Source organism: Symploca atlantica LB2515 (assembly GCF_052546295.1).
Genome location: NZ_JBQWMT010000001.1, coordinates 980,416 through 1,038,086, shown reverse-complemented (window position 1 = coordinate 1,038,086; position 57,671 = coordinate 980,416). Strand labels below are relative to the sequence as shown.

The window sequence follows — 57,671 nt, the reverse complement described above, 5'->3', positions numbered from 1 at the left end:
GAACTGCGATCGCTTATTACCTGCTTAAACATGCAGATAAATACAAAGTTCCCTCTTCTCAGCGAGTCAGCGAGATTGAGCTTAAATTGAGGGAAAAACTTAATGCAGGAGAATTTAAAAACAATTGGAAGCAAAAGTTTGCCGATGATGAGCTATTCATGGATAACTTATTTTCTAATTATTCCCTGTACTACCAAGACAAAGAGAGAAAGACGAAATCAATACAAAATACAGATATTTTACGAGCAATTCACGTTTCTGATTCTCAGCCACTACTAAAATATAAACTCACTAATAAAAAAGGAAAGTCACTTTGGTTTAACGTCCCTGTTGTAGCCGAAGTAATTGTCTCTAGTCATTTTCTTCCAGATTGGCAGGCTAAGTACAGAGCGACGATTTATGCTGAGATAGTGTACAACGTCAGGACTGAATTTACCCTTACCCTGGATAAAGAAATGCTCAAATGGTTTCGCCATCGCCAGGGGATGAAGTTACCTTTCCAAAATCTCGACGAACTCCTTAATATTTGCCAAGAATTTGCCCAAGCACAATGGGATAGTGAGGTTAAATACTGGGAAAATATTGGCAATAATCGCCATCAAGGAAAATATCTCAACTTCGATTTAGTTTGGGAAAGGTTTTATTCAAAACCTCAATGTCCCTATAGCTTAAGACTTGGCTGGGGTAGTGGCATGTTGGGAACTACAATTAACTGTCTGTTCCAAGAAGAAACTAAAGCAGAGTTAAGAGATGCTTGCGGAATTGCTGCACCCAATTTTGAAGCACCAAAATCTCGCCGTACTATCGTCAACTCACAAGGAGAAATTAGCTATGTACCAGGATGGGTGAAATTTAAATTACAGAGATAAGTAATCTATGTTTACCTGCGGTTGATAAAATCTAACATATCGTTATACCCATGCTAATTCGTTCCACCTGGACATTAACAACAAATGAAACAGCAGTTTTACCTCGCCCTTATGGTCTAGAACTGGTAAAAGTACTACACGAAAAGCTAGGATTAGTACTAGGTAGCGAGGTAATTCCTTCTGTAACTTTTTCAGGATTAAACGGTTGCTGTTCCCGTTCTGGTGATTTCCTCAGTTTCCATCCAGAGGAGTTTTACCAGTTATCTTTGTCAGGATTAGAGGAAAAAGCGGCAAAAGCGATCGCTTCCCTTGACTTATCGGACAGTCTAGCGTTTTTGGGAGCTAGGTTTAATCTAATTAATCGTGAAGATGAAACTACTAGCTACGAGCAACTCTATACTAAGTTAGTAGCAGAGGAACCTGAACCTGTCAGACAGTTTGCATTGCAGTTTCTCTCCTCTACCTCTTTTTCTCAACAACGAACTCATTTACCTTTACCCGTACCTGCTTTAATGTTTCGTAGCTGGTTGGAAAAGTGGAATAACTTTGCTCCAGTTTATTTGGGTGGGGATGAGTTAGTTAGTTACTTGAGTAGTACCATCAGAGTTAAGCGTCATAGAATTCAAACTCGCACCTTTCAGCTACATCGAGGATACATTACTGGTTTTACTGGAGATGTAAAGCTGCAAGTTTCTTACAAAGTTGAACCTTTATTAGCTAATGTCGCTAATTTGCTGATTAATTATGCTTCCTTTTCTGGAACTGGGGTTAAGACTCGGTTGGGAATGGGGCAAACAGATGTTGATTTAGAAAATTAAAGGATGAAGTATGAAAGCGATTTCTTTTCTTGGATTCACTAAATATCAGGACACTACTTACCTTAACCCAATTAATGGGAAAGGATTCACGACTCCTTTTTTTCAAGAAGCATTAGTGGAGTTTTACCAACCTAAAACTCTCTACGTCTTGCTAACCAAGACAGTAGAAACATGCATTCCTAGAGGAGCAACAGAAACAAATTGGAGTAGTTTACAAAAACTTCTGGCAGACAAAGTAGATTTACAACCTATCTATAATGTACCTCAAGAAAATAGCACAGATGATATTTGGAAGCTCTTTGAAATATTGACTAGCCGCTTACAGCCAAATGATCATGTAGTATTTGACATCACACATGGTTTTCGTTCTTTACCTGTGTTAGCTTTGATCGCCGTCAGTTATCTGCGCGTGGTACGCAATGTAAAAATTGAAGGACTTGTTTATGGTGCATGGGAAGCTAGGAACAAAGAAACCAATGAATCACCTACCTTTGATTTAATGCCAATTGTCAGTTTACTAGAGTGGACAACTGCAACTGACCAATTTATTAAAACAGGTAATGGACAAGCGTTAGCTAGTTTGCTACATAACAGTAATACCAAAACTGAGCATTTAGCAACCAGTATCAATGATATAGCCCAAGGTTTACGACTTTTACGACCAATGGATGTAATGCGAGAAGCTGCTTCGTTACCTAATCATATTGCAGAAGCAACCCCTATTGTTTCCAAATCAATACCACCATTTGCTACTTTGCTGGGGCGTGTAGAAAAAGATTATGGCAACTTCGGTTTGGCAAACCCAGATGAGCACATTCTTACTGCTAAAGCATCTCTGTTGCGACAACTTGAAATGGTTAAATGGTATGCAGAGAAGGGGCAAACTGTTCAAGCTTTATCTATGGCACGAGAGTGGCTACCTTCACTTTTATGTTACCACTTCAGCCTAGATCCACAGGTTGAAAAACCAAATCGAGCTGAGATGGAACTCCTGTTAGCTGGAGGTAAATTAAAAGATCAAGATGGTAATACAATTCAAGAGTCACTCTATTTAGAGCAATGGTCAAATATTCAGAAAAATCGAAGAAAACAATTAAATAATCTTTGGGGAGGTCAGTTTAATTTAGCCAATTTGCGTAATGATGTACTACACTCAGGTTTCCGCAAAAAACCTAAAAGTGCTGAAGATATCGTTCAGCAAACAAAAGAAATCGTAGAAGAACTTCACGCAATAGCATTGGTATGGGGTTTAGTACAAGATGAAAGTTAGTGAACTCTTCTCCTGCACCAATGCGAACTTTCACTCACTATTGAGGTAAAAACCTAATTATATCCTGAATTTTTCCAGAATTAACCCTGTATGTTGACCAAGTATTAAACGCTTAATTGTGATGTCAATGATGACTGTCAGTAGTTACAAGAGTATCGGTGGGGTTGTCAAAGAATTTAAGATTAAATACACCGAAACAGACTTCATCGTCGAAACAGAATTCAACATCCCTGACCATTTCTGAGAAGACCTGCAAATAGTTATGAGAGATGGCATTGTAGATAACTCAAAATTCGCCATCTCGGAAAACCTGATTTATCCAGTACTGAAAGAAGTTTGAAAACACTATCACAGTAAGTTTGTTTTATGGAGTCACCAGCTGCTGCTCTATGATGATAATCTTTCAGTTTTCCCTGAGTATACCTTGGCTAAGCGTTCTTTCTTAGGAAAAGTCGTCTTTGACAAACCTTATTTATTACTAGTAGAGGCTAAGCAAGACAAATCTGATCAAGCTTTGGGAAAATGCTTAGCCGATCTGATAACAGCGCAACGACTGAATGAAGATCCACAAATGACCGTTTTCGGGATTGTTTATAACAGTAATCGCTGGCAATTCGGCAAGCTGTCAGTCAAGAATTATACCCGAAATATTATTCTTTACAGCATTCAGGAGCTAGATAAATTATTTGCTGCTGTTAACTATATTTTCCTCCAGTGTAAATTGCAACTGGAGGAGAAGTTAGCAACATAATTTTTTAAAACAGGAAAGAAAGCCAATTTTATTGTATCTATTTAGAAAAGTCGTTTTTGCAAGCATTTACTCATAAGATTTTAGATTTATTTTTTTTCAAGTAAAGCTGGCTTGTTCACAGATCTGTTAGTAGTCTTGCTTTCCTCAACATAAAAGTTAAAAATGTCTCTTTTTGGGAAATAATATCAGCTCTGCCTGTCATACCGGGTTGAATAACACATTGGCGCTTCCCTTGTTTCAAAGACAAGCTTTCCGGCTCGATAGTTACTTCATAGATGGCTGCACTAGCTACAGACTGATTAGAAGTACCGCTAGATTGAGGAGTAATCGCATCGGCAGAAATTCCTTGGACAGTGCCTTGGAGAGTGCCAAAACTGGGATAAGGACAAGCATCAATCCGGATGTCTACCTCTTGATCTAGGGCAATCTTATCGCGATCTTGGGTCTGCACCAGAGCTTTGATTAACAAAGAAACTTGACTCGGAGCAATTCGGGTAATCGTGTCCGTTTGGCGCACAAATTGACCTGGATTGCGCAGATTTAGTTGGATGATTGTGCCGTCAGTCGGCGCTTCAATGACACTTTGAGCAAGATCATTCTTTGTTTGTTGTAGTTCTTGTCTGTCACGCTCAATCTGGTTCTGGATTTCGATACGCCGTTGGGTTAATGCCTCTCGTTCTCTTCTCAAGGTAGCGGAGGTAGCTTTACCTGTCGCTTGTTCGCGGGCAATTTGTTCTTGAGCTGCCGTTACGGGTGCTACGCTAGGATTAAGCGCTGTTTTGATCCGTCTAAGTCTGGCCGTGGCAGTTTTCAAAGAGGCTTGTCTCTCTTCGATTTGTAGTTGTGCGATCGCGCCCGTGTCTGCTAGTTTTTCATAACGAGCTAGTTCATCTCTGGCTAATTCTAAAGCCGCTTCAGCTTCCTGCACTTCTGCTTGAGTGGTAATTCTCTTATCTTTGTATTCTCGTTGAACTCGCTCTAGTTCTGCTCGAGTAGCCGCTACAGTACGTTGAGCGCGATCGCTCTCGGCGCTAATTTGTTCATTGAGAGCTTTAACCTGAGCACTAATTTGCTCAAGTTGCCTCTGGTTTTGTTGGATATTTGTTTGTAGTTGTTTGCTTTGGGTTTGCAGGCGGGAGTCATCGATATAGGCGATCACTTCTCCTCGTTTGACTGATTGATTTTCCCTTACTTCGATACTTTTAACAATTCCCTCGGTTGCTGCTTGAACAATGCGTAGTTCGCCAACCGGGCGAATCGTAGCAGGGGCTTTGACAGTGATTTTGTATTGAAGGACACTAGCAAGGATGATGGCAGCACCAAAACCGCCCAAAAGAACTAATCCCCCGATAATTGTCCACCAGCCAATAGGGGGAAGAAATTCGTCTGGTTCAACGGGTTGGAGAAATTCTGGATTAGTGTCACTCAAGATAATTTGTTTCCTTGTGCCGCTACCAACTAACTAATCTTCTTCAGTCTACTTATAATAAAGGTTTGAAGAGCCGCAAAGAGGGCAAAGGAAAAAGTTGAGGAGTTTAGTGAGTAACTAAGTAATCAAGAGTGTGCTAGAAGGCAATCTACTTTGCTGGTGTCGTAGGCGATCGCAAAAATTTTTGTTTACTGATTGTTGAGGAACATACCCTTTTTGTCGCAGGGTAATCTGTATCGCCTCCATAATAATAGAGAAAGGGATTTTAGATTCCCCCGAACCCCTCTCGCGCCTGTTTTGTGTCCCAGCTGCTAGACTTTACCCTCTTCCCTCGATGCTATTAAGCAAAAAAGGCTACCCTTTACCCCTCAGTGCTCGTATTGAGCAGTTGCCCCTAATTCTGGCAGGGCCGACCCTGCGGCAGACGAAAAATAACTCTGTTACAGTATGGATTGCTCTGAGAGCCCCTCGTGAAGTTACCCTCAAAGTTTATGCTACTGCGAGTAATGGCACTGTTATCCAGGAACTGTTACTTAAGGGCTCGCATTCGACAGTACCCCTTGGTAAGTATTTACACATTGTTGCCGTTACGGCTGAGTCAATCGATCACTATCAGCTAACTTCAGGACAACTCTATGCCTATGATCTGAGTTTTGGCGACCAAGAAGAGAATCTTGCTCAAGCACTCAACACAGCAAACCCCAACACCCAAAGCCAATACCCCATCACCGTTAGCTATTTTCCGCATCAATTACCCACCTTTGCGATGCCGCCCTCAGACTTAAATGACTTGCGGCTGGCTCACGGTTCTTGTCGGAAGTTACACGGCTGTGGGCAAGATGCGCTACCCCTACTTGATGACTTAATTAAGTATCATGCTGATCAGCCTAATTCTCGATTGCATCAGCTCTTTTTGACGGGTGACCAAATCTATGCGGACGATGTTGCCGAACCCTTACTGTGGCTGGCAACAGAAGCTGGTGATACCCTGCTTGGTTGGGAAGAAAATCTACCTCTTCAGCAAATTTCAGCTACTGGCTATGAGTACAAGAAACCTGGTGAACTCAAGCCTGGACAACGCAGTGATATTGCCCAGCATTATGGCGGATTCACGGCGATGCTGCTGGATAGTCCCGAGGAAGCCAAAAGCCACCTGTTGAGCTTGGGCGAATACTTGTCAGTGTATCTGCTCTGTTGGTCACCAATTTTGTGGCCAGATATTTTTGCTCAAGGAAAGGAAGTTTACCAAGACAGTCAACGGGCTCAGCAGTGGGATAAGCAAGTTTGTCAACTTCAAGACTGCCTTAGTGGATTATGGAAGGTTCGGCGGGCTCTGGCGAATGTGACAACCTACACGGTTTTTGATGACCATGACATCAGCGATGACTGGTACATGAATTGTGCTTGGTGTAATAGTGTGTTGGGTAAACCTTTGGGCAGGCGTGTAGTACAGAATGGTCTCTTAGCTTATGCGGTTTTTCAAGCTTGGGGGAACACGCCGGAGCAATTTCAGCAAGGGCAGCCTGGTGAAAATTTGCTGAAAGCGGCAACAATTTGGTCAAACTCAGGAGGAACAGACCAGTCGGCCTCTGTAGCCATTGCCAAATGCTTAGGGTTGCCTCAGTTTGAACCGGGAACTGGTCTACCTAAGCTGAAATTTGATCAAGGAGTTTTTGTTCTGGATCGAGATTATCCTGACGGGACAGCATATTTAAAGTGGCACTACACTCTCAGAAGCTTAAAGCACGAAGTGGTAGTGCTAGATACTCGCACTTGGCGAGGTTATCCCCAAGGGCAGCAAGGGGAAATCGCACCGCCGATGCTTCTATCTCCCACAGCTTTTGAACAACAAATTAGGGAACCTCTAGAATTAACTGATCAGCTTAAACAAAATGGTGATTCTGCGATTGAAGTAACGTTGGTCGTGGTGCCAACTAATATGGTGAGTCTGCAAATTATTGATTTAGTGCAACAGCAGCAACTGGAAAAAGGCAATGTTTTCGATTCGGATGTAGGTGATGCCTGGAACTTAAATAAGACCGCTTTTTCTCGAATGCTGGCTGAGCTGTTCAAAGGACGGCAGAGGGTAGTGGTACTATCCGGTGATATACATTTCGGCGGTGCCGTTCGCCTGAATTATTGGCATAACCCCCGTTCAGAAAATTCTCAACCGCAATCAGGTGTTCTACCAGTAAGATTTCAAAACTCAGGTACGTTAGCACAACTAACAGCCAGCGCTTTCAAAAATAGCGAGTTTAAAACCCATTTAATCCATACCAAACTAAAATCTTTAGCATTAGAGCCGCCCCAGGACTGGGTAGGATGGAATAAGCCACCGCAACTGGTAGAAATTCAAGTAGTTCAAGGAAGGGTACAAAGCCTTGATTTGGCATTGCCGACTACTGGGCCAGTTGTACGGCAAATACCAAGAAGCCGTGGTAACTTGGACGTTGCTTGGAAAATTTTACCTAAAGATAGCAATTCCTTGCCTGACTGGCAATATCATGTGGAGTGGATTAAACGCCAAAAAGCAGCTTTTGCTCCCTGGAAAGAACAAGAGATCTTATCTACAATACCTCAGCAAAAAAAACCTGTGACTTGGTTAGGGAGGGCAACGAATTTAGTATCAATTCTTTGGCGAAATCCTTGGGTGCAAGAGGGCGAAGAAGTTGTAGGACACAGTAATTTTGGTCTAATTAGCTTTGTGTGGCCCCAAAATAATGAGGCGGCTAAAGCTGTTATACAAGATCTTTATTGGCAGCCACCCTGGCAACCGAATAGTGTTGTTTATAGCCGATATTTTGTGTCACTGAGCCTTGATACTGTGCCGTCATCATTACCTTCAGTTGAGCAATCGGTTTCTGCCACAAATTGCTCAACTTGACGTCAGGAACAGCAGCAGGAAGAAGCCTTAATTGCTCTGAATAGTTTTCAGGCGAAAACTAGCTATTTCTAACCTCACTCTGCTACTAATCTAGTGATTAGAATTATTGGCAAATCTAGTCGTAATTGCTCGTTTACTGACCAAATTCAATTCTCGCCTGCTCAACAATCTCGACTGTTACTAGTTCCAGCTCTGCTTTACGAGTTAGCTGTTCAATCCTTTGCCTAGCGAGGGAGCGAACAAAATAAGGAATATTTTTTAGCTTGGCTTTAGCGTCAGCAGTCCATTCTGGAGTATCTGTCAAATTATAGCTGCTCATAGGTTAGCCCCTCAGTAATTAGTTTTATTAAGTAATTGGCAATACTTTAGAGTTAAATATTTCTTTCCTTATTATATAAGTAGTTTCTTAATTTACCTAATAAAGAACTTGCCTAAGCTATTTTTTATCAATTCCTTAATTATTGCCATTTAACTAAAACTTGATCAAGCTCAGATTAAGTTTTCCTAAACTAGTCTATATTTTGGCAACTAAATAGCAGAATCTTGATATGATACTGAACGCAACTACTTGTGTAAAACTAAATATACAGTTTTAAAACTACACATATCGCTGCAAAACTAAATATATCATGGTTGGTGCTCAGATATCGCTCCAGGAAAAACCCTATTCATCGCTGGCGTTACCGGCAGTGTAGAGAAGTATTTATATTGGGAGAACTGATGGTGAATAGTCAGTACACAATGCTTGAAAATGCGATAAACACTACTACAGTTAATAAGCCTTCAATATTTCCTAAGTCTTTACCTACTACTGGGGTGCCGAAAACCCTGGTAATGACTTATCTCCAGATGATTGATCAGTCTCAATTCCGTCCGGCATATCTCAACTATCTGGATGGAGTTAAGTTAATGTGTTTGTGCAAACCTGATGTGCAATTCTACCGATTTTTGTCTAGTTGCGTAGGCAAACAATGGCAACACGAAAGACTATCCAAATCTGATCTAGAAATTCAGGCACTGTTGGCAGATCCCAAAACTAGTATTCATGTTTTGTATGTAGATGGGGCACCGGTAGGATACATTGAAATGCTCAAACGCAAATACGGTCCATCAACTAATTTCTACTCTATAGAAATTGTCTACTTTGGTCTTAGGCGAGAGTATAGAAGGCGTGGATTGGACAAGCATTTACTTAGTCATGGTATTGCTTACGCTTGGAATAATGGTGCTCAACGCTTGTGGGTACACACGAGTAACTTAGAGACTCCCTATGTGTTGAATAATTACCTCCAGCGAGGTTTTAAAGTTTACAGAATTGAGAAAGAACCTATGCCACCGCACTATCTTTTAGATGCTTAGGATCGTTAAGTATCGCTCGATTAACTATTGAAGATTACCCAATGAGGGTACTGTCAAACCTTAATCAAGCAAGCGAATATGGAGTCATCAGCTAATGAGTCCGTTTGTTTAGGCAGTAGTCCAATCTCCGTTGCGAAATTTCAATAACCATCTGCATAAAAGTCGGACTCGGCACTGATAAGTGAAGCAAGAGACACAAATTTTATTTAACTTAGTATGAATTTGACTCCTGAACTAATCCGAGCTTTTACTCCTTTATTTCTAGGGACGATGGGTACTTTAATTGGTATGACTGCCCTTTTAACAGCGCAGGATCATCAAGACACAAGATTAACTGCGGCTTTGGGATTGGCAGGTACGGCTATTGCTGGGGCTGCGGGACTTGCGCAATCTCACCAGAGTGAAACAGGTGTTTCGATTAGGAAAGATGGGCAAAAATTTAAAATCGATAGTCCGCCTCCCTCTTCTCCCCAGGACACCTCTCAAGAGACATAAAGCTGAGCGTTGGAGGTTAGATAATTTCCTCCCGTCTCAGCTAATCCCATACCAAAGCCAGCCCAAACAATCCTATAGTGGAGTTGCTGGATATCCTTAAAAGATTGTGAAAGCTATTACTCTTCTCGGTTCTACCGGCTCTATAGGTACTCAAACTTTAGATATTGTTAGTCAGCACCCTGACAAATTCAGGCTTGTAGGATTGGCAGCTGGGCGTAATGTGCAAATGTTAGCTGCTCAGATTAAAAAATTTCGACCCGCGATCGCAGCAATTTGTGATCAAGAGAAATTTTCTGAACTTCAAGAAGCTGTTGCAGATTTAGATCCCCAACCAATTCTCTTGGCTGGAGAGTCTGGAGTTGTGGAAGTAGCTCGTTACGGGGATGCCGAAGCAGTAGTCACTGGTATTGTCGGCTGTGCTGGTTTATTACCAACAATAGCAGCTATTGAAGCTGGTAAAGATATTGCTCTGGCGAACAAAGAAACTCTAATTGCTGGTGGTCCAGTGGTGTTGCCATTGGTAGAAAAACACGGCATCAAGTTGCTACCAGCAGACTCAGAACACTCTGCAATTTTCCAATGTCTTCAAGGAGTTCCCCAGGGTGGCTTACGAAGAATTCTGCTAACAGCATCTGGTGGTGCTTTTCGAGATTGGCCGGTAGATAAGTTACCAGAAGTTAAAGTTGCCGACGCTTTAAAACACCCTAACTGGTCAATGGGTCGCAAAATTACTGTAGACTCAGCGACTTTAATGAATAAGGGTCTAGAAGTGATTGAAGCTCACTTTCTCTTTGGCCTGGACTACGACCACATCGACATTGTGATCCATCCCCAGAGTATTATTCATTCTCTCATTGAACTGCAAGATACTTCAGTTTTAGCCCAACTGGGGTGGCCTGATATGCGCTTGCCACTTTTGTATGCTTTGTCTTGGCCGGAGCGTATTTATACAGATTGGAAACAGTTAGATTTAGTGAAAGCGGGGAATTTGACCTTTCGGGAACCGGATCATCAAAAATATCCCTGTATGCAAATAGCCTATGCTGCTGGCCGTGCTGGAGGTTCGATGCCAGCAGTCTTAAATGCCGCTAATGAGCAGGCTGTGGCGCTATTTTTAGAGGAAAGAATTAGCTATTTGGATATTGCTCGTTGTATTGAAGATATCTGCGATCGCCACCAAGCTGATAACTGTCAAAATCCCTCCTTAGATGACATTACTGCTGCGGATGCTTGGGCAAGACAGGAAGTGTTAGCTGCTGTAGAAAGGGGTAAATTAACATCTCAAGGAACAGGCAAATTTCTCTCCCAGGCGGTTCTCTAGGAAGCCAAATGTTTTGAACACTTGAGTTTTTGCTTGGGGGAGTCTGTGTATCTACGCCCTAATCTGGCGATCAGCAACGTAGTGCTTTTACTCCCCCACTCTGCCAGGTTTTGATAGCGAAGTATCTAGAGTATCTAGAAGGCTTAATCCGATTAATGCTAAAAGTCTCAACCGAAGCTATCAACCCCCTGCTTAACTTGGGCATCTGGAGAAGCTTGATCAAGTCTGCTAGAACCCTGGTTTTACCTACAAAGGTTCAGGCTGCTGATTATTCGACAGTATGACCAACGGCTGTGATCATCTGTTTAATAGATTCCTCAGATGCTTCACTCTCAATGCTGACTGTCTTGGCTTCTAGATCGACGTCTACCTTGGCACCCGATTCATGGGTGAGAATTTCCTTGGTAATAGTATCTACACAGCCTTTACAGACAATACTCGGAACTTTTAACTTGATTGCAGTCATAATTAATATCTCATTCTTCTGCTTCTTTTCTACCTTAAGGGTTTTGTCACATAATTTTATCTACCTTAAGGGTTTTATTACAGTGAAAATATTATTCCTGTATTTTTAGTAACTATGTATGTTGTGGCTAGTTAAATCAAGTCCTCCAAAAACTCAAAGGGCCTAGTCGATTTATACTAGACCCCTTCGAGCGCAAAAAATTGAGTTTTCAACGAGTAAACTTTCCGACTACCAGTTTTAGATTACTAAGGTTTACAACTACCGCAGTTCAACCGCTAAATTACCAACATAGTTGCGTCTTTCCAGACCTCAGGTTTGGCTTTCTCCGGTCTACACCGGCTCTTTGCCACTTAATGCTATGCTTGGTTAGTTTTCACCGTGGTCGGGTCACAGACCGGAGGAATCATCATGCCCATGCCCTAAAATTTGTTTTTCTCCGGTTGTTATCCTGGAGGATGAATTCCACTCTTTTAAAGTAACACGGTTAGTATCTATAATTAGTTGTACTTTACTAAAGTTGACAAGCTTTTACAAGCTGTAATTCTCGCTAAAAATTGAGCATCATCTTTAACAACAAATGAGGCTGCTAATCAACTACTAAATTTAGTATCTTCACTTTGAGAAGCTTCATCAACTCCCTAACAGAGTAATGGGTTTAGCCAGTACTAGCTAAACCCATCAAATCGCAAAAGTTGGAGTTTTCAACGAGCAAATTGTCCGAAAGTCGATGGTTAATTACTCAGGTTTACAATTTGTCATAGCTCTATTAATTTTTTCCCCTAAACTATTTCCAAACTTTAGTTTTACCTCCTAACGACCTAACTTAATAACAGCCTATGGCAATCAAACTTAAAGCAGTATTTGCTGGGGGGAGCTATGCTGGGATTACAGAGCGGGGACATCGCACCTGCACCCTTTTCTTAGTTATAGTCCAGTTGTTTATCTGGATGATGTCCACCTTCAAATTAACACAGCAATCACTGACTTAATAAATAGTATTTACCGATGTTGATGAGTCTTTACAAACTGAAATCATTACTTTACTCAGGGCAATTTATTCTCGGTTGCTCTTCTTTTGTTTCCTTGAGTATCCTTGTCTCCTTAAGTCTCTGGTTGTGAGACACTAAAAAATTAAACAATCGGGACAAGACTAGCAGTAACCTGAGCTTTTGTGAGTTCCCATACCAAGCGTTGTCCTTGGTGCTTGTAAAGGGGCGATTGTAGTCTACCGGGCAGGTTGTTCATCAACTCTTTGGCTGCACTTAAGTCACACCCAGAAATCCGAGCAATCATGTTAGCACCTTCAAAAAGAGCCTCTTGGGTTAAAGCTTTCTCCACTTGTACTCGCCAGGTTTTAGGGGCAATACCAAGTTTTCCGAACTCAAGGCGGCGCAGTCCATCAATAGTGCCTAAAACTATTAAACGATCGCCTTTATCTAGACGCAAATCATCCGAGGGCATCAAACAAGGAGAGGCTTGTAGTTTCTGATATAAAACTGGCACCACTCCGTAGCCATAAGCAACTTCCGACAACAGCAATCCAGCGAGAGTAGGATTTGTGTCAACTTGGTATTCCGTCACCAAAATTGTTTGGTTGCCCAAGCGAAATAAACTGATAATATTTTCACCAAATGCTGCTCCAGCAAAAGCTTCTGCTGACAAAGCATAAGCACAAAGTACCGTCGCTTGTGGCAATAAAGAAGCTAAGTTCTCGCTTAATCCTTGCTCAAAGGTACGGATTACTATACGACAGTTGGGATTGGCGACCCGTGCCATTAAACCAATCTCTAAGTTGAGCATCTCATCTTCACTGCCAATAATGACGCTTTTAGCAGCAGCAAGATTAGCTTTAGCCAGGGCTGGTTTTAACCTCCCACTGGCACTCAACAAGGGCATGGCTGGTAAGATTGTTTCGTCAAAATCTGCGTCAAGAGTAATGCCGACAAAGGGTTGCTTTAATTCCAGTAATAGGGAAGCTACCTGTTGACCTACTCGACGCATGCCAATCACGATAATATGATCCCGCTGAGGAATCGGGGGACGCCTCTTGTTAAGCTGAAACTTTTTAGACAGTAACAGTTCAGTCAGTAGAGCATACAACACTCCCACAAAGGCAGTTCCTGCTAAAGTAAGCACCAGACAAAATAACTGCAACCACCAAGGCAATGGTTTATCTACTGGCTTAAAATCACCAAGCAAATCACCATATCCTCCTAAAAGCAGAATCGCTGTAGCGTAAAACGAAGACAGCAGTGTCGTTTTTTCGTCTCTGTAGTATAGATAAATCAACACCGTCCCTATCAGCCATAGAAGCAAAACTATCAGGCCGCAAACAACTGCAACTCGCCGAACCTGTAGCTGAGAATCCGGAGAACTCCAGAACTGACGCAAGCCTTGCAACAATTTCTCAAGGGTTAGGCGATTGAAAATTTTTGACCAAAGGGATTGTCTTTGTTGTCGATAAAAGGGTGTAACTTCTTGAGTCTGGTTTACTAGGGAGTATTCAGCTGTCTCGATATAAACCAGAGTGTCTCCCTCTTTAACTAGGGCATTTGGTTCCCATTGATGAAAGATATCAAAGATGGGGTTTTGATTGAGTTGACCTAGATTGTTACGGTAATTGCTTTTGCACTCAAGAATACGGCGGTGACGACTCTCTAGTTCGTACAATCGCCGCCCCTGACACCAATCATCGCTTGGTGTAATCTTTTGTTCAACTACTCTTAGCCATTGTCGTTCTAAGTAAAAAAAACCTTTGGTTTCAGTTCCTAAAGCTGCTAGGGCAAAGGCAATGGCTGGTTGTTGAATGGGTTCAAGAGCCAGAAAATCTCCTAAATGTTCGGTTAATAATTGATTGAAATTTTCTCTTTCTGAGCGAATTACTATACGCGGCACGGGAGTAAGTTTCCGCACTGCTAGAGCTGTTTGTGCGTTAACTTGTTCATCACTAGTAACAATAATCACCGCCCGACACTGAGCAATTTCAGCTTGGGCGAGGACACTTTTTTGGCGACAGTCACCAATAATTAACTTGTCTAATAAATTTGGTAAATCATTGATTTCCCAGTATTGAGGTTGTACTTTATCAATAGCAGTAACTTTGACCTTAAACTCTTTAAGAGCCGCAACACACTGTTGACCTAAGCCTCCTAGTCCACAGACTAAACACTGATCTATTGTGTCCTGAGGAGCATTGACTAGTGACTGAGGATTATGTGAGTGCATTTTAGCTGTAATTTGTCAATAAGTTTTCACTCGATTATAAATTCAGGATTTAGGGTTTAACTGCTTAGGGACACAGGGAGATCTGCGGTGCAGTGGGCTTTATTGCCTGATCACTGTAAAAATAGATAACAAGTTGACTGATAAGCAAAAACTTCCCAGAAAGCAGAAGCGTTGAGTCAGACTTTTTCCCCGACGCCCCTGCCTGAATTCCTAATGCCTTAGAAATGACCATGCCTGACTCTCCCCAATTCCTTAGTGGTAGCGATATCCGACAAACGTTCCTCGATTTCTACGCCCAAAGGCAACATCAGATGCTGCCTAGTGCTTCTCTAGTGCCGGAAGATCCTACGGTACTGTTGACAATCGCAGGTATGCTTCCCTTCAAACCAATTTTCCTGGGACAACGCCAGCCGGAATTTGACCGCGCCACCACTTCCCAAAAGTGTATCCGCACCAATGATATAGAAAACGTGGGACGCACGGCGCGGCATCATACCTTTTTTGAGATGCTGGGTAATTTTAGCTTTGGGGATTATTTTAAAGAACAAGCGATCGCTTGGGCATGGGAACTTTCTACTAGAGTATTCGGCTTACCTCCAGAACGTCTTGTTCCCAGTGTATTCACAGAAGATGACGAAGCTTTTGCCATCTGGCGGGATAAAATTGGTGTTCCTGCCCATCGTATTCAGCGGATGGGAGAAGAGGACAATTTCTGGACTTCTGGCCCAACTGGCCCGTGTGGCCCTTGTTCAGAAATTTACTATGATTTTCACCCAGAAAAGGGCGACAAAAATATTGATTTAGAAGACGACACCCGGTTTATAGAGTTTTATAACTTGGTGTTCATGCAGTACAACCGGGATGCTGAGGGCAACCTGACACCACTGCAAAAGAAGAACATTGACACCGGGATGGGGCTGGAGAGAATGGCGCAAATTCTCCAGCAGGTGCCAAATAACTACGAAACTGATTTAATTTTCCCCATTATTAAAACCGCAGCCAAGATTGCTGGGGTTGACTATGCCAAGAGTGACGAGAAGACGAAAACTTCTTTTAAAGTAATCGGTGATCATGTAAGAGCAGTTGTACACATGATTGCCGATGGTATCACGGCTTCTAATGTTGGTCGTGGTTATATCCTACGCCGCTTAATTCGTCGCGTTGTGCGTCACGGCAGATTACTAGGTATTGAAGGGGAATTTATCTGCCAAGTTGCAGAAAGTGCGATCGCACTTTCTGAGGTAGCTTATCCTAATGTGCGGCAACGGGAAGGGGTAATTAAAGCAGAATTGCAACGGGAAGAATCGCAATTTCTCAAAACCTTGGAACGGGGTGAGAAGTTGTTGGCAGAAATTCTTGCCAAAAAGCCAAAACAGATTTCTGGTGAAGATGCTTTTACCCTCTATGACACCTACGGTTTCCCCTTAGAGTTAACTCAAGAAATCGCTGAAGAACAGGGTTTAACTGTCGATGCAGCAGGCTTTGAAGCAGAAATGGAAGCCCAACGACGGCGTGCCAGAGATGCCCATGAAACTATTGATTTAACAGTACAGGGCAGTATTGATAAATTGGCAGAACATATCCATGCCACCGAATTTTTCGGTTACACTCAACCTCAGTTAACAGCAAAAGTAGAAGCGCTGTTAGTCAGTGGTATCTCGGTAGAATCCGCTGAAGCAGGTGCTGAAGTTCAGGTAATTTTAAATCAAACCCCCTTCTATGCCGAATCTGGGGGACAAATTGGCGATCGCGGTTATTTCTCCGGTGATAATGTTTTAGTACGCATCGAAGATGTTAAGAAAGAATCAGATTTCTTTGTCCACTTCGGAAGAATTGAACGCGGTACTTTACAGTTAGGAGACACCGTTGCAGCACAAATTGACCGTGCTTGCCGCCGTCGTACCCAAGCTAATCATACGGCAACTCACTTATTGCAAGCAGCCCTGAAAAAGATTGTTGATTCTGCTATTTCTCAGGCAGGTTCTTTGGTATCTTTTGACAGATTGCGGTTTGATTTCAACTGTCCTCGTGCTTTGACATCGCAAGAATTGGCACAAGTTGAAGAGCAAATTAATACTTGGATTAGTGAAGCGCACATAGCAGAAGTTGCGGTAATGCCGATTGCAGAAGCTAAAGCTAAAGGTGCAACTGCTATGTTTGGGGAAAAGTACGGGGATGAAGTGCGAGTAATTGATTTCCCCGGTGTTTCCATGGAATTATGCGGCGGTACTCATGTGAGTAATACTGCTGAAATTGGCGTGTTTAAGATTATCTCAGAAGCGGGTGTTGCTTCCGGTATTCGGCGCATTGAAGCAGTAGCAGGGCCAGCGATTCTCGATTACTTAAATGTACGGGATAAAGTAGTTAAGGAATTGAGCGATCGCTTTAAGGTAAAACCGGAAGAACTACCGGAACGTGTTACTAATTTACAAACTGAACTTAAGGCAACTCAGAAACAGTTAGAAGCGGCTAAACAGGAACTTGCCTTAGCTAAATCTGACCAACTACTTAACGAAGTGGAATCAGTTGGTGAGTTTAAAGTTTTGGTTGCGGATATGGGAGAAGTTGACCCTGATGCTTTGAAAACAGCGGCGGAAAGATTGCAGCATAAGTTAGGAGAAAGCGCTGTAGTTTTAGGTTCTGTTCCGGCGGAAGGCAAGGTAAGTTTAGTCGCAGCTTTTAGTCCCAAAGTTAACAAAGAGAAGAAGTTACAAGCTGGTAAGTTTATCGGTGGTATCGCCAAGATTTGTGGTGGTGGTGGCGGTGGCCGTCCTAACTTAGCCCAAGCTGGGGGAAGGGATGCAAGTAAGTTGGGTGAAGCGTTGGCGAGTGCGAAGCAGCAGTTAGTTGATGGGTTGAAGTAGTTTTATGGGGTGGGTAGGTACTCACCTCACCTAACTACTATTAGTTTTATTTACGAGAGGCACTGAAAAAAGCGATTAGTATTTCTTAAAAGCCCCCTCAACTGGTCAAAAAACTATGGCAGGAAAAAATCAGCATTTTCTACCACAATTTCTGCAAAAAGGTTTTTCAAGCCGTGTTAACGGCAAAGAGATATATACTTGGGTATACAGACGTGGCACATCTCCCTTTGAGTCGAATATCAAGAACATAGGCAGCTCTAGATACTTTTATGGTAATCCAAATGAAGAACTTAGTGTTGATCCTGAAATTACTAAACAAGAAACAAAGTTTGCCAACTATATTGAAAAACTGAGAAATAAGTCAGAAGAATTAGAATTAGAAAAATCAATAATTACTGAGTTCGTAACTCATTTAATTATCAGAACTCAATTTATTAGAACTTCTCTAAGCCAATCAATAGATTATTTTCTAGATTATATTTTAGAAGAATTACCACAAAATTGTATAGATTACCTCATAGAACATCCCGAAATTCTGTATAGAAATCTTGAACAGCAGTTAGAAAGACAGGGAATAAAAAACTTAGGCTCTTTGGCAAAGGATGTAATTGTCTTACATTTCAAAAATGTTCTTACAAATGAAGCCAACGAAAGTAATAGAGAATTAAAAATATTGCTTGATAAGTTTTTATTAAGCAATATAAATGAATTAAAAAAGAATCTGCCGTCTTTAGTAAGAACGTCTCATATATCTACACTTTCACAAAATATTTCTCCTGAACCTAGAATTAATTTTTTTCGCAGATTCAATTGGTTTCTTATAATTAGAAAAAAAGGCAGCTTTATTTTAAGTGATGTAGGTTCCATTTCAAAATTAAAGAATTCTGATCAGGTTAAAGCAGTTCCAGATAAATTAGAAAAAATAGATCAAATTTTCTTGCCTATTTCAGATACACATTTAGTTGTAGGTTGTCGTAGTCGTAAAATAAAAAAAGTCAATGTAAATATTAGACATCTCCAAAATATAAATTATGAGATAATTATGGAGAACAAATCAGTGTTTGAGGTGCAAAAACTGTGAGTTATACCTGGAACTATTTGCAACGTAATCAGAAAGAAGCCAAGCGTTTGGTGGGAATTAGCTACGAGCAGCTAATTCAACTGATGGAGCAGGCTAAACGTTTACATGAGCAAAAACTCTCAGAAAGAGAAAGAAGTAAAACTCGGCTGATTAGTGCTGGTGGTGGCAAAAAGCCTCAACTTGAAGAAGAAGAACAAATTATCTTAACTTTAATCTATTTACGTCATCATTTGAGCTTCCAGATTCTGGGTCTGTTGTTTCAAGTAAGTGAATCTACAGCCAATAACATTTTTAATTATTGGCAATCTCTGTTGCAAGAATTACTACCAGCTAGCTTACTAGAACAAGTAAAAAAGTGCGAAGGAGAGGAGGAAGCAATTATTGAGATGTTGGCAGAACACGAGTTAATAGTAGATAGCGCTGAGCAAAGCCGGTCAAGACCTTCAGTATCTCAAGAGCAAAAAACATTTTACTCAGGCAAGAAAAAAAGTCACACCTTTAAAAACCAGCTAATTGTCTTACCAAAAGGTAAGGATATTATCGATGTAGTAGCAGGGAAACCCGGACTGACAAGTGACATAAGCTTAATGCGAGAACGTCTGAAACAATTTGATAAAAATCAACTCTTTAGTGCTGATAAAGCTTATCTAGGGGAACCACAGATTCGTACTCCTCATAAAAAACCCCCAAACGGAGAACTAACCTCACAACAGAAAGAAGCTAATAAAAAGCTATCTTCTAACCGCATTTTTGTCGAACACGTAATTCGTCTAGTCAAGATTTTTAAAATAGCACAAGAAAGATTTCGTTTAGATGCTCACAAGTATGAATCAATCATAATGACAATTTGTGGGTTAGTAAGATTGAGAATTGAGCGGTTAGTTTTCCCAGCCGTAAAAATCGACGACGACACCAAAACAATTGAGGTTAATAATCTTCTTACTTCGGGGTCTAAATTAACAACAATGGCTTCTAATGCTAATTATGCCGTTGAAATTCGCTGAAACTGCTCCAATCATTTTAAGGGATAAACAGTAGTCAGAGAGCTACTTTCGACTTTCTGGAGATGTCTATTGAAAAGATAAATTTTGATATTTCCAGCTGTAGTAGTGAATTTTTTATTTCTTGTAACAAGTCTGAAAGAGAGATGAGGTATTTTAAAAGAATTGGAAAAGAAGCAAAAATTATTTCAGATGCTGAGATTAAGAGTATTATAGATGAATTTTTTAGGAAAAAGGTAACGAGCTAAGGATACTTGCTCCCGGATAGAGTTTTCAATAGCTATGCTAGTGCCGGAGGCAATCGCCGTGATAGATAGAGACGTAAGTAAAATGATTTTAGACAGGAGTAAACACGATGACTCAACTAACAAACCATCACTCTCCACGTCGAGGCAGACTATTTCCGGAACAAGATCCATCCCCTGAAGAAAAAGCCAAACTTAAAGCTGCCCAAGAATTATTGCATAAGCAAGGTAAATTAATTTTTGAGAAAGTCCGTCCTCAATTAATCGATGAACACTACAACTGGTTTATTATTATTGAGCCAGATAGTGGAGATTATTTCATCGACCAAAATCAGATAACTGCTTTAAAAAGAACACGGGAAAAATACCCAGATAAACTATTTGCTGCCTTCCGTCTCAATGAGACAGGAGTCTGTGGCAGAATATGACCGTTGGATACTTTGGCAGTAAGGGTGAACTACTATTTGAAATTGATTTAATTGCCAGCGATGGCAACAGTTTAACAGTAGAAGCTTTGTTCGATACAGGCTTTACAGACTGGCTAGCAATTAACAAACAAGATGCGGAGAGTCTTGGCTGGAGTTTGTACGATAACCAACTGATGCAAACAGCACAGGGAGAAGCTATTTTTGACCTTTATTTGGGCAATCTAGTCCTAGATGGCGAAGAGTTGACGGTTCCCGTATTAGCTAACGATACAATCTCAGAAATTATTTTAGGTTTGCCCTGGCTCAGAACTAGACGGTTAGTGGTAGATTTTCTTTCAGAAGTGCTGGTATTAGGAGAGACATAATATTACTCTTATTATTTTAGTCGTGGAGAAGTTGACGATGGTGAATTTTCTGAAGATTTAGATAGTTTAATAGTAGACTTTTAGGAAAAATGAGAAGAGTCAGTAGATCAACACCGGACTAACAACTCAAATATCGGAAAAAAAATTAGACCTCTTGCAAAAGTCCAGTAAAAAAGAGATAAATAGGTCAGTATGAGGGAAAATAATGACCTATGAAAAGGTGAAAGACCTAAAACCCCAAGAGTTCAAACGCCTTTGTGGAGTTAGAAAAGAGACGTTTGCTAAGATGGTTGAGTTAGTGGAAACAAATGAAAAACAGAAGATAAAAACCGGAAGACCGTCCAAATTAAGTCCAGAAAATCAAGTATTGATGACGCTCGAATACTTACGAGAGTACAGAACTTACTTTCATATCGGTCAACATTGGGGACTTAACGAATCAACAGTATATCGAATAATTCGTAAAATAGAAAATATTTTAATCAAGTCAAAAGAATTAAGGATTCCGGGAAAGAAACAACTATTGAAATCGGGAAACCCAATAGAGATAGCAGTTATTGATGTAACTGAAACTCCCCTAGAGCGTCCTCAAAAAAACAGAAAAAGTTCTACAGTGGCAAGAAGAAAAAGCACACTTTAAAATCTCAACTTATCGTTGAAAAAAACAGCAAAGAGATTATCTGTATTGCATGCGGCAAGGGTAAAGAACACGACTTTAAGTTGTTTAAACGGAGTAAAACCAATCTAAAGACAGAGATACAGTGTCTCGGAGATCGAGGATATCAGGGAATAGCGAAAATCCACAAACAAAGTCGGATACCCCATAAAAAACCCAAGAAGAGCAAACTATCAAAAGAACAAAAAAAAGAGAATCATAAATTAGCTTCAGAGAGGATAGTGATTGAACATGTTTACCGTCGCCTCAAAATATTTAGAATTTTATCCGAGCGATATCGCAACAGAAGAAAAAGGTTTGGTTTACGCTTTAATTTAATTGCAGGCATCTATAATTACGAACTTCGTTTGAACTCAAATTAGTTAGCTGCCGCTACTTTTGCAAGAGGTCTATTGTAGAGTAAAACTATAACCCTGAATAGTCAGCAAACTCTATCAGATAAACTATGACTATTAAAATGTACGACCTCGCAGGGGCCCAAGAAAACCGACGCTTTAGTCCCTACTGCTGGCGCATCAAAATGGCACTAGCGCATAAAGGATTAGAAGTAGAAACTATTCCCTGGCGTTTTACCGAAAAAGAAGCGATCGCATTTTCTGGACAAGGTAAAGTTCCCGTTATCGTAGACGGTGAGAACACTGTATTCGACTCTTGGAATATCGCTAATTACCTAGAAGACAAGTATACCAAAAGTCCCTCTCTCTTTGGTTGTTCCCAAGCACAAGCAAATGCTCTTTTTATTAAACATTGGGACGAAAAGGTACTTATACCAATCCTACTACCTTTACTAGTTACAGATATACTGGCTCACATACATGAGAAAGATCAGAACTACGTTAGAGGAATGTTTGAGGAAAGATTGGGAAGAAGTCCAGAAGATATTGCCAAAACTCCCGAAGAACAACTGCCTAAATTGCACTCTAGTTTAGGACCCCTAAGAGAAACGCTGCGATCGCAATCTTTTTTGGCAGGTAAACAACCAAATTTTTCTGATTACATCGTGTTTGCTAGATTGCACTGGGGGCGTTGTATTTCACCCATTAAGCTGTTAGAAACAGACGATTTGGTATATGCTTGGCGAGAAAGAATGCTCGATTTGTATGACGGACTAGCTAGAAAATCTCTGGGCTACGATGTTTAATAAGTTTAACTAGATAGGGAGATTAAAGGTGTGACTCAGCCAATAGATCTTTATTACTGGCCAACTCCCAATGGCTGGAAAATCAGCATCATGCTCGAAGAGACTGAAACACCCTATAATGTAATACCGGTTGATATTACTGCTGGCGATCAATTTCACTCAGAATTTCTGACCATCAGTCCTAATAATAAAATGCCGGCAATTGTCGATCCTGATGGCCCTGATGGTCAACCAATGTCTCTGTTTGAATCAGGTGCCATATTAATCTATTTAGGAGAAAAAACTGGTCACTTTCTACCTAGTAACCCTCGTGAACGTTACCTAGTTACGCAATGGCTGATGTTTCAAATGGGTGGCGTCGGACCTATGCTGGGGCAAGCGCATCATTTCCGCCAGTATGCTCCAGAACAAATTCCCTATGCCATTGATCGCTACACTAATGAAGCAACTCGTTTATACCGGGTTCTCAACAAACAACTTGGGGAAACTGAGTACGTAGCAGGAGATTATTCTATAGCAGACATAGCAATCTTTCCTTGGATTTTACCCTATGAAAGACAGGGACAAAATTTAGCAGACTATCCTCATCTTCAAAGATGGTTCGATACCATTAATGCACGACCGGCAGTACAACGTGGCTTGGCAATACTGCCTGACAGACGCGTTAGTCAAAATATGGATGATCGGGCGCGAGAAAATTTATTTGGAACTCGCCAAATGGAGCAACGTTAATGTCAGAAATAAATTCAAAAAAAGATGCCTCTTTAATCTGTCAATGGCGAAATAAAATAGAAGTAGCTAACCGTAATAACATTTTTTGCCACTGTCGTAGTTGCGGTTACGAATGGGTAAACTCTTCTGTTGATGCTGCCTGTAGTAGCTGTAGCAGCAAAGATGTTGAACGCATCTCCTGTTGGCAGTTTCCTGATGACTAAATGGTAAAAAATGATCGCGGTGCTTGTTGTTTCTTGTCGATTCCTGAAGTCAATGAGCAACTTTTATTACTCTCTATTGCGGCTAATTAAGAGTAAGTTCAAGGTCATAAAAACCCCAACTGAAGCCATTGCCACTACCCTGAACAAATGGGTCATAGCTTAGGTTGCCAGCGCTACTTACCCCTAGATAGTAAGTATCAGTAGAAGGGGCAGTAAACTCAATATAAGAGTCTAAGCTAGTTTGTTCCCCAGGGGCAGGATCATTATCGCTTAAAGCTACTTCTATCCCGTTAGAGTCAAACAGCCGCAACAAAGGATTTAAGTCAGAACCTAGCTCATTTGCATCGACATCGATAGTTACTGTATCTCCAGCACCAAGATCAAAGGCGAAGAAATCCACATCTGATCCTAATTCAACACTGCGATTATTACCGATATAGGGACTAGTAGAAAAAATTCCTAGATCAGTTGAACTCAATCCTGTGTTGCTTGCTTGGGAGATAGTGTCGTTGTTAATAAAGCTGTCATCGAAAGAAATAGGATCTAAACTGGCTCCTGGCAAAATTTGTAGCTGATAGAGATTATTTTCGAGCAAGCCGTTGTCAAGAAAGATTTGTGCAACACTAGAATTCCAATCACTATCAGGCGTTGGCAACATGCTGTAGCTAAATTCATTGAATAGATAATTGGAATTGGCTAGCATTAATACTGCCCTCGATTACTAATCTTTGTTCAACTTAATATAACGTACAGAGTCGTACCTAGCATTGAGATTCCAGCTAACTAGAGGGCAGTAAGTCAAATTCAAATTTGACTTAGTTGAGAGCTAGGCTTAGTATTTTGTCGGTCTACTAAGAAGCAGTAGGGAAAATCTGTACAGAGAGGTCGGCAACAGACAGTTTAACCCGCGTTCCCACCGATAGCTGCGTGTTCAGTGCTGTTCGGGCATGTAGTCTTTTCCCTGAAGGTGTCTGCAAACAGTATTGATACTCACGTCCTAAAAAGTTACGGTCTCTAATGATTACAACTGAATTATTATCGGGTTTGAGTATAACGTTCTCGGCTCGTAACATTAAATCACCTTTATCCAAGGAAAGGTGGGGGGTGTTGAACTGTTCTGTTTTGACCTCAAAAGCCCCCACTTCAGTTTCCCAAAAATTTCCTCGGCGTCGGGCAGGTAAGAAGTTTGCCTGGGTGACAAATTCCGCAACGAAACGAGAGGCAGGGCAGGTATAGATTTCTTCAGGTGTCCCCAACTGTTCTAAGTGTCCCTGCCGCATCACAGCCACTTGATCTGAGATAGAGAGGGCTTCTTCTTGATCATGGGTGACAAAAATGGCAGATATTCCAGTTTCCTTCAAAATTGTTCTGACTTCCTGCCGCAACCGTAAACGTACTTGAACATCGAGATTGCTCAAAGGTTCGTCTAACAAGATTAGTGCCGGTTGTGGTGCCAGAGCACGGGCAAGGGCAACTCTTTGCTGTTGTCCCCCAGAGAGTTCGTGGGGGTAGCGTTTTTCCATTCCTGATAATCCCACCAGCGCCAGTGCCTCACTGGTGCGTTGCTTGACAGATAATTTGGTGTTTCTCCGGCGGCTATTTTTTAACCCAAACGCGACATTTTGAGCCACATTGAGGTGAGGAAATAGAGCGTAGTCTTGAAACACCATGCCCGTGTCCCGTTGCTCTGGAGGTATCCAAATACTTGGACTAGCAACCTGCCTTCCTGCTAAAACAACGATTCCTGATTGGGGTTGCTCAAACCCAGCAACAATACGCAATAAGGTAGTTTTTCCGCAACCAGAAGGACCAAGAAACCCCAGTAAGTCGCCCTGAAAAAGTGTCAAGGTAACATTCGCTACTGCTGGCTGAGGCATTTGCTCGTATTGCTTAGTTACACCCTCTAAATGCAGGATTACCGGTTTCGTCATAGGATTTGGGGATTTTCGATTGGGAGTTATTGAGAATATATCTCTATTTATTGATAGTCGATTGTTTAATCATCTGCAAATTCTCTTCTTGGCAATGGTGGCAGAGACTTTCTTTAGTGATAGGGAAATTCTTGTTTTTGCCTATTGGCTCTTAGGGCTAGAGGCAGTAACTAGCCAACAGCGCTCTAGCCAAGATAACAGCTCAGGGCGTGGCACCATCAGTTCTCTGGCAACACTCCAGAGTTGAACAGCACAGGTGACGTTATTAATCTCAACTATCAAAGGCTCGTTGGTTTTACATCGGCAGGGAATCCCTAGTTCTTGCAAGCGCCGGTAAATTTGCCACCGGTCTGAAAAGGCTATTTCAACGGCATGACTGGTTTTGGGTTGGGAACGGGATGGATTCATTTGCCTACAATAATGCTATTATTTATCATTTGTCTGTTCAACAAAACTTCAAGGGTTTCTTGAACAACTAGATATCCAAGGGTTTTGCTAATGAACAGGCTTCTTGATATCATAAATTAAACACTTCTCAAGCCGCTAACTATTCTCAATTATTTAACAAAGATAATGCAAAGATAACGCAAAACAAAATAACTAACTAGAGATTCATCAAGATCAACAAGTCAGCAAGCCGCCTATTATTGAGGTGGTGGTTTTTATCTGCTTAATATTTTGTTGAGGTCGTGTTAGAATTAGCCCATTAGCAATAGCATATGCTTAATGAGAGGAGAACCTAAAAATGTCTACACGTCAGGGTCTCATACGCACTTTTGGAGAAGTTCAAGATAATCCAATCTTGCTAGAACGCAATGTAACTGAACCCGTATGTGAGGGTTTAAACATTGCTTTAGCAAGTTTTCAGGCGCTGTATCTGCAATATCAGAAACATCACTTCGTCATAGAAGGCGCTGAATTTTACTCTCTACATCAATTCTTCAGCGAAAGCTATACAGAAGTACAAGGACATGTCCACGACATCGGAGAGCGATTAGATGGAATAGGGGGCGTGCCAGCAGCTAATTTCAGCACTCTAGCCAGGTTGTGCTGCTTTACCCAAGAAGAGGAAGGAATTTTTGACTGCCGCCAGATGGTGGAACATAACCTAGCCGCAGAGCAAGCGCTCATTCAATTAATTCGTCGTCAGGCAGGACAAGCAGAAAGCTTAGGCGATCGCGCTACCCGCTATCTGTACGAAGGAATTCTCTTGAAGACAGAAGAGCGCGCCTACCACCTAAATCACTTCCTGGCTAGTGATAGCTTAGTCTTGGGAATTCTTCAGGCTTCTCAAAATTAGCGATTTGATATTCTAACTTCCTCAGTTGTTAGCTCGTCAATAATCCAAGCTCCAACCTCTAGTATTACTGAATAGATGGGGACAACACGGATAGGGGACTTCTGTCCGGAAACCCTGATTTTCCTTAATCAATCCGATTCAAGGTTTGGCTATCTGGGGGGAACTTCTACGATTATTACGATTAAGAGAGCAACTGACTAGGAAGAAGCAACAGTAGAGACGTAGCATACTGCGTCTCTGTTTTGCCGTATAGGCAAATTGGTAAGAGCTTGAGCTAAATTTAAACGGCTACAGATGTTAAATAATATACTAGATTCAACATTTTCATCCTCATTCCTCAATTCTTGACAAGGGCAACATTGGTTTAGCTTAAAAAGAAAGAATAAAATCTCAGAAGATGAATAGTTTTCCTAAAACAACAACCCCAACGTAGTATAGTGCCTTTGCAGCTGCTGGGTCTGACCACACTGGATAGCCTCCCCTACTCTGCTCGAAGGAAATGAGGAGAATTAAACCATGTCTATCGAAAAACTTCAGCCTGCTGCTCAAGGAGCTGTTGGCGTTTACATGCCTTACTGTCAGGGTGCCAAGCGTACTGTTTTGCCTTTAGCTATCAGCCTCTACCAACAAGGTTCTTTAGAAGGTCAGCGCCGGATTGAAGGAGGAGAGAGTATTCCCTTTGTTGCGACTTGGTTTGTATCAAATCTTCCTGCGGATCTGACTCGTTGCCGATTACAGTTTGACGGAAACACCGATCTGAGCTACGAAGTGATGATGGCAAATTCTGAGTTTATTAATTACTTGATTGAAGTAATCGTAAACTTCAGGCGCTCGCGCTTGACGGATTTTTCTCAGGCGTTTTATCGCAAGCTGCTACGGATTGATGAATAAGCACATGTTGAAATTTAGAGGAGTACGGTAAGGGGTGGCAAAATCTGCTAAGTATTTGCTGGTCGGGTCAACAGAGGCTTACAGTGGCAAGTCAGCAACAATTCTAGGAATTGCCCATCAGTTGCGAGAAAAAGGATTGGATATCGCCTATGGTAAACCCCTAGGAACCTGTCTGAGGGGTAATCAATCCGAGGCATTTGAAGAAGATGTCCGATTTATTAGAAAAATACTCAACCTGCCTCAAAAGCAAGTGCGATCGCCTTTGTTATCTTTGAATGCTGAGACGATTCAAAAACGCTTGCAAGGAGATGATTTAACTAATTATCGCCAGTCTCTCAAGCCTTATCTCCAACAAGCAAGCGGTGATTTAATGTTGTTGGAGGGACCAGGTAGCCTGTGTGAGGGCAGTTTGTTTGACTTATCCCTCAAAGAAGTAGCCCAGACGGTTGAGGCTCCGGTGCTGCTGGTAGCTCGTTTTCACTCCGTCTTGCTCGTGGAAACCCTTTTGTCTGCCAAACAACAGCTTGGTGATTGCCTAGTAGGGGTTTTGATTAATGATATTCCTGATCACGAGTTGTCGATGGCACAATCGACGATGCGACCTTTTCTAGAGAAGCAAGGAATTCCCGTATTAGGCCTGCTACCTAGAAGTAGTCTGCTACGTAGTGTCAGCGTCCGGGTGTTAGTAGACCAGCTACAAGCAGAAATCCTCTGCCGTCCTGACCGATTGGACTTGATGGTGGAAAGCTTAACAATTGGGGCAATGAACGTTAACTCAGCGCTAGAGTATTTCCGTAGGGGAAGAAATATGGCTGTGGTGACTGGAGGGGATCGCGCAGACATCCAGATGGCGGCACTAGAAACTTCTACCCACTGCTTAATTCTTACCGGTCGCTTGCCGCCGCAACCAATGATCCTTAATCGTGCTGAGGAGTTAGAGATTCCCGTTCTCTCGGTGGACAAAGATACCCTGACCACGGTGGAGATTATTGACCATGCTTTTGGTCAAGTGCGTCTCTACGAACCGATTAAAGTGCAGTGTATTCAAGAACTGATGACCGAGCATTTCGATATTGACCGCTTGATGAGTCAACTAGGATTGGAACCAGCAGTAACAGCAGGTTGAGGTTGAACCCCTCTATAGAGATGGCTCTAGGCGTCCACGAGCCGTCTCACTGCTTTTTGTCACCGGAATGTGCTTAGTCGCCGCAGCTAGTCCAAATACGGGCATATTGACGTAAATTGCCTCATAGTTACCAGGCTCGATTCTATAGGTTTCATGCCAAATTCCTACACTGCCATCGCTTCCTATTGCTTGATTAAAGTGACGCCAAGCCTCTAGGTGCGGGTGATCAGGATTTTTGGCGAACTTCTCTAAGTCTTCAAAAGAACGCCAATACTGAACCAACGCCGCTCCGGGCCAGTATAAGAATAGTTCTCCGCCAAGAAACCCCTTGTCCGGGTTCTGGTAAAGGGTATTTAGCATTGGTTTCATTGCCTTTGCCACTGGCACCCATTTCGAGAAAGCAAAAAACCGATTGACTCGCATCCCGATTAAGAAGACGACAAACGGTTCCTTTCTTTGGGCAGTAAATCGCCCTGCTACAACTTTAGCCATGTTTAACTCTCTTTAACTATTTGGCACCTAACTTTCAGGTCTGTTCACAACTCATTATTCATAGGAAACCAAGAAACAGCAAGAGTTAGCGGCAATGAAACCAATTATTGTTTTTGGCAGTATCAACATTGATTTAGTTACCCAAGTGCCTAGTTTGCCTACTCCTGGTGAGACACGGCAAGGGGATAATTTTTTTACTGCTGCTGGCGGTAAAGGGGCTAATCAAGCGGTAGCAGCAGCACTGCTAGGTGTTCCAACTCAGATTATCGGGCGAGTGGGTGGCGACAGCTTTGGGCGCGAACTCCTCGCAAGTCTTCGGGCGGCAGGCGTCCAGACACAAGGCGTGTTAGTCGATGAGGCAGTTAGTTCCGGAGTGGCTGTTATTGCGGTTGATAGCAGGGGTGAGAATCAAATTATTATAGTTTCCGGTGCTAATGGACGGCTGGAGCAGCAGGATATCGAGCGACTCACCGCAGTATTGCCGGACTCGGCTGCCTTACTTTTGCAGTTAGAGATTCCTTTGCCTGCTGTTCTGGCGGCGGCGCAAGCAGCAAGACGGGCTGGGGTGCTGGTGATTCTTGATCCGGCACCAGCTTTGCCAGATATTCCCCAAGAACTGTACCCTTTGATTGACATAATTACACCAAACCAAGTTGAAGCAGAACAGCTATCGGGTTTTCCCGTCACTGGACAAGAAACAGCAGCTTTAGCTGCCTCTGAATTTCTTAACCGAGGTGTCAGTACGGCGATTCTTAAAATGGGTGATCAAGGTGTTTTGTGTGCTAGCGATGAGGAGACTTTTTTTGTTCCTGCTTTTCCTGTCCTAGCAGTGGATACAGTGGCGGCTGGGGATGCTTTCAATGGCGCTTTAGCTGTGGCTTTAAACCAAGGGCGATCGCTGCGGCAAGCAGTGGCGTGGGGAGCTGCTGCTGGTGCTCTTTGTGTCACAAAAGCTGGGGCGCAGCCTTCTTTGCCTGATTGGGAGACGTTTGCTTTATTTCTCCAGGAAAACAACATTGATGTAAACCGAACTTCCTAGAGCTTGAACAGAGTCTTATAACAGTAAGAAGAGAACTCTTGAAGGTTAGTCTCCATGACACTGCCCAATGGTCCACGCACTGCAAAATTTCTGAGGTTTCTGCGGCTACTTAAGCTAATTTTTCGTCCTTTAAAATACCTAGATGACTATAGCCAACGCTACGGGGACATCTTCAAAATAGGAGGAGAAAAATCCCCTCCCTTTGTTTACGTGAGCAATCCCCAGGCGATCAAAGAGATTTTTACTGCTGATCCAGAGTTGTTTGAATCGGGCAGGGGAAACGGTATCTTACGATATTTGTTGGGAGATAACTCACTGATTTTGCTGGATGGTGAAGCTCACCAGCGCCAGCGACGGTTACTAATGCCCCCCTTTCATGGCGATCGTTTGCGGGAGTACAGCCAACTGATTGGCGATATTACCGAGGAAGTTACGAACCGATGGACGGTGGGTGAGCCGTTTCTCATCCGTTCCTACACGCAAGAAATTACCCTGCGGGTGATTTTACAAGCGGTTTTTGGCTTAGCTGAAGGAGAGCGTTTTACTCAACTGAGGCAACTACTTAGTACCTTTTTAGGAGCGTTTGGCTCTCCGTTAAGTTCCAGCATGCTCTTTTTTGGGTGGCTTCGGCAGGATTGGGGCCCCCTAAGTCCCTGGGGGCGCTTTCTGCGAATTAAGCAGCAGGTCAAACAACTGATTTTAGACGAAATTCGAGAACGCCGAGAGCAAGGCGAGAGTTCTCGGACTGATATCTTGACTTTACTAATGTCGGCTCGGGATGAAGCGGGTGAGCCGATGACGGATGATGAGTTGCATGATGAGTTGATGACGCTACTGATTGCTGGTCACGAAACGACTGCTTCTGCTCTAGTATGGGCGTTGTACTGGACTTACTCTCTGCCGGAAGTTCGTGATAAGTTGCGTGATGAGCTAGATACTTTGGGCGATGGAGCAGATCCCATGGAAATTGCCCGACTTCCTTACCTCTCGGCAGTCTGTCAAGAGACGCTGCGCATTTATCCCGTAGTGCCGAGTACCTTCATTCGTATGCTCAAATCACCGATGGAATTAGGGGGTTACCAGTTTGCAGCAGGTACGGCGTTGATGCCTTCTACTTATTTAGTTCATCAACGGGAGGATCTTTACCCGGAACCGAGGCGTTTTCAACCAGAGCGTTTTCTAGAACGACAATATTCTCCTTACGAATATTTTCCCTTTGGAGGGAGTAACCGCCGCTGTATAGGTGCAGCCTTGGCGCAACTAGAAATGAAGCTGGTACTAGCTACAATTGTCTCGCGTTTTGAACTAGCGCTGCTTGATAATCGTCCGATTAAGCCTGTCCGCCGTGGCTTGACGTTCGCTCCTCCGGGAAATATGCAGTTAGTTGTGACTCAGTTAATCTCTCAGAAAACTCCAACTTTGGTCTAATTTGGCTCAAGTCGAGATTAAAATTCCTGTTCCCTCGCCCTTTGGGAGAAGTTTAGGGCAAATACAGGAACTCATACTTCAGTTATGAGCGCCTTCTTGACTATTAGCCCAGGACAAAAAAGGCAATGCGACTGCTCACAAATCAATAGCCAACTTTTTGGGAGAATAATACCTAATTCTGACACCAACCCAGGGCATCTATGGCTAAAAAACTAGTATTACTGGATCATGATGGCGGCGTTGATGACTATCTCGCCACTCTGTTAATGATGACCATGGATAACGTTGAGCCTCTGGGTGTTGTCGTTACTCCGGCTGACTGTTACCCTCAACCGGCTGTCAGTGCCACTCGCAAAATTCTCGATCTTCTGGGGCGTTTCAATGTCCCAGTTGCAGAGAGTACGGTAAGAGGGGTTAATCCTTTTCCCAGGCTTTATCGCCGTGATTCTTTTATTGTGGATCATCTGCCGATTCTCAACGAACAAGAACAGATTCGGACGCCTCTTGTCCAAGAAACAGGGCAAGAATTTATGGTGCGATCGCTTTTAGCAGCGCCACAAGCTGTAACACTGATGGTTACTGGTCCTTTGACTACAGTGGCTGCTGCTCTTGATCTGGCACCGGAAATTGAGCAAAAAATCCAGGAAATCATCTGGATGGGAGGAGCGCTCAATGTTCCCGGTAATGTAGAAAAAAGCCTCGAAGCTGGACAGGATGGTTCAGCAGAATGGAATGCTTATTGGGATCCCATCGCAGCAGAACGTATATGGCGCACAACTATCCCAACTATAGTTTGTCCTTTAGACATTACTAATAAAGTACCAGTAACCTCAGAGTTTGTCTACAAATTAGGTAAACAAAGAAAGTACCCTGTCTCGGATTTTGCTGGACAATGTTATGCCTTAGTAATTCCTCAAGATTATTATTTTTGGGATGTTCTTGCCACAACCTACCTGGCTCATCCAGAATTTTATCAACTGCGGGAATGGGAGACGGTGATTGTTCCCACTGGCAAAAGTCAGGGCAGAACCAAGATAGAGACGGGTGGCAAAAAAATTCTGGTTATGGACACAGTAGAGCAGGAAAAATATTATGCTTATATTTTGGAGCAATGGGCACGTTGAATTTGTTTTCTGGATTCTGGTTCAACCATTGTTTAATTGAGATAATTGACGAGTAACTACTTAATTTTTGCCAATAGATAGTACTTACTACTAAGATGTAAATAATCCTCGGCAGCATTTAATTAAAGGCTTTTTTATCAATTATCGGTCTCTCTGAGCTTTGATATTGGCACAAAGTGATTTTTTTGGTAATTCTTGAGTTTTACTTCAAGATTTTGACTGTCAGACGACTCTTGGGAATTTATGAGAAATCTTAACTTTTATTTTTAAATGTAAAGTTTTTGTTTTCTAAATTACAAAAAGCAGTAAAAATACAGCATGCTTCCTTGATAAACGATAAACAGAGATAAAAAGAGTCGCCATAGCACATGAGTCTACCTTTTGCATCTGCGGCTGCTAAAAACCCGTATCCAGAGAAATCAGCCACCCAGTCTCAACTTGCTGATATTTCTCCTGTCGCACATGTCTCCAAATCATCAAAGTCCTATAATCAGCACTCCTCTTCAGTGAAAAATAAGGAGAGTAAAGCGGCAAGTGTTCACTCTCTAGCAGCACTGTGGGCAAGAAAATACTACGTCTCAGTTACTTCTCAGGACGAAAACTACCACCTAAAAAATTCTGAAAATCTTGAGGAGGTTAATTCCCAAGAAGGCAGAACGCTAACGGTTGCCAAGCTAATACAAAACCTTAATCTGGCTAGTGCACAGGCTTGGTCTTTGACAGAAATGTTGCTATCTAAGGAAATACGACGCCACGGTATTAACCCGGAGTTAGTTAATCCCCTAGAAATTGCCGCAGATACTCGCTATCTATTTCAAAAAGTACTCGATGCCTATGAGTCGCGTGCAACTCCACGACGGTTGTCAGTGATTGTGGGGAAAGATTTTGGTAAAGTCCGTCAGAAGTACACCAGTGTTGACCGCCGTGCTATTGGTTTTGTCAGCATGCAGTTCCATTACACTGGTCAAAAATTGCTTGAGTGGCTCTCATCTGCCGAGCAGGTTTTGTGGACACCTTACTTAAAGGTGATGGATGACCACATGTATATGCCACTGCAAGCTGCCTACGAAGCGGCAGCTAACCACTCTGAGAATTCTCCCGCTTTAGCAGCCGTTCAACACCTTTTACCTGTAAGTAGCAAGATTGCTTACTCTGTTTGTAAACAGGTTTCTCAGCTAAATCCCAACTATCGTAGCCATAGCGGTCTTCTGACGGAAATTAAGATAAAAACTGCTAGTATCCGTGATATAGAAATGTTTCAGATTTACCTATGTCTGTGCGTTTTGGAAAATGATATTCGCTCAGTGCAGCAAGAATTATTTCCCTTATGTATTATGTTGTATCCTCGCCTAAAAGTGAGTTGGAAACTAGTGCAAGAAATGCTTAAAACCCTGGGTTGGGATATGTACGCAAATCTGCCTCCTGAAAGTATGGCGGCTTTTCTTCCCTACCTGCGCTCCTTGACTGAGATGTTTTCTTGTGATGTATTTCAAGAAGTAGCAGTTACTGATTAGCTTTAGTTTTGCCAAGTAAAAGCAATAGCTAAGATGACGGACACCGCTGTCGGCAATAAATTTCTACAGAGCCAATAACAGCCGGTTCCCGATATTCTTTTGTCTGGTTATATTCCTCTAAAGGTGAGGGATAGATACCTACTAACTCGCCATCTTCAGCCGCTTTCGGGCGAAAACTGATATCTGCTGATAGGTTGGCAAAATTGATGTATTCCCTAGACTCGTTGGCAGTGCTGAAAAATAAGGTAGCATCTCCATAGATTGCCTCTGCTTGTCTCAGAGGAATTTCTGGGCCAACTCCCTGAGCGGTTTGATAAGCGGAATTATCAGTTACTAAGACTTCAATGATATCCGAATTCTCTAGGGTAGTTCCTGCCGGGTACAAAATGTAGTATTGTATTTCGTCAGATTCGCTAACGGCGATCGCATCGAAATCAACAATATAGGGAGACTTTACCTGAAATTGGGCTTGGTTCCCCAGTTGTCTTTTCAGTTGCCCCAAAGTCACTCCTAGCTTAGCTGCTCCTATTCTATTAGCAGTGATTGTCCGATTCTGCTCTTTCTTGGTAGAGTCTGGAGAGGAAGTATCGGGCTTTTTGCTCAGGGATGAGTCTAAGCCGATATTACTACTGCTGTTAGATGGTGAGAGGTTTTGAGCAGTGGTTATAGGAGTTATTTTGTTACAGCCCGTTAGCGCGATCAACAAACTAACTGTCAGCGTGATTATGCTTTTCCTGAGCCCGATGTTTTTTCTCATATTCAGGGTGACTAGGAGCCGGTAATGCCAGGGCCATTTGGTAAAGCTGACGACGGGGAAGTTTAGTTAACTGAGCCAACTGGCGGCTAGCTTGTGAACGTGAGACACCCTGAGACATGATTTCGTAGAGTTCTGCTTTGAGAACTTCTTCTGATGGTAATGCTATCTCTAATTGAGCACCGGAGACAACAAGGGTAAATTCTCCTTTTGGTTCACGGGCGCTAAAATAAGCGATCGCATCTCTAATTGTCCCTCTCCAGAACTCTTCATACAGCTTGGTTAGTTCCCGTGCCACTACAATCAGACGTAGGGGTTCTAAGTAGTCTGCTAAATCTTGTAAAGTTTGTCTAAGACGGTGAGGAGATTCATAAAAGATCAAAGTTCTTGCTTCTGAGGAGAGAGACTCTAAGCGTCGTTGACGTTCTTGAGAGTTTGTTGGTATAAAACCCTCGAAAACAAATCGAGCTGTTGGTAATCCCCCTGCACTCAATGCCGTAATTAGAGCTGTAGCACCAGGAATTGGTACTACTGACACCCCTGCTTCAATGCAAGCTTTAACTAAATCATAGCCAGGGTCAGAAATTCCTGGCATTCCAGCATCAGTAACCAGAGCAATTTCGTTTCCCTCTTCCAGCTTACTGATTAACTCTGGCAGTCGCTGTTGACGGTTATGTTCGTGATAACTTAGTTGCGGCGTTTTAATTTGAAAATGCTGTAGTAGTTTTCCTGTATGACGGGTGTCTTCTGCTGCGATCAAATCTACCGATTGCAAAATTCTTACTGCCCGGAAGGTTATATCTTCCAAGTTGCCAATCGGAGTTCCTACTACATAGAGTTTACCCATCATCACCCTAAAATTTATCCAATTTATCTTGCTGTCGATTCTTCTAGTCGAGCAGTTACCAATGCCAAAAAATGATCGACATTAAAAGGCTTGAGGACATAATCATTAATTCCTACTTCCCTGAATCTGCGAAGATTTTTGCGATCAGCGCTAGCTGTAAGGAACATGAAAGGTATTCTGGCGGTGAGTGGATTGTCGCGTAATATCTCTAGCACTCCGAAACCATCAAGATCTGGCATCATTACGTCACAAAGAATTAAATCTGGTCGATGTTCTTGAGCCAAATTTACGCCAAATTGACCATTTTCAGCACCAAAAGCATCAAAACCTTCAATCTCTAGTAACTCTATTAGGTTATCGCGGATAAAAATTTCGTCTTCAATTATTAGAATCTTACGCATTATTCGGAGCCTACTATTCAGGTTTGTAGCATCTCTACTGGTATTAAGCAAGGCAGATGCTCTATTGAGAGCCCTGTGGTAGTTTCCAGGAAGTAAAGCATTGTGCACTAGCCCCATAGCCCATAGTAGGTGTAAGTCTAGTTTTTGGTTAAACAGGTATTAGACAGACTCAAGTTTCATCTCTCGACTGACTGAATTTGCGACCACTCAGTAGACTGTTGACAATTAAGAGCGTCCCTTGGGCAGCTTTAATTTGCTTTTGCACCAAAGTAATTTCGATTAAGTAGCCCATTCTACGAGCAAATTACGATGAAAACTGTGATCTTGATCTCGTATAGTGTTAAACCTTGATGAAGCTGTCGGGAATACTTAGACCAATAATCTTGGTCACCAGATGGTAGATTTGTCTCTTCGTGAGAAATTTCTATGAAAAAATACTTACAAGTACTAAAACTTTTTTGGATTACTGCGATCGCTGCTGAATTAGAATATCGGTTGAATTTTTTCCTCGCCGCTTTGAGTAGCTTAGGGAACCTCATCGGTAGCTTGTTCGGGCTATTTTTGTTCTACCGTACTGGTTATACCTTTCAGGATTGGAGTTGGGAAGAAGCATTGATAATTCTTGGCGTTTTTACTCTACTACAGGGTTTTTCTGCCACTTTTCTCGCCCCCAATCTCAACCGCATTGTCAATCATGTCCAACAGGGTACTCTAGACTTTGTGCTACTCAAGCCAATTAGCTCACAATTCTGGCTTTCGTACCGCACGATTTCTCCCTGGGGATTGCCAGACTTGATTTTTGCTGGGGTACTTATTAGCTACGCTGGCGGACGCCTTGGCTTAAGTTTTGACAGCTATATATTGGCTGTTTTACCGCTATTTTTTAGTTTAGTCAGCCTTTACAGCCTTTGGTTTATGCTAGGAGCAACCAGCATTTGGTTTGTCAAGATCTACAACGTCACTGAAGTACTCCGAGGTCTTTTAGAAGCTGGTAGATTTCCGATAGTGGCATATCCAACAGCTTACCGTTTCTTCTTCACTTTTGTCGTTCCAGTAGCTTTTTTAACAACTGTACCAGCCCAAGTAATGCTCGGTCGGAGTCAGGCAGTATGGTCAATTGGTTCTGGTTTCTTAGCAGTTGTATTACTATTTGCTTCTAGGATATTTTGGCGTTTTGCGCTGCGTTTTTATACCAGTGCTTCTAGCTAAAGTAACTATCGACTCTCTTGTCTAAAAAACGGAGATTTTCGAGCAGCAATACCAGATTTCTCTAGGGAAACTGAGAATTTGATCACTGCTGCTCAGGGTTAACCAGAGATTATAGATTCTCTAATCTAGAGAGGTATAGGTAGACAACAGGGGACGATAATACATCCGCCACTTGCCTTAGTTGTTTTTAAGGTTTGGCTAGCAGCTGCACAAGCCTTAAACCTCTGTCGAGACATGTTAACTGCTGTGATCAAATTTCCATTAATCAATAGATTTTTGGCATATTGTGAACAAGACTCGCCTTGGTGCAACAGTCTATGGGCGCAGGAGAAGCCCTTTTTCGGGGAAACATGTAGCTGATAAGCGCTGATAGAGTCGATTGCCATTTGCTTGGCTAACCAATTTAAGCTGCCGATTTGCATCACGGTTTTAGTAAAAAAAACTATACCTTTCTTGTAGCTCAAGCAAAAATCCCAAAATCTCTACCCAAAGTATTAGCTTTAAGATTTCTGAGCAGCCTATAAAGTAAGAAGAATTGTCAAATATCTGAAAAACTAGGCAAATCTACTAGATTAATAGCGACAGAAGACACAATCTAAACCATGGAAACTAAACAACTCGGCAATACTGGTGTTACCATCAGCGCTATTGGTCTCGGCGGGATGCCGATGTCCTTGAGTGGCAGACCGCCCGAATCTCAGACAATTGAGGTAATTCATCGGGCATTGGCTTTAGGGGTAACCCTGATTGATACAGCCGATTCATACTGCCAAGATGAGTCGGACAAGCATCATAATGAGCAACTGATCCACAAAGCTTTAGAACAGTACGATGGTGATACTAGCCAGGTTACGGTTGCTACCAAAGGGGGGTTGATGCGACCTCAGGGCAGTTGGACGCGCAACGGTAACCCAGACCATCTGCAACAAGCTATCCGCAATAGTTACCAGGCGCTAGGCGGCTCAAAACCGATTGATGTTTGGCAATTCCACGCTCCCGACCCCAACTACACAATTGAACAATCATTAGCACCTGCTAAGGAAGCGGTAGAAGAGGGTTTGATTCGGTTTGTGGGTGTTTCTAACTTTTCAGTTGAACAAATCAAACGAGCCTGTGAAGTGGTGGAAATTGTCTCTGTGCAAAATCAGTACAACCCCTGGCATCGCAATCCTGAGTACGATGGCGTTCTGGAGTATTGCCAAACCCAAGGATTGACATTTCTTCCCTATAGACCAGTGGGCGGTAAAAGTCGCACGCGTCTTTTAAAAGAGAATGCTGTGATTGCCCAACTTGCTAAGGAAAAAAACGTATCTATCTATCAGATTGTTCTAGCGTGGTTGCGAGTTAAGTCCCCCTGTATTGTCCCGATTCCTGGTGCTAGCAAGATTTCTAGTATTGAAGATTCTGTAGCTGGGGTAGATGTCAACCTTTCTACGGAAGAAATGATGGAAGTTGACCAAGGAACTGCTGTCTAATTATTAGTAAAAAGCCCCACTTAAGACATTAATAGTGTTAAGTGGGGAGCTTTCATTGATTATTTAATTGCGGGGAACTATCCCAGATTTTAGGATCGTAGAGGGCAAAAATTAGATCAATTTGTTGTACCGAATTGCAAAAATTATTCGCTGACTTGAGCCCATTCGGTATGGAACACACCCTCTTTATCAGTGCGCTCGTAGGTATGAGCACCAAAGTAGTCACGCTGTGCCTGAGTGAGGTTTTGTGGTAACTGAGTCCGTCGATAGCTATCGAAGTAATCGAGGGAAGCACTAAAAGCAGGAACGGGAATACCAAATTGATTAGCTACCATCAATACTTCCCGCCAAGCTTCTTGACGATCTAAAATTGACTGCTTAAATTCAGGTGCTAGTAGCAAGTTAGGTAGCTTGGGATTTTCCTGGAAAGCACTTTTAATTTTATCTAGGAAACCAGCTCTAATAATGCAACCGCCTTTCCAAATACGGGCGGTTTCACCTAAGTCTAGATTGTAGTTAAATTCCTCTGATGCCTTGCTTAAAAGTGCCATTCCTTGAGCATAGGAACACATTTTGGAGCAGTAGAGAGCATCGCGAATTTTGTTGATGAAGGCTTTAACATCACCGTTGAACTTAGCTGTCGGGCCAGGTAGTTGCTCTGAAGCTGCCAACCGTTCTTGTTTGTAAGCAGAAATAACACGGGCGTTCACTGCTGCATACATCGTGGGGATTGGTACACCTAGCTCTAAGGAGCTAACTACTGTCCAACGCCCTGTTCCTTTTTGTCCAGCAGCGTCAAGAATTAACTCCACCAAAGGCTTTTTAGTCTCTGGATCAACGTATTTGAAGATATCAGCAGTGATTTCAATCAAGAATGAATTGAGTTCATCTGTGGTGTTCCATTCCGCAAACACTTCATGTAGTTGTTTATGGTCAAGTCCCAAGACGTTTTTGAGTAGGTCGTAGGCTTCTGCAATGAGCTGCATATCGCCGTACTCAATCCCATTATGTACCATCTTGACATAGTGACCCGCGCCACCAGGACCGATGTAAGTAACACAGGGACCGTCATTTACCTGAGCAGCAATTTTGGTCAGAATTGGCTCTAACTCTTTGTAAGCGGTTTCTGTACCTCCTGGCATTAAGCTAGGGCCATGGAGAGCACCTTCTTCTCCACCACTGACGCCCATACCCACGAAACCTAATCCTGTGGCTTCTAACTCTTGGGTGCGTCTTTCTGTATCTTCGTAGAGAGAATTACCGCCGTCGATAATCATATCTCCAGGCTCAAGCAGGGGTTTGAGTTGCTCGATTACTTTGTCAACTGGATTACCTGCTTTCACCATCACTAAAACTTTGCGGGGACGTTCCAGGATTTGCACAAATTCTTCAAGAGAATAGGCATCTTTAACGTCTTTACCCTTAGCCCGCTGCTCCATAAACTCTTTAGTTTTGGAGGAGGTACGATTGTAAACTGCGATGGGAAAACCACGACTCTCTACATTGAGCGCTAAATTTTCGCCCATAACAGCTAAACCGATTACGCCGAAGGTTCTTTTGGTCATAAAAATCTCTGCAAACTCTACTAGTTTGTATGGTTAATTTAACTTTCAGATTAGCTCGAACTCTGGAGTACTCCCGTAAAAAAATCCTTAACAAATGAGGAATTGACGGTACAAATACCGAGTTAAACAAATTAGATATCTATAATCGATATTTAACCGTCAAAGAGGATACCTTTTCTACTCTTGAGTAAGGTTTAGCGCCTGATCAAAAATTTGAGATCCGAGAAGCTTTAGCTATTAAGTCTTTTCTGACAAAAGCAGAAAAAATTTTATTCACTATCAAGCAAGTCTCTCAAATTTTAACTAGGCAACAGGATTTCTTGTTACTGCAACTAACACTAAGTTTATCTCTGTAAGTCGATTGTCGAAGATAGTCTGTTAATCGTGCTTCAATTTTTTAAGACTACACAATTAACTATGGGGTTTAGTTATGTCTAACTAGGAAATACTTTAAGGCTTGTTAGTTTACCAGCTTTCTTTGTGAATAATTAGCGCTTATTGTGTTTCAATACTCAAAACTTAAACTACTTACAACTGAAAATGCATGCCCCTATTTTAATACACAGGGCTAACTGAGTAGAATAGCAATTTGGCAATTTACGCAATTTCTTAATATCTTTGTCAATGAAGGAGGTTAAGAAATTGAGCAAAATTCCTTAGCTCATGATTAAGACAAACAACTACTGATTAACTAACATTTGTATTAAAACAAACAATTTCGCGCAAAAATTAGAGAGATACACTAAGGAGTACCCATAAAATGTTGGCATACGTCCTAGCCTTAGCCGTTGGTCTTGGTAGCTTTGCCTTGTACATGGCAGCTTTCTTTTTCCCCGAAGTGCATCGTAAATATGATTTGATCTGGAGTGGAGTAGGACTTTTCTACGCTCTAGTATTATGGGTGTGTGCTGGACGCGTGACTGGTGGTGTTCTGCTGGGTCAGGTGGCGAGTGTGGCATTACTAGGTTGGTTAGCTGGGCAGACTCTAATGTTGCGGCGAGAGTTGACAGCACCAGAACAGCAAACCCCGATCCCTAACCAAGGTGAAATCAGCGAAAAGCTAAAAAGCCTTTCTTCAACTGGGGGTCCGCAAAAGCTAGTTGAGCGATTCAGGAGTTCTTTAACCAACCTCTTTGGCAAAAACAGCAAGCCCGCCAAAACTAGTAAGACAGAACTTAGTTCCCAAGGTCTAGCAGAGTATCAGAAAGACGGCACTGCTACGGCAAAAGAACCACAAAAGTTTCCTGAGCAAGCAACTTCTCTTGCCGATGAAGCTTCTAGTGTGGAGGCACCAACTGCTGAAGCAAGGCAGGAAATTACTGGCGCTGCTACCACGCCGCAAATTTCTGAGACAAGAACCACAAGCGAGGAGAGCGAAATCCCAAATCTTCCCCAATTGGTTGCACCTGAACCAGCTGAGTCTGAATTAGTAGAGGCGGCAAATAACGAATTTCTCACAGAGGGAGCAGAATTAGGGCAAGATCGAGCAATACCAGTAGAAGAAATAGCCCCTGAAGCTGAGCTAGCACCGCCTGCTGAGCCCGTGGGCGATGGTGATCCTCAAATGAGACAAAATCCCCCTGAACCAGACTGGGCGACAGAAGGTGTTCCTCTTGATCCAGAAAATCCACCACAGCAAAGTTGAAGCTAAGGGAAGTTCTCATTGATAATGGAAGAAAAGACGCTCGGTCTTTCTTCCACTCATAGTATGAGTGGGTTTGTCCATTCTTTCCGGAGGTCTTGTGACAGCATCCAACACCTACAAAGACACCGTCAATCTGCCTAAGACCCAATTTGACATGCGGGCGAACGCCGTCAAGCGGGAACCCGAACTGCAAAAGTTTTGGGAAGAACACAAGATTTACGAGCGACTTTCAGAAAATAATCCCGGCGAAATTTTTGTGCTGCACGATGGACCACCCTATGCTAATGGTTCACTGCACATGGGGCATGCCCTCAACAAAACTCTCAAAGACATCATCAACAAATATCAACTGCTGCAAGGGCGAAAAGTTCGCTACGTTCCTGGTTGGGACTGCCACGGCTTACCGATTGAGCTGAAAGTCCTGCAAAACATCAAGTCGAAGGAACGGCAGCAGCTTACCCCCCTGCAACTGCGTCATCGGGCCCGTGACTTTGCCCTCAAGGCAGTGGAAGAACAGCGACAGGGTTTTAAACGTTATGGCATCTGGGGAGACTGGGAGCATCCTTACTTGACGCTGACGCCGGAATACGAAGCAGCTCAGATTGGTGTCTTTGGGCAGATGGTTCTTAAGGGCTATATTTATCGTGGCTTAAAACCAGTCCACTGGAGTCCTAGTTCGCAAACAGCCCTGGCAGAAGCTGAGTTAGAGTATCCAGAAGGTCATACCTCTGACAGTATCTACGCCGCCTTCAAAATAACTAAGCTAGGGGCAGAAGTAAAAGCTTTATTAGAGCCGTTTTTGCCAGATTTAGCAGTGGCAATCTGGACAACAACCCCTTGGACAATTCCCGGCAACCTAGCCGTTGCGGTTAATCCTGAGCTGAACTACGCTGTGGTAGAAGTAGCGCAAGCCAGCCAGTTTAAGTATCTGATTGTGGCGGTCGATTTAGTAGAGCGATTGTCTGAGAAGCTGGAGACTCCGCTACAAGTAAGAGCCACGATTCTAGGAAAGGCTCTGGAGCATATTGTTTATCGCCATCCTTTGTTTGATCGAGAGAGTGAAGTTCTCATCGGTGGTGATTACATTACTACGGAGTCGGGGACGGGCTTGGTTCATACTGCCCCTGGCCATGGTCAAGAAGACTATATTGTTGGTCAACGTTACGGCTTGCCAGTGCTTTCCCCTGTGGATGGGAAGGGTAACTTTACAGAGGAAGCAGGTAAATTTGCGGGATTGAATGTCCTTAAGGATGCCAACAGAGCAATTATTGAGGCATTAACAGAAGCAGGTGCCTTGCTTAAGGAGGAGCCTTATCTTCACAAATACCCCTACGACTGGCGCACGAAGAAGCCAACCATCTTTCGGGCAACAGAGCAGTGGTTCGCTTCCGTCGAAGGATTTCGAGATGAGGCACTAAAAGCGATCGCACAGGTTAAATGGGTTCCACCTCAAGGGGAAAATCGGATTACGCCGATGGTGTCCCAGCGTTCTGATTGGTGTATTTCTCGTCAACGGAACTGGGGTGTGCCAATTCCGGTATTTTACGACGAAAAAACTAATGAACCCCTGCTGACAGCAGAAACCATTGCTTATGTTCAAGCAATTTTCGCCGCTAGAGGTTCTGATGCTTGGTGGGAACTCTCAGTAGAAGAACTACTACCGGAAAAATACCGCAATAACGGCAAGTCCTACCGTAAAGGCAGTGACACCATGGATGTCTGGTTTGATTCTGGTTCTTCTTGGGCGGCGGTAGCCAAGCAACGGGATAATTTGTGCTATCCCGTAGATATATATCTGGAAGGAACAGACCAACATCGAGGTTGGTTGCAGTCTAGTTTGCTGACAAGCGTTGCTGTTAACGGCATTGCCCCTTATAAAACGGTGTTAACCCACGGCTTTACAGTGGATGAACAGGGCCGCAAAATGAGTAAATCTTTGGGGAATGGCATTGACCCCAACGAGATTATTGAAGGGGGTAAAAATCAAAAACAAGACCCGGCATACGGAGCAGATGTGCTGCGTTTGTGGGTTTCCTCGGCAGACTATGCCTCGGATATTGCTCTGAGTAAGAATATTTTCAAGCAGCTGTCAGATATCTATCGCAAGATTCGTAACACCGCGCGATTTTTGCTAGGCAATCTCCATGATTTTGACCCTGCTCAACATCGGGTGCCAGAGGAGGAATTGCCAGAATTAGACCGCTACATGCTGCACCGGATGACAGAAGTCTTTGAGGAAATAACCGAAGCTTTTGATAGTTACCAATTCTTCCGCTTTTTCCAAACAGCGCAGAATTTTTGTGTGGTGGATTTGTCCAACTTCTATCTAGATATTGCTAAGGATCGACTCTACATTAGTTCTCCCGACTCCTCGCGTCGTCGTAGTTGTCAGACGGTATTGCAAATAGCCTTAGAGAATTTGGCAAAAGCGATCGCACCAGTACTGTGCCACATGGCAGAGGATATCTGGCAAAATCTGCCCTATGAAACACCCTATGCCTCAGTGTTTGAGTCAGGTTGGGTTAAGTTAGAGCAGCGGTGGCAGAACCCGGCATTGGCTGCATCTTGGGCGTCTTTGCGGAACATTCGCACCGAAGTTAACAAAGTCTTGGAACAAGCCAGGGCAGAAAAGATGATTGGCTCTTCGTTAGAAGCTAAAGTGCTACTTTACGTTTCAGACAAAGAGTTAAGGCAGTACCTTGAGCAGTTTAATCCCCAAGATAGCCTAAGTAGTAATCGGGTGGATGAGTTGCGTTATTTGTTATTGGCTTCTCAGGTGGAAATACTAGATTCAGCTGAGGCTATCCAACAAGCTGAATACAGCACGAAATCAGACAAACTTAGTGTTGGTGTAGTCAAAGCTGAGGGCGAAAAGTGCGATCGCTGTTGGAATTATTCTACCCACGTTGGCGAATCTGCCGAGCATCCTACCCTATGCGAGCGTTGTATTCCAGCCTTGAGTGGACAATTCTAGGCAAGTTTAATTTTTTGCAGTTGGCAACTGTTGCTGATGAACCTCCAATTTAGTTAAAAATTCTTCTGTTAACTTGGCGAAGGCTTTAGCGCCAGGAGAACCGGGATTAGAAATCACCACTGGTTTAAAGGTGTCCAAAGCTCTCGCCACGTTAATATCTAGAGGAATACGCATCTTGAAGAGTTGATCGGAGGAGAAATCATCTGTAACTCTCTGCATGACTTGTTTATAGTACCGACGAACAAGACCACTTGACAAAATAAAGACAATTCCCAATAGTCGTAGGTTTAGAGGACTCTCTGCGCCATGATTTTCCTTAAGCTTAGTAATTCTTCTTTCTAGGAGTTGAATCCCTACAATGGATAAAGGTTCTGGTCTAGCTGGTAGCAAATAAAAATCACTAGCCACAATACCACTGCGAGTCAGCAGGTTATAGCCTGGAGCGCAATCTAAAATAATAAAGTCATAATTACTAATAATGGGTTTGAGAACACTTCTGACTAAAAATTTTTCAAAGTTGTTCCAGACTTCGTTAAAGTTAGTTTGTTCCTCCGTGACTGCTTTTTGATGAAGCATTTCTGATACTAAATACTCATCGTAAAGGTCAATATCTCCTGGTAACAAATCCAGTCCTTTTATTTTGCCGATATCGGATTGAATAATGTCTTCAATAGCAAGTTTATTCTTGAGTTGAGGTTTAATTTCTCTGGAGATTAGATGATTTAAGGTGCGTTTATCTCTCCTGACTTTGGCAAACTCATGAGGTGGCATTAGGCTAAGGGTGGCGCTAATTTGCGTATCTAAATCTACGACTAAAACACGTTTACTGTGATTTTTAGCTAAGCAGGTAGCCAAATTGACGGTGAGAGTGGTTTTACCAACGCCGCCTTTCATATTAACTGTCGCAACGACAAATCCCATGAACAGAATCCTTTTAAGAGGCTTTGCCTGATTCAGTGCCCACTAATCTAGATCAATTGATTACAAGTTTAGTAGTAGCATCCTTAATTATCATCTGGGATTTGGATCAATCAAGCAAGAAAACTGACAAGAATTTTTGCTATTTTTGGGAAATACTGTTGGGTGACACAACTTTTTACAGTAATCAGTAGCTTGATTTGAACAGATTACTTACCTCGTTCGCTATTCTTGCCGAATCGCACTTCTTGCAAACTACTACCAATGCCTTGAATTATGCCACGAACTACCAAACCGATGGCCCTACCAATTACTTGGGTGAGGAAGTAGACAACACCTCTACCAGCCCAGGCTACTGTAGTTCGTAACACGGGTGAGGTGGCATCCCGTGCTTCATAAGCCAAAGTTACTGCTAGCCGAATACCCTGAAGTTGCTCTAACTCTCGACGCCGAGGTGCGTAAACCGAGGTTTTTTTGATGCCAGTGCCGCTTAAGACTAACAGTTCATACCTACTTTCAAATATTGATCGTGGCTCATCGATAAATCGTGACAAGCGATATTTTCCCGACAAATTGTTGCGAAATCTAGCGATTTCTCGTGATGAAATTAGACGCCGATCATAGAAATTTTGCTTAATTATTTCCAAGTCAGCGAAGTTATTTAAAAGGGGTTGAATTACTGCATTGGCGACTTGGATAACTAGATTCTGGAGAAGTATTTCTGAGCGGGCTAGGGCTTCAGGTGTCTGAGCCGGATAAGAGACATTATCAATTATTAAAGGTGTCTCAAAGAGACTGTGGGATAATAACTCAACTACGAAGGGGATTTTTTCAAGGATAGAATTTTGGACAGTAGCGATATCTTTGAGTAAAATATTAACAAGTTCTATTTCGTTGTTGTCTACCGTCAGAGTGTAATATTTGCCAAAAAAATCTACAATAGATACCTGCCACAAATCATTTAAAATCAGCGATCGCTTTTGGTTAAGTTGCTCAACTGTTACCTGAGAAAAGCGTAATTCTTCGAGAATATCCTCAAACTTCCTTAATACTATATAAAGTAAATCTCGTCTTTTTTCTGTTTGCAGAATGTCAATTTCTAGCAAAACACCCGTGAGGTTTTGCACACCGGATTGCAATTTTGCTACTGTCACCTCAAATGGTGTAGTTTGTCGAGGCGTTGCACTTAGTTGAGAAGATGTCGCTACTACGGCAGCTGGTTCTTTCCTTCGGGAAGGCTGATTTCTGGCAGGCGGTAGTTCAGCAGATGCTGAGGGCGATGAAACACCAGACTCCTCCGATAGAACTACGACGTCTGTAGGCAAAATTTGATTGACAACCCAGCGTGCCGCTAACAGTTCTCGACGACGTCCACACCAAAATAGCCAATCCCAGTTAGAAAGGTTAGGGTTTTCCAGTTGTTGCGTTACTTGCGCCAAAGTATCTTCAATTTGCCCCATTCCTGAGAGTCGCATCTTGTTATGCCAACTCGGAGGGCGCACTGTCGAGGATAGACTAATAGCGCTTGTTGTTAAAGGTGATACTGATAGCGTCTGCCATGATGTGCCGCCAGCGATAATTTCACGTATCGCTTGAATGACTAACTCAATCTCGCATCCTTTAGAGCAATAGCCTTGAACTCCTAACCCTTTTGCCGTAGCTAGTAGGTTTGGCTCAGATACGGCAGTAAGCAGCAACACTGGCAATTCTGAGTAATCACTCTTAAGCTGCTGACAGAGTGCTAATCCGGACAACTGACGGATATCGGAGCGACCAATACCCAAATCCAGTATTACTAAATCTACTGTTTCTTCAGGAGCAGTGGCATTCAAGAATTCCAATGCCTGAGTACTCGTATCTGCCTCCGCCACGATTCGCAATTCTGGAACAGCTTCCAGGGCCGTGCGTAAACCTAGTTTGAAAATGGGATCCTCATCAATGAAGAGGATTCGAGTTAACTCAAAGACGCCATCACGTCCTGTTGCGCTATCGCTCATGGTACTGACTGGCAAGCACTCCAAGACAAGAACACTAACACCTCTTTAATACTCTAACCGTTGCTAGCATAACATTCTCGTTTCTGAGTTGAGCCTTGTGTGCTGCCATAAAGAACTCTTGCTTAGCTGATAAGGCGCAGCAAAACTACTGAACGTGGTGTCACTGGCACAGGCTTACTGCCCATGTAAATGCTCTCCCCTTCTAGGAAGTGAGGCTCTTTCGTATCAATGAGCATAGCCCACTTGTGAGCTTGCTGTCTCTTGGGTAGGGCAAATTCGATCATTTCATGATGGGCATTAAATAAGAGGAGAAAACTATCATCAATAATTCGCTCACCTTGGGGACCAGAAATATCAATTTCTTCGCCGTTCAAGAAAATACAAATGGCATTAGTAAAACCATCTTGCCACTGCTCCTCGGTCATTTCACCGCCATCGGGGTTAAACCAACCAATATCATGGACACCCGAACCATGAATAGCTCTACCTTGAAACCATTTGCGCCGTCGGAAGATAGGATGCTGGCGGCGGAAGTAGATTAACTGACGAGTAAAGTCTAATAAATCCGCATTCTCTTCTGGCAAATTCCAATCGAACCAAGAGATTGTGCTGTCTTGACAGTAGGCATTATTGTTGCCCTGTTGCGAACGACCAATTTCGTCTCCTCCCACCAGCATCGGTATGCCTTGGGAGAGCATGAGAGTTACTAGGAAGTTACGCCTTTGTCGCTCCCTTAAACGCAATATTGACCGGTCATTAGTAGCTCCTTCCGCTCCACAGTTCCAAGAGCGATTGTAGCTTTCCCCGTCACGATTTTCTTCCTGATTCGCCTCGTTATGCTTCTCGTTGTAGCTGACAAGATCATTTAAGGGAAAGCCATCATGGGCGGTAATAAAGTTGATGCTAGCACTAGGACGCCGTCCATTGAACTCGTATAAATCAGAGCTGCCAGTAAAACGATAGGCAAATTCTCCTAGATTGCTATCGACACCGCGCCAAAAATCTCTTACTGTATCGCGATATTTACCGTTCCACTCAGACCAAAGGAGGGGGAATTTACCGACATGATAGCCACCTTCGCCAACGTCCCAGGGTTCTGCAATCAGCTTCACGTTGGAGAGAATTGGGTCTTGGTGAATAATGTCAAAGAAAGCAGCTAGACTATCTACTTCGTAGAGTTCTCTGGCTAGAGCTGATGCTAGATCAAAACGAAAGCCATCTACATGCATTTCTAAGACCCAATACCGCAAGCTATCCATGATTAACTTCAGGACTTGCGGATGACGTACGTTCAGGGAATTACCGCAACCGGTAAAGTCCATGTAGTAACGGGGGTCATCTTCTACCAAACGATAGTAAACGGCGTTGTCGATACCTCGCAGCGACAGAGTTGGCCCGAAGTGGTTGCCTTCTCCTGTGTGGTTGTAAACTACGTCCAGAATTACCTCAATTCCAGCGGTGTGCAAATCCTTGACCATCTGTTTGAACTCTGTGACTTGCTCTCCCAGAGTGCCACCTGCACTGTAACTGGCGTGGGGAGCGAAGTAGTTAATTGAATCGTAGCCCCAGTAATTTTTTAGGCCTGTACCAACCAGGTGTCCTGGACAGGAGAGAAATTGATGAATAGGTAGCAGTTCAATTGCTGTGATTCCCAGAGTCTGGAGATGGGAGATGGCTGCTGGATGTGCTAGCCCAGCATAAGTGCCGCGCAGTTCTTCTGGAATATCGGGATGTAGCTTGGTGAAACCTTTAACGTGGGTTTCGTAAATGATCGTTTCGTGGAATGGTGTTTGTAGTAGTTGGTCGTTATCCCAATCAAAGGAATCATCAACAACAACAGCCTTTGGGATGAAATGGGAATCATCAAGCTCAGACCAAGATTCGTCATTCTCTGGCTCGTTCCAAGAATAACCGAAGATTTCCTTTCCGAAGCGGATATTATCATCCAGTGCCTTGGCGTAAGGGTCTATGAGTAGCTTGGCTGGGTTAAAGCGATGACCCTGATCGGGAGCATAGGGACCGTACACCCGAAAGCCATATCGGTAACCTGGACTCACTCCTGGGATATAGCCATGCCAGACAAAATTATCGACTTCTTTAAGTGCTAGGCGTGTCTCTTGATCATCTTTATCGAATAAACAAAGCTCGACACCTGTGGCATTTTCTGAGAACAAAGCGAAGTTTGTACCTTTACCATCCCAGGTTGCCCCCAAGGGATAGGGTTTTCCTGGCCAGAGTGCTACATACATACCTTGAGCTCCACAGAAATGGTCAATTGAAAATAGAAAATGGTTAATTGAAAATAGAGCTGTATACTTCAGGATCTCGTCTATGCCTCAATTTTCCATTTGCCATTAGCAGACTCAATTTTTCATTGGTCAGACTCAACTTTTTAGATGAATTTTTCCAGTGCATACGTATCAAATTTTTTAGGGAAATACTGCAAAAGGTTAGCATTGTAAATTTTTTAGGTAATTGACATAATTACCTAAAAATGATCTAGTTACCTGACTAGAGACGATTTTCCGATTCCTGTAAAATCAACTCAAGTTTACCTAAAAAGCAGTAGCAACATACTAACAGAATCCCGTCAGCATCTCCAAACACCCATCCGTGACACAATGCCCACAATTAGTTTAGCTAATTTTTTAATTGCCGCTTAATTAATAATTTGACCATAATGAAAATCGCTGTTTTTCTCAAAGTCTAATTAAAAAAAAATTAACTAGCTTCCATTAAGGTTAATTGCTAGTCTCTTGTTTTTTTACCATTTATCCTCCGCTCAACTCAACATGACCACGGAAGATAAATAGTTATTTTAAGTAACTGAGCCGATGAAAAACATTCAGACTTAGCTAATTTGTTCAGTTAGTTAGACCAGGGAGGAGCCAACGGGGTTTCTTCGCTTAGGGCATCTCTTTGTTCCGTCCAAGTTCTTGTTAGGGCTTGAGCTTGCTCGTAGAGGGCTCGTTCTTCAGAAATATGAGAAGCAGTAGCGATCGCTGCATCGAAGCGTCCTTGAGCAGCCAGGGCGGCGGCTGCTTCCAAAATCGGACGGTCCTGTTCTGTTTGAACTTGCTTCACCCAGAGAGCGATCGCTTCTTGGGCTTCAGGATACAGAGCTCGCTCAGAGCTAATCTGCTCGGCCGTAGAAATCGCAGCCATTAAATCTCGGCTCTGGGCAAGCGTTCTTGCCAAATCCAGGGTGGGCTGGTCTTCTATAACTTGGATTTGTCGATCCCACTGAGCGATCCAGGTTTGAGCTTCGATGCGCCTTGGTTGACCAAGCTGGACTTGACTAGCAATTTTCACTGCTGTTTTGAGTTGCCCAATCTTTCCTGTCTTTGCTAGTTCTTGGGCTAAGAGTAACTGTTTGCGGTCTTCAATTTCCTGGGCTTGTTGTTGCCACTGAGCTATTAAGGTTTGAGCAGGTATACGTTGAGTACTTCCTAATTTAACTAGAGCTGCCTGGTCAATTGCCATCCGTAGACCAGCTTCTTGACCGAAGCCAGCGAGTGCTCGCGCATATTTTAGTTCTAAATGGTCTTGAAACTGAGATAACCACTCAGCAGATTTTTGGGCAGCAAGCTGATGAATCGGGCTACTATTGGAGATTTCCCCCGCTGCCGCTAGTGCATCCACCAGGGCAGGAATATTTTGCTCTTGAGCAGCTCCAGAGGCTCTACCCAGCCGAATCCAGTCCTGAGCTTCCTGATAAAGGGACGTGCTAACCGGAATCTCTTGGGCAAGACTAATGACACCAGCAAAGTCCTGATTAGCAAAACGCTCTGCTGCAATTTCTAGTAAGCTTCTACTCCAACGGGTTTGTTCTTCTTGTGCTTGAGCCTTGACATAACTTTTGGGGCTGATCTTGAGGCTAATTGCGATCGCCTTCTTGAGTAGTTCTGGTTTATTGGATTTTGCTAAATCCCTCGCTTGCTCTAACTGCTCCCAGGCTTGTTCTTCTGATGTCAGGTGTTCCGTCAGTGCATTGACACGGGATTCCCGCCAGTAATCGAGATTGCTCTGGGATAGTTCTCTGATGAGACTGGCTGCCTGTTGCCATTTTTGTACTTTCAGAGAATCTTTAAATTGGCTAGTGAGTTCTTCACCCTTGTTCCATTGCTGTTTCCAATCAGCAATAGTAGCTTCTACCTCCTGATGAAGAGAGCTACTAGTAGGTAGTCTCAGAGCAATTTTTACTGCTTCTGACAAATCGCCCTGATTAACCTTCTGACGTGCCAGTGCGATAATCTGTTCTGACCAATCCTGACTCATCCTTTGCGCTTCTGAGTGCAGAGGATGGTCACTAGGCCAATTCTCAACTAATTTTATCGCTGCCACTAACTGCTCTAACTCTCCGGACTCAGCAGCAAGCTGAGCACAATATAAACGTTCACTGTCAGAAGATAAGGGTGAGATCTTTTGGCAATCAATGGGGGGCGGTAGCTTGGTTAAGAATAATGCCCCTAAGATGACTGAACCCCCCAATACCGAGAGGATAACTAGCCAGAATAACCACCATAGTCGTAACTTACCTTGGCGCTGGCGTTTCGGAGTATTCACTAGAGAAGAAGTAGGTATCGTGGGATCTTTCCTACCATCAGCTCCCGAATCTCCAGCATTTTTTACAGAACGTGCATTAGTATCCATTCCTAGTCTGCTGAATGGTTTGCTTCCCCTTGATTTACGAAATGAAGGGGGTGCTGGAACGTGGAATCGGCGCAATTCTCTTTTTGGCACGGATACACGATTGGTCATTGGTCATTGGTCATCGGTCATCGGTCATTGGTCATTGGTCAAAAGGTTGATTCTTGATGGTTCTAGAAGCGTAGCGACCTGCCTTAAAGCTCCACGACCATTGCTTCGTTTACGATTTAGCTATGACCCAAGGTTAGGGAAGTTTGATAGATCAAAAAGTCCAACTTTCTAACTGCTCACTTCCAACACCTCTTGAGACACAAAACTAAATAACTAATGACTAATGACCAAGTGATTCGCACTCATTGTATAGGGTTAAAAATAGGATGAGTGATAATTTTGGAGAGATTAAAGTGGCATGAGTCTAAGCATTCGGCAATGGCTAGCAGACCGCCACATTGAACTGGCCCAACTAGAACCCTCCAGTGCCCAAATTACGGGTATTGCTTTTCGCATTGCCCAAGATATGGAAGTCAAAAGCCTTAATCCTTTTGCTATCAGTCCCCTGGCTGAAGTTCTGGAGTTACCTTTAAAAACTGTGTGGCAAGTAGCAGCGCCCCTATCCCAACTGAGTGTGGGACTACTGCGTATTCTGAGTCGGAAAACGCCTTTGAAGCGTAATGAAGGAACATGGCTCACTTTTCAAATTGCTTATCTTAATGCCTTACAAGGAATTTTAAAGCAAGAATCTCAATTAAGAAGACCGTGGCTGAATCGAGCAGAGGTACCGACAGTCGAGGATAGTCACCTACCCTTGAGCGATCCCCAACTAATTGCTCTGTTAAAAACTCTGCGACCGGGACGCCTGAGTGAAGGTCAGACTGAACAGGCTCTCTCTTTAGTCACCGATTCGTTTTTGGTTCAGCAAATGCATAATCTAGCAAGAGCCTGGTTTGTTGCCAATGGTGCAGAGGAAACGGAAGCACGACTGCTTACTCAGCGCCTGAGTAACGGTTTACCGGGTCACCTGCTCACGGTAATTGCGGAGAACCCCTTGCCTTTAGCGCAGCTACAAAAGTTTGTCAGATTGGGAAATTTGAGTGATTTTCGGCAGACAACTTCCCCAGAGATAATTTCCGAGTACCCAGACTACCCCACACCAACACTACCACTTGACTTAGATCGAGAATACTATCGGGCAAGGCTTTTGCAAGCTTTGAGTGAGCCATTATTGGCAGAACCTTTTTCCCTCAAGGATTTATACGTTCCCCTCAAGGGGAAAGAGTTGCAGGTCGAAGGTCTAAAACAACCGCTGGCTTTTCGAGACTCTCTTGATGACCAACCGATTGACTTGATGCAATGGGCAATTTCTCAACTCGAAGATCCAAGCAGTATCGCTGTTATCGAAGCTGATTCTGGAAGCGGCAAGACTAGTTTTTGCCAAATTTGGGCATCGCGAGTTGCCTGGGAGCTTTATCCTCGTTGGATGCCAGTGCTGATCCGCCTGCGAGATGTTACTTTGGGTCAAACACTAGAACAAACCATAGAAAGCGCCTTACCACTAGGTAGTTTTACTAGCACTGACGGCTGGTTTTCTGCGAACTCTCCTCCTTGTTTAATAATCTTAGATGGTCTTGATGAATTACCCCGTTCTTCCCAAAAACCTAGCCATCTCTGGGCTTTTCTTCATCAGGTAATACAATTTCATCTCCAGCACCTCGATTCTACGGGTCTACCCCACCACAAGCTAGTGATTACTAGTTGCCCTGCTGCACTCGATTGTTTGATCAGAAAGTATCCGTCCTGTACTATTCCTTTGTCTGTAGCTTTACGACGCATTGTAATCCAACCCATGGGACAAGAACAGTTCCGGCAATGGTTTTTGCACTGGGCAAAATTGCAATCTAAATCGATTGCTCAGGCGTATTTTAGTTTTTTGAAACATGGGGGAGTATTTCAAAAGCGTCCCGTAGCCAAGGAATTGGCTAACTTGGTTAAGCGACCCCTAATGCTTCATTTAGCGGGTATCTTACATCGGGATGCTCTACTCGATGAGAGTATTTTTCAGATGGGATCACGCCAAATCCAGTTTGAAATTTATGAACGGATTTGCCAATGGCTTTTAGGGGAACCTTCGCTTCACAGAGGCTCCTTACCCGAGTTAATTAAAGAAGGTCTTGCCCATGCTAGTCGTTCTTTAGAAGCGATCGCTAATTTACTTATGGGTAGGTCTCCCCAACAGCTGCGTCACCAAATGCAGGTAGCTGCACTGAAAATTATTCAAACAGGCAGATGTCAAGCACCTCAGGCTTTAATTGGGCAATACTTGAGTGGTGATGCTCTGTCTAATCAAGCTACTCAGAGTCTGCCAGCTCTATTTTTCTGTTCACGATTAGGTGAAAATCAGGCAGTAGGCATGCTGGGGAATCGTAGAGCCATCCTCTACCCCGACTTAGCGCAGGAAAAAGAACCTTTACCACTCCAACTGCAGACTGAGTTCTATTCCGTTGCTTGCTATATCAAGGCTCTGCCAAAGTTCAAGCTTCCCTACACTAAAACTTTCTCGTTACCTTACCTCCAGGTTGAGTTTTCTCACTCCCATTTAGGAGAATATCTGGCGGCTCAAGAAATTTCTGAGCAACTAACAGGACTAACTCAAGAATTTCAAGATGGTTATGGTGAGGTTACTTTTGTGGTTCGAGAGTCGGTGGCAGTAGCTCAGCATCTTTATAGTTTGCTGGGGTATGGTTTATTGTCTACGGGAATCGCAGAATTGGTGATTGAGCGTCTTCGCCGGGAGAAAAAGCGTAATGCTAATAACTTTTCTTTTGCTGTGCTATTTGAACGCCTCTACCGTTTTTACCAAGCTTACTGTCGAGGGAGATGGTTAGATGAATGCATTGCCCATCAAGTTCATTCGCAGCTACAAAAACTCGACAATACCTTAACTATTTTACAAATTGATGCTGCTGTTGGACTTAATATATTTGTGCTACTTTGCTTAACTGCTCAGGAAGCACAAATTTATTTTTGGCCCTGTGGTAGGCCAGATATTGCACAAGATTTTGATGCAAATCAGCTATTAAGTTTTATTGGTCGAACAACGGCATTTTCGACTACGGCTTTTTGGCAACAAACTCGATATTGCTTGCAGAAATTGCAGTTGTCGGGTTCTTGCCTCAATCAAGTGCTGTTGAGAGAGGTAAACTTAGCGCAGGCTAATTTGTCGGGGGCTGAGTTAATTGGTACAAATTTGGCATTTGCCAACTTGTCAAATGCTGATCTATCTTGGTCAAATCTCGCCGGAGCTAATTTAGCCAGAGCTGATCTCGCCGGAGCTAGTTTGCAAGGAGCTGATTTGTCCGGCGCTAACCTTAGAGAAGCAAATCTTACTTCGACTAATCTTAGCAATGCTTGTCTGTTTGAAACTCAACTAGATGCGGATACCTATGACTTTGCCAGAAGCAGCGGAGCTACATTTTCTCAGGAAGAGTTTTGGTCTTATAGGCAGTCTTTAGTAAAACTCCAATTTTTGAGAGGAAGTGATATTTTCTCTACTCAAGGAACAACTATTTCCATTGAAAGTGTGGAAGGAGAACCTCTATTGCCAGGGGAGGTAAATCACTACGGAGATGATTTCTCTGGAGCTAAAACTCTACCATTTCAGCACTTGGAACCAAGGAAAACTGCAATTTCTGAAAGCAGCCTTAGGGATAATGAAGATGAAGAGACGGAAGTATTTCGCCCCTCTAGTAAAGCGGAGCAAGATACTTCTTCATAAAACATCAAACTTTTAGGTGAAGATTACTGCAGTGTATTTTACTGGCTCAAGATTGCCATTTAGTTGAGTCAGATGCTTTGATGCGGTAGCCATAAAAGTTAATCTGATACTCAGTAATTTTTACGCCCGTTTGTTGCTCTACTTGCTGGAGCAATTCTGTAGGCAATTCTACATAAACGTCTACAATTTGGTTGGTGTCCAGGCAGTTGACGTGGCTGTGGATATCACTGACATTGCCGTACAGTCTTCCATCAGAGCGCTCAATACACTCGATAATTCCTTGACTAGATAGTGCCTCTAAGTTTTGGTAAACTGATGTGTGACCAATAATCTTGCCTTGTTGATTTAATCGATCATAAATTTCTCTGGCTGAGAGGTGTTCCTTCTCTTGCCAAAGTAGTTCTAGAATGAAGCGACGTTGACGGGAAAGACGCATTCCTTTTATTTGACATTGATCTATGGCGTCTTCAAGTGAACGAATTGGTTTTGCAGCTGCCGCTTCATATTGCATAGTTGATTCTCTTATAGTGATTAGTTGGCTTATCTATATATTCCTTTTCTCTCATGTTATCGATGAGGATCAGACTTCTTAATTTATCCCCCTGTAGATAATTTTGATACTTGATTGGTACTCAATGCTTAGAGGAGAGTTAGCTATTAAAGGCTTTCTCTGGCTATTTGAGTAAAGAACTCTGGGGTGAGCTTGATAGCGCATATATAGATTGAGTTTTACATTACAAGATTTATAATTATCTCTCAAAGAGAAGTTTATTAGGGAAAATCAAAAAACCTGTACTCTGATTCAAGAGATTTGGTTTAATGACTACTCCGGTTTGATTTTTGATTAAATAGAAATTTTGCTAGGGGAATTGATCTTTCTACAAGTTATTGGAGAGTACACTCTTAGCTCTTGAGGTTTTATCTATAGAACCCTAAAGCAAACTCATTACCACTTTAGCTTAGATGGGGGACTTCTGTCCACTCTATCAGTAGACT

47 protein-coding genes and 1 pseudogene (1 of these 48 running past the window's edge) are annotated in these 57,671 nt (G+C 42.9%); 30 read left to right on the top strand and 18 right to left on the bottom strand.

Translation table 11 applies throughout. The annotated features are described in order from the left end of the window. The 4 genes and pseudogenes from csm5 to ACT7WV_RS25810 form a co-directional block, all read left to right on the top strand. A protein-coding gene (gene csm5, locus ACT7WV_RS04425) for a type III-A CRISPR-associated RAMP protein Csm5 (RefSeq protein ID WP_445101737.1) crosses the window boundary here: on the top strand, nucleotides 1-869 show its 3' portion. The gene continues 436 nt to the left of window position 1, outside the view; 869 of the gene's 1,305 nt are visible here — the last part of the coding sequence; its start codon lies beyond the left edge, outside the window; its stop codon occupies nucleotides 867-869. 50 nt (nucleotides 870-919) lie between these two features. After that, complete coding sequence (gene cas6 / locus ACT7WV_RS04420) at nucleotides 920-1,687, top strand: CRISPR system precrRNA processing endoribonuclease RAMP protein Cas6 (protein ID WP_445101736.1); 768 nt, start codon at nucleotides 920-922, stop codon at nucleotides 1,685-1,687. Between the two features lie 10 nt (nucleotides 1,688-1,697). Then, nucleotides 1,698-2,957 carry a TIGR02221 family CRISPR-associated protein gene (gene csx2, locus ACT7WV_RS04415; protein WP_445101735.1) on the top strand — a complete coding sequence of 420 codons (1,260 nt, stop codon included), beginning with the start codon at nucleotides 1,698-1,700 and terminating at the stop codon, nucleotides 2,955-2,957. A 130-nt stretch (nucleotides 2,958-3,087) separates the two neighbouring features. Then, a pseudogene (locus ACT7WV_RS25810) lies at nucleotides 3,088-3,708 on the top strand (hypothetical protein). A gap of 115 nt (nucleotides 3,709-3,823) precedes the next feature. On the opposite strand, the gene ACT7WV_RS04400 reads toward ACT7WV_RS25810, so the two are convergent. Further along, the gene (locus ACT7WV_RS04400) at nucleotides 3,824-5,137 is read right to left on the bottom strand and encodes an HlyD family secretion protein (RefSeq protein ID WP_445101732.1); all 1,314 of its coding nucleotides are present in this window, start codon (nucleotides 5,135-5,137) and stop codon (nucleotides 3,824-3,826) included. 334 nt (nucleotides 5,138-5,471) lie between these two features. On the opposite strand from ACT7WV_RS04400, the gene ACT7WV_RS04395 reads away from it, so the two are divergent. Beyond that, entirely contained in the window at nucleotides 5,472-8,021 is a 2,550-nt protein-coding gene (locus ACT7WV_RS04395) for a PhoD-like phosphatase (protein WP_445101731.1), read from the top strand. A gap of 133 nt (nucleotides 8,022-8,154) precedes the next feature. On the opposite strand, the gene ACT7WV_RS04390 is transcribed toward ACT7WV_RS04395, so the two are convergent. Next, nucleotides 8,155-8,340 (bottom strand): PCP reductase family protein, encoded by a 186-nt coding sequence (locus tag ACT7WV_RS04390; protein WP_445101730.1) that lies wholly within the window; start codon nucleotides 8,338-8,340, stop codon nucleotides 8,155-8,157. A 401-nt stretch (nucleotides 8,341-8,741) separates the two neighbouring features. On the opposite strand from ACT7WV_RS04390, the gene ACT7WV_RS04385 reads away from it, so the two are divergent. The 3 genes from ACT7WV_RS04385 to dxr all read left to right on the top strand — a co-directional run bounded on the left by ACT7WV_RS04385 (nucleotide 8,742) and on the right by dxr (nucleotide 11,196). Next, the gene (locus ACT7WV_RS04385) at nucleotides 8,742-9,380 is read left to right on the top strand and encodes a GNAT family N-acetyltransferase (RefSeq protein WP_445101729.1); all 639 of its coding nucleotides are present in this window, start codon (nucleotides 8,742-8,744) and stop codon (nucleotides 9,378-9,380) included. Nucleotides 9,381-9,596: 216 nt separating this feature from the next. After that, entirely contained in the window at nucleotides 9,597-9,875 is a 279-nt protein-coding gene (locus ACT7WV_RS04380) for a hypothetical protein (RefSeq protein WP_445101728.1), read from the top strand. A 106-nt stretch (nucleotides 9,876-9,981) separates the two neighbouring features. Continuing rightward, nucleotides 9,982-11,196, top strand: a complete 1,215-nt coding sequence (gene dxr, locus ACT7WV_RS04375; RefSeq protein WP_445101727.1) for a 1-deoxy-D-xylulose-5-phosphate reductoisomerase — start codon at nucleotides 9,982-9,984, stop codon at nucleotides 11,194-11,196. A 268-nt stretch (nucleotides 11,197-11,464) separates the two neighbouring features. Here the strand turns inward: dxr and ACT7WV_RS04370 are convergent, their stop codons facing one another. Further along, nucleotides 11,465-11,662: a heavy-metal-associated domain-containing protein gene (locus ACT7WV_RS04370; protein ID WP_445101726.1), complete on the bottom strand. Its 198-nt coding sequence runs from the start codon at nucleotides 11,660-11,662 to the stop codon at nucleotides 11,465-11,467. 836 nt (nucleotides 11,663-12,498) lie between these two features. Here ACT7WV_RS04370 and ACT7WV_RS04365 point away from each other — a divergent pair. After that, nucleotides 12,499-12,651 (top strand): hypothetical protein, encoded by a 153-nt coding sequence (locus tag ACT7WV_RS04365; protein WP_445101725.1) that lies wholly within the window; start codon nucleotides 12,499-12,501, stop codon nucleotides 12,649-12,651. A 142-nt stretch (nucleotides 12,652-12,793) separates the two neighbouring features. On the opposite strand, the gene ACT7WV_RS04360 is transcribed toward ACT7WV_RS04365, so the two are convergent. Next, nucleotides 12,794-14,887 carry an NAD-binding protein gene (locus ACT7WV_RS04360; RefSeq protein WP_445101724.1) on the bottom strand — a complete coding sequence of 698 codons (2,094 nt, stop codon included), beginning with the start codon at nucleotides 14,885-14,887 and terminating at the stop codon, nucleotides 12,794-12,796. Nucleotides 14,888-15,117: 230 nt separating this feature from the next. Between ACT7WV_RS04360 and alaS the strand changes: the two genes are divergently transcribed. The 9 genes from alaS (at nucleotide 15,118) to ACT7WV_RS04315 (ending at nucleotide 23,623) form a co-directional block, all read left to right on the top strand. Next, complete coding sequence (gene alaS / locus ACT7WV_RS04355; protein ID WP_445101723.1) at nucleotides 15,118-17,751, top strand: alanine--tRNA ligase; 2,634 nt, start codon at nucleotides 15,118-15,120, stop codon at nucleotides 17,749-17,751. 115 nt (nucleotides 17,752-17,866) lie between these two features. After that, nucleotides 17,867-18,832, top strand: coding sequence for a DUF4238 domain-containing protein (locus ACT7WV_RS04350; RefSeq protein ID WP_445101722.1), 966 nt, complete (start codon nucleotides 17,867-17,869; stop codon nucleotides 18,830-18,832). Next, nucleotides 18,829-19,836 (top strand): transposase family protein, encoded by a 1,008-nt coding sequence (locus ACT7WV_RS04345; RefSeq protein WP_445101721.1) that lies wholly within the window; start codon nucleotides 18,829-18,831, stop codon nucleotides 19,834-19,836. Before ACT7WV_RS04350 ends, ACT7WV_RS04345 begins: the two co-directional genes overlap by 4 nt. Before the next feature lie 352 nt (nucleotides 19,837-20,188). Further along, complete coding sequence (locus ACT7WV_RS04340) at nucleotides 20,189-20,506, top strand: hypothetical protein (RefSeq protein WP_445101720.1); 318 nt, start codon at nucleotides 20,189-20,191, stop codon at nucleotides 20,504-20,506. Beyond that, entirely contained in the window at nucleotides 20,503-20,871 is a 369-nt protein-coding gene (locus ACT7WV_RS04335; RefSeq protein ID WP_445101719.1) for an aspartyl protease family protein, read from the top strand. Before ACT7WV_RS04340 ends, ACT7WV_RS04335 begins: the two co-directional genes overlap by 4 nt. A 205-nt stretch (nucleotides 20,872-21,076) precedes the next feature. Then, nucleotides 21,077-21,909, top strand: a protein-coding gene (locus tag ACT7WV_RS04330) for an IS5 family transposase (protein WP_445101302.1) whose coding sequence is annotated in 2 segments (ribosomal slippage) — nucleotides 21,077-21,461 and nucleotides 21,461-21,909 — 834 coding nt in all. Because the reading frame shifts where the segments join, the coding sequence is not laid out codon by codon here. A gap of 83 nt (nucleotides 21,910-21,992) precedes the next feature. Next, entirely contained in the window at nucleotides 21,993-22,688 is a 696-nt protein-coding gene (locus ACT7WV_RS04325; protein ID WP_445101718.1) for a glutathione S-transferase family protein, read from the top strand. A 30-nt stretch (nucleotides 22,689-22,718) separates the two neighbouring features. Then, nucleotides 22,719-23,420: a glutathione binding-like protein gene (locus ACT7WV_RS04320; protein WP_445101717.1), complete on the top strand. Its 702-nt coding sequence runs from the start codon at nucleotides 22,719-22,721 to the stop codon at nucleotides 23,418-23,420. Next, nucleotides 23,420-23,623: a hypothetical protein gene (locus ACT7WV_RS04315; RefSeq protein WP_445101716.1), complete on the top strand. Its 204-nt coding sequence runs from the start codon at nucleotides 23,420-23,422 to the stop codon at nucleotides 23,621-23,623. The genes ACT7WV_RS04320 and ACT7WV_RS04315 overlap by 1 nt, the downstream gene beginning before the upstream one ends. Before the next feature lie 82 nt (nucleotides 23,624-23,705). Here the strand turns inward: ACT7WV_RS04315 and ACT7WV_RS04310 are convergent, their stop codons facing one another. From ACT7WV_RS04310 to ACT7WV_RS04300, 3 genes are all read right to left on the bottom strand, one after another. After that, on the bottom strand, nucleotides 23,706-24,326 hold the full coding sequence (locus tag ACT7WV_RS04310) for a PPC domain-containing protein (RefSeq protein WP_445101715.1): 621 nt from the start codon (nucleotides 24,324-24,326) through the stop codon (nucleotides 23,706-23,708). 148 nt (nucleotides 24,327-24,474) lie between these two features. Continuing rightward, nucleotides 24,475-25,554, bottom strand: coding sequence for an ABC transporter ATP-binding protein (locus ACT7WV_RS04305; RefSeq protein WP_445101714.1), 1,080 nt, complete (start codon nucleotides 25,552-25,554; stop codon nucleotides 24,475-24,477). 141 nt (nucleotides 25,555-25,695) lie between these two features. Further along, nucleotides 25,696-25,962, bottom strand: a complete 267-nt coding sequence (locus ACT7WV_RS04300) for an Asr1405/Asl0597 family protein (RefSeq protein WP_445101713.1) — start codon at nucleotides 25,960-25,962, stop codon at nucleotides 25,696-25,698. Nucleotides 25,963-26,299: 337 nt separating this feature from the next. Here ACT7WV_RS04300 and dpsA point away from each other — a divergent pair, with 337 nt between their 5' ends. The 3 genes from dpsA (at nucleotide 26,300) to ACT7WV_RS04285 (ending at nucleotide 28,871) form a co-directional block, all read left to right on the top strand. Further along, complete coding sequence (gene dpsA, locus ACT7WV_RS04295; protein ID WP_445101712.1) at nucleotides 26,300-26,854, top strand: DNA starvation/stress protection protein DpsA; 555 nt, start codon at nucleotides 26,300-26,302, stop codon at nucleotides 26,852-26,854. 516 nt (nucleotides 26,855-27,370) lie between these two features. Beyond that, nucleotides 27,371-27,745, top strand: coding sequence for a type IV pilus biogenesis protein EbsA (gene ebsA, locus ACT7WV_RS04290; RefSeq protein ID WP_445101711.1), 375 nt, complete (start codon nucleotides 27,371-27,373; stop codon nucleotides 27,743-27,745). Between the two features lie 34 nt (nucleotides 27,746-27,779). Continuing rightward, nucleotides 27,780-28,871 (top strand): phosphotransacetylase family protein, encoded by a 1,092-nt coding sequence (locus ACT7WV_RS04285; RefSeq protein ID WP_445101710.1) that lies wholly within the window; start codon nucleotides 27,780-27,782, stop codon nucleotides 28,869-28,871. A gap of 12 nt (nucleotides 28,872-28,883) precedes the next feature. Here ACT7WV_RS04285 and ACT7WV_RS04280 read toward each other — a convergent pair whose 3' ends face one another. Continuing rightward, the gene (locus ACT7WV_RS04280; RefSeq protein ID WP_445101709.1) at nucleotides 28,884-29,363 is read right to left on the bottom strand and encodes a DUF4188 domain-containing protein; all 480 of its coding nucleotides are present in this window, start codon (nucleotides 29,361-29,363) and stop codon (nucleotides 28,884-28,886) included. A gap of 94 nt (nucleotides 29,364-29,457) precedes the next feature. On the opposite strand from ACT7WV_RS04280, the gene rbsK reads away from it, so the two are divergent. The 4 genes from rbsK (at nucleotide 29,458) to ACT7WV_RS04260 (ending at nucleotide 34,468) form a co-directional block, all read left to right on the top strand. Continuing rightward, nucleotides 29,458-30,402 (top strand): ribokinase, encoded by a 945-nt coding sequence (gene rbsK, locus ACT7WV_RS04275; RefSeq protein WP_445101708.1) that lies wholly within the window; start codon nucleotides 29,458-29,460, stop codon nucleotides 30,400-30,402. Nucleotides 30,403-30,456: 54 nt separating this feature from the next. Beyond that, nucleotides 30,457-31,830 (top strand): cytochrome P450, encoded by a 1,374-nt coding sequence (locus ACT7WV_RS04270; protein WP_445101707.1) that lies wholly within the window; start codon nucleotides 30,457-30,459, stop codon nucleotides 31,828-31,830. Nucleotides 31,831-32,030: 200 nt separating this feature from the next. Beyond that, nucleotides 32,031-32,954, top strand: coding sequence for a nucleoside hydrolase (locus tag ACT7WV_RS04265; RefSeq protein ID WP_445101706.1), 924 nt, complete (start codon nucleotides 32,031-32,033; stop codon nucleotides 32,952-32,954). Between the two features lie 368 nt (nucleotides 32,955-33,322). Further along, the gene (locus ACT7WV_RS04260; protein ID WP_445101705.1) at nucleotides 33,323-34,468 is read left to right on the top strand and encodes a hypothetical protein; all 1,146 of its coding nucleotides are present in this window, start codon (nucleotides 33,323-33,325) and stop codon (nucleotides 34,466-34,468) included. A 28-nt stretch (nucleotides 34,469-34,496) separates the two neighbouring features. Here the strand turns inward: ACT7WV_RS04260 and ACT7WV_RS04255 are convergent, their stop codons facing one another. From ACT7WV_RS04255 to ACT7WV_RS04245, 3 genes are read right to left on the bottom strand one after another with little or no spacing between them, the layout of a single operon-like run. Beyond that, nucleotides 34,497-35,171, bottom strand: a complete 675-nt coding sequence (locus ACT7WV_RS04255; RefSeq protein WP_445101704.1) for a hypothetical protein — start codon at nucleotides 35,169-35,171, stop codon at nucleotides 34,497-34,499. A gap of 4 nt (nucleotides 35,172-35,175) precedes the next feature. After that, a complete protein-coding gene (gene rsmI / locus ACT7WV_RS04250) occupies nucleotides 35,176-36,069 on the bottom strand; it encodes a 16S rRNA (cytidine(1402)-2'-O)-methyltransferase (RefSeq protein ID WP_463424218.1) in 894 nt (297 codons plus the stop codon). A 23-nt stretch (nucleotides 36,070-36,092) separates the two neighbouring features. Beyond that, complete coding sequence (locus tag ACT7WV_RS04245; RefSeq protein ID WP_445101702.1) at nucleotides 36,093-36,470, bottom strand: response regulator; 378 nt, start codon at nucleotides 36,468-36,470, stop codon at nucleotides 36,093-36,095. 426 nt (nucleotides 36,471-36,896) lie between these two features. On the opposite strand from ACT7WV_RS04245, the gene ACT7WV_RS04240 reads away from it, so the two are divergent. Then, complete coding sequence (locus ACT7WV_RS04240; protein ID WP_445101701.1) at nucleotides 36,897-37,679, top strand: ABC transporter permease; 783 nt, start codon at nucleotides 36,897-36,899, stop codon at nucleotides 37,677-37,679. A 125-nt stretch (nucleotides 37,680-37,804) separates the two neighbouring features. Here ACT7WV_RS04240 and yidD read toward each other — a convergent pair whose 3' ends face one another. Beyond that, complete coding sequence (gene yidD, locus ACT7WV_RS04235) at nucleotides 37,805-38,065, bottom strand: membrane protein insertion efficiency factor YidD (protein ID WP_445105571.1); 261 nt, start codon at nucleotides 38,063-38,065, stop codon at nucleotides 37,805-37,807. A gap of 216 nt (nucleotides 38,066-38,281) precedes the next feature. On the opposite strand from yidD, the gene ACT7WV_RS04230 reads away from it, so the two are divergent. Continuing rightward, nucleotides 38,282-39,154, top strand: coding sequence for an aldo/keto reductase (locus ACT7WV_RS04230; protein WP_445101700.1), 873 nt, complete (start codon nucleotides 38,282-38,284; stop codon nucleotides 39,152-39,154). A 143-nt stretch (nucleotides 39,155-39,297) separates the two neighbouring features. Here ACT7WV_RS04230 and gndA read toward each other — a convergent pair whose 3' ends face one another. Next, nucleotides 39,298-40,719 carry an NADP-dependent phosphogluconate dehydrogenase gene (gndA, locus tag ACT7WV_RS04225; RefSeq protein WP_445101699.1) on the bottom strand — a complete coding sequence of 474 codons (1,422 nt, stop codon included), beginning with the start codon at nucleotides 40,717-40,719 and terminating at the stop codon, nucleotides 39,298-39,300. 760 nt (nucleotides 40,720-41,479) lie between these two features. On the opposite strand from gndA, the gene ACT7WV_RS04220 reads away from it, so the two are divergent. Further along, nucleotides 41,480-42,364 carry a Ycf66 family protein gene (locus ACT7WV_RS04220; RefSeq protein WP_445101698.1) on the top strand — a complete coding sequence of 295 codons (885 nt, stop codon included), beginning with the start codon at nucleotides 41,480-41,482 and terminating at the stop codon, nucleotides 42,362-42,364. 154 nt (nucleotides 42,365-42,518) lie between these two features. Then, complete coding sequence (gene ileS, locus ACT7WV_RS04215) at nucleotides 42,519-45,338, top strand: isoleucine--tRNA ligase (protein ID WP_463424217.1); 2,820 nt, start codon at nucleotides 42,519-42,521, stop codon at nucleotides 45,336-45,338. 6 nt (nucleotides 45,339-45,344) lie between these two features. Here ileS and ACT7WV_RS04210 read toward each other — a convergent pair whose 3' ends face one another. The 4 genes from ACT7WV_RS04210 to ACT7WV_RS04195 all read right to left on the bottom strand — a co-directional run bounded on the left by ACT7WV_RS04210 (nucleotide 45,345) and on the right by ACT7WV_RS04195 (nucleotide 53,014). Further along, on the bottom strand, nucleotides 45,345-46,259 hold the full coding sequence (locus ACT7WV_RS04210; RefSeq protein WP_445101696.1) for a ParA family protein: 915 nt from the start codon (nucleotides 46,257-46,259) through the stop codon (nucleotides 45,345-45,347). Between the two features lie 206 nt (nucleotides 46,260-46,465). Beyond that, nucleotides 46,466-48,253 (bottom strand): DUF3685 domain-containing protein, encoded by a 1,788-nt coding sequence (locus ACT7WV_RS04205; protein ID WP_445101695.1) that lies wholly within the window; start codon nucleotides 48,251-48,253, stop codon nucleotides 46,466-46,468. A gap of 122 nt (nucleotides 48,254-48,375) precedes the next feature. Next, nucleotides 48,376-50,502 carry a glycogen debranching protein GlgX gene (glgX, locus tag ACT7WV_RS04200; RefSeq protein WP_445101694.1) on the bottom strand — a complete coding sequence of 709 codons (2,127 nt, stop codon included), beginning with the start codon at nucleotides 50,500-50,502 and terminating at the stop codon, nucleotides 48,376-48,378. Between the two features lie 619 nt (nucleotides 50,503-51,121). After that, on the bottom strand, nucleotides 51,122-53,014 hold the full coding sequence (locus ACT7WV_RS04195; protein WP_445101693.1) for a hypothetical protein: 1,893 nt from the start codon (nucleotides 53,012-53,014) through the stop codon (nucleotides 51,122-51,124). A gap of 298 nt (nucleotides 53,015-53,312) precedes the next feature. Between ACT7WV_RS04195 and ACT7WV_RS04190 the strand changes: the two genes are divergently transcribed. After that, the gene (locus ACT7WV_RS04190) at nucleotides 53,313-56,675 is read left to right on the top strand and encodes a pentapeptide repeat-containing protein (protein WP_445101692.1); all 3,363 of its coding nucleotides are present in this window, start codon (nucleotides 53,313-53,315) and stop codon (nucleotides 56,673-56,675) included. A 46-nt stretch (nucleotides 56,676-56,721) separates the two neighbouring features. Here the strand turns inward: ACT7WV_RS04190 and ACT7WV_RS04185 are convergent, their stop codons facing one another. After that, the gene (locus tag ACT7WV_RS04185; RefSeq protein WP_445101691.1) at nucleotides 56,722-57,186 is read right to left on the bottom strand and encodes a Fur family transcriptional regulator; all 465 of its coding nucleotides are present in this window, start codon (nucleotides 57,184-57,186) and stop codon (nucleotides 56,722-56,724) included. Nucleotides 57,187-57,671 lie beyond the last annotated feature (485 nt).

Bases quoted from the DNA above. Each gene is read 5' to 3' on its own strand.
- cas6 (WP_445101736.1), top strand. From the start codon at position 920: ATGCTAATTCGTTCCACCTGGACATTAACAACAAATGAAACAGCAGTT.
- csx2 (WP_445101735.1), top strand. From the start codon at position 1,698: ATGAAAGCGATTTCTTTTCTTGGATTCACTAAATATCAGGACACTACT.
- ACT7WV_RS04395 (WP_445101731.1), top strand. From the start codon at position 5,472: ATGCTATTAAGCAAAAAAGGCTACCCTTTACCCCTCAGTGCTCGTATT.
- ACT7WV_RS04390 (WP_445101730.1), bottom strand. From the start codon at position 8,340: ATGAGCAGCTATAATTTGACAGATACTCCAGAATGGACTGCTGACGCT.
- ACT7WV_RS04385 (WP_445101729.1), top strand. From the start codon at position 8,742: ATGGTGAATAGTCAGTACACAATGCTTGAAAATGCGATAAACACTACT.
- ACT7WV_RS04380 (WP_445101728.1), top strand. From the start codon at position 9,597: ATGAATTTGACTCCTGAACTAATCCGAGCTTTTACTCCTTTATTTCTA.
- ACT7WV_RS04370 (WP_445101726.1), bottom strand. From the start codon at position 11,662: ATGACTGCAATCAAGTTAAAAGTTCCGAGTATTGTCTGTAAAGGCTGT.
- ACT7WV_RS04365 (WP_445101725.1), top strand. From the start codon at position 12,499: ATGGCAATCAAACTTAAAGCAGTATTTGCTGGGGGGAGCTATGCTGGG.
- ACT7WV_RS04360 (WP_445101724.1), bottom strand. From the start codon at position 14,887: ATGCACTCACATAATCCTCAGTCACTAGTCAATGCTCCTCAGGACACA.
- alaS (WP_445101723.1), top strand. From the start codon at position 15,118: ATGCCTGACTCTCCCCAATTCCTTAGTGGTAGCGATATCCGACAAACG.
- ACT7WV_RS04350 (WP_445101722.1), top strand. From the start codon at position 17,867: ATGGCAGGAAAAAATCAGCATTTTCTACCACAATTTCTGCAAAAAGGT.
- ACT7WV_RS04340 (WP_445101720.1), top strand. From the start codon at position 20,189: ATGACTCAACTAACAAACCATCACTCTCCACGTCGAGGCAGACTATTT.
- ACT7WV_RS04335 (WP_445101719.1), top strand. From the start codon at position 20,503: ATGACCGTTGGATACTTTGGCAGTAAGGGTGAACTACTATTTGAAATT.
- ACT7WV_RS04325 (WP_445101718.1), top strand. From the start codon at position 21,993: ATGACTATTAAAATGTACGACCTCGCAGGGGCCCAAGAAAACCGACGC.
- ACT7WV_RS04315 (WP_445101716.1), top strand. From the start codon at position 23,420: ATGTCAGAAATAAATTCAAAAAAAGATGCCTCTTTAATCTGTCAATGG.
- ACT7WV_RS04310 (WP_445101715.1), bottom strand. From the start codon at position 24,326: ATGCTAGCCAATTCCAATTATCTATTCAATGAATTTAGCTACAGCATG.
- ACT7WV_RS04305 (WP_445101714.1), bottom strand. From the start codon at position 25,554: ATGACGAAACCGGTAATCCTGCATTTAGAGGGTGTAACTAAGCAATAC.
- ACT7WV_RS04300 (WP_445101713.1), bottom strand. From the start codon at position 25,962: ATGAATCCATCCCGTTCCCAACCCAAAACCAGTCATGCCGTTGAAATA.
- dpsA (WP_445101712.1), top strand. From the start codon at position 26,300: ATGTCTACACGTCAGGGTCTCATACGCACTTTTGGAGAAGTTCAAGAT.
- ebsA (WP_445101711.1), top strand. From the start codon at position 27,371: ATGTCTATCGAAAAACTTCAGCCTGCTGCTCAAGGAGCTGTTGGCGTT.
- ACT7WV_RS04280 (WP_445101709.1), bottom strand. From the start codon at position 29,363: ATGGCTAAAGTTGTAGCAGGGCGATTTACTGCCCAAAGAAAGGAACCG.
- rbsK (WP_445101708.1), top strand. From the start codon at position 29,458: ATGAAACCAATTATTGTTTTTGGCAGTATCAACATTGATTTAGTTACC.
- ACT7WV_RS04270 (WP_445101707.1), top strand. From the start codon at position 30,457: ATGACACTGCCCAATGGTCCACGCACTGCAAAATTTCTGAGGTTTCTG.
- ACT7WV_RS04265 (WP_445101706.1), top strand. From the start codon at position 32,031: ATGGCTAAAAAACTAGTATTACTGGATCATGATGGCGGCGTTGATGAC.
- ACT7WV_RS04260 (WP_445101705.1), top strand. From the start codon at position 33,323: ATGAGTCTACCTTTTGCATCTGCGGCTGCTAAAAACCCGTATCCAGAG.
- rsmI (WP_463424218.1), bottom strand. From the start codon at position 36,069: ATGGGTAAACTCTATGTAGTAGGAACTCCGATTGGCAACTTGGAAGAT.
- ACT7WV_RS04245 (WP_445101702.1), bottom strand. From the start codon at position 36,470: ATGCGTAAGATTCTAATAATTGAAGACGAAATTTTTATCCGCGATAAC.
- ACT7WV_RS04240 (WP_445101701.1), top strand. From the start codon at position 36,897: ATGAAAAAATACTTACAAGTACTAAAACTTTTTTGGATTACTGCGATC.
- yidD (WP_445105571.1), bottom strand. From the start codon at position 38,065: ATGGCAATCGACTCTATCAGCGCTTATCAGCTACATGTTTCCCCGAAA.
- ACT7WV_RS04230 (WP_445101700.1), top strand. From the start codon at position 38,282: ATGGAAACTAAACAACTCGGCAATACTGGTGTTACCATCAGCGCTATT.
- gndA (WP_445101699.1), bottom strand. From the start codon at position 40,719: ATGACCAAAAGAACCTTCGGCGTAATCGGTTTAGCTGTTATGGGCGAA.
- ACT7WV_RS04220 (WP_445101698.1), top strand. From the start codon at position 41,480: ATGTTGGCATACGTCCTAGCCTTAGCCGTTGGTCTTGGTAGCTTTGCC.
- ileS (WP_463424217.1), top strand. From the start codon at position 42,519: ATGCGGGCGAACGCCGTCAAGCGGGAACCCGAACTGCAAAAGTTTTGG.
- ACT7WV_RS04210 (WP_445101696.1), bottom strand. From the start codon at position 46,259: ATGGGATTTGTCGTTGCGACAGTTAATATGAAAGGCGGCGTTGGTAAA.
- ACT7WV_RS04205 (WP_445101695.1), bottom strand. From the start codon at position 48,253: ATGAGCGATAGCGCAACAGGACGTGATGGCGTCTTTGAGTTAACTCGA.
- glgX (WP_445101694.1), bottom strand. From the start codon at position 50,502: ATGTATGTAGCACTCTGGCCAGGAAAACCCTATCCCTTGGGGGCAACC.
- ACT7WV_RS04195 (WP_445101693.1), bottom strand. From the start codon at position 53,014: ATGACCAATCGTGTATCCGTGCCAAAAAGAGAATTGCGCCGATTCCAC.
- ACT7WV_RS04190 (WP_445101692.1), top strand. From the start codon at position 53,313: ATGAGTCTAAGCATTCGGCAATGGCTAGCAGACCGCCACATTGAACTG.
- ACT7WV_RS04185 (WP_445101691.1), bottom strand. From the start codon at position 57,186: ATGCAATATGAAGCGGCAGCTGCAAAACCAATTCGTTCACTTGAAGAC.